Annotated in this window: 43 protein-coding genes (2 of these 43 only partly in view); 24 read left to right on the top strand and 19 right to left on the bottom strand. The window is 62.9% G+C overall.

Features of this window, described 5'->3' with window-relative positions:
* The 3 genes from GEV02_RS19035 to GEV02_RS19025 all read right to left on the bottom strand — a co-directional run.
* Positions 1 to 1,762, bottom strand: the 5' portion of a protein-coding gene (locus GEV02_RS19035; RefSeq protein WP_152839445.1) for an ABC transporter ATP-binding protein. The gene continues 62 nt to the left of window position 1, outside the view; the window shows 1,762 of its 1,824 coding nt (coding positions 1–1,762); it begins with the start codon at positions 1,760 to 1,762; its stop codon lies off the left edge, out of view.
* Complete coding sequence (locus tag GEV02_RS19030; RefSeq protein ID WP_152839444.1) at positions 1,752 to 3,506, bottom strand: ABC transporter transmembrane domain-containing protein; 1,755 nt, start codon at positions 3,504 to 3,506, stop codon at positions 1,752 to 1,754. Before GEV02_RS19030 ends, GEV02_RS19035 begins: the two co-directional genes overlap by 11 nt.
* Before the next feature lie 102 nt (positions 3,507 to 3,608).
* Positions 3,609 to 4,364, bottom strand: coding sequence for a phasin family protein (locus tag GEV02_RS19025; protein ID WP_152839443.1), 756 nt, complete (start codon positions 4,362 to 4,364; stop codon positions 3,609 to 3,611).
* A 259-nt stretch (positions 4,365 to 4,623) separates the two neighbouring features.
* Here GEV02_RS19025 and GEV02_RS19020 point away from each other — a divergent pair, with 259 nt between their 5' ends.
* The 6 genes from GEV02_RS19020 (at position 4,624) to GEV02_RS18995 (ending at position 10,761) form a co-directional block, all read left to right on the top strand.
* On the top strand, positions 4,624 to 4,872 hold the full coding sequence (locus tag GEV02_RS19020; RefSeq protein ID WP_008451660.1) for a DUF2164 domain-containing protein: 249 nt from the start codon (positions 4,624 to 4,626) through the stop codon (positions 4,870 to 4,872).
* A gap of 25 nt (positions 4,873 to 4,897) precedes the next feature.
* Positions 4,898 to 6,172 carry an amidohydrolase family protein gene (locus GEV02_RS19015; protein WP_328595859.1) on the top strand — a complete coding sequence of 425 codons (1,275 nt, stop codon included), beginning with the start codon at positions 4,898 to 4,900 and terminating at the stop codon, positions 6,170 to 6,172.
* An 81-nt stretch (positions 6,173 to 6,253) separates the two neighbouring features.
* Positions 6,254 to 6,775, top strand: coding sequence for a GNAT family N-acetyltransferase (locus GEV02_RS19010; RefSeq protein ID WP_152839441.1), 522 nt, complete (start codon positions 6,254 to 6,256; stop codon positions 6,773 to 6,775).
* Entirely contained in the window at positions 6,772 to 7,287 is a 516-nt protein-coding gene (locus GEV02_RS19005) for a GNAT family N-acetyltransferase (RefSeq protein WP_152839440.1), read from the top strand. The genes GEV02_RS19010 and GEV02_RS19005 overlap by 4 nt, the downstream gene beginning before the upstream one ends.
* A gap of 216 nt (positions 7,288 to 7,503) precedes the next feature.
* Entirely contained in the window at positions 7,504 to 9,141 is a 1,638-nt protein-coding gene (locus tag GEV02_RS19000) for a methyl-accepting chemotaxis protein (protein WP_152839439.1), read from the top strand.
* Between the two features lie 114 nt (positions 9,142 to 9,255).
* Positions 9,256 to 10,761, top strand: coding sequence for a putative bifunctional diguanylate cyclase/phosphodiesterase (locus GEV02_RS18995; protein WP_152839438.1), 1,506 nt, complete (start codon positions 9,256 to 9,258; stop codon positions 10,759 to 10,761).
* Here the strand turns inward: GEV02_RS18995 and GEV02_RS18990 are convergent.
* Entirely contained in the window at positions 10,745 to 14,068 is a 3,324-nt protein-coding gene (locus GEV02_RS18990; RefSeq protein ID WP_152839437.1) for an alpha/beta hydrolase-fold protein, read from the bottom strand. The genes GEV02_RS18995 and GEV02_RS18990 overlap by 17 nt on opposite strands.
* The gene (locus tag GEV02_RS18985) at positions 14,065 to 15,921 is read right to left on the bottom strand and encodes a glycoside hydrolase family 13 protein (protein WP_152839436.1); all 1,857 of its coding nucleotides are present in this window, start codon (positions 15,919 to 15,921) and stop codon (positions 14,065 to 14,067) included. Before GEV02_RS18985 ends, GEV02_RS18990 begins: the two co-directional genes overlap by 4 nt.
* A 619-nt stretch (positions 15,922 to 16,540) precedes the next feature.
* On the opposite strand from GEV02_RS18985, the gene GEV02_RS18980 reads away from it, so the two are divergent.
* Positions 16,541 to 19,327, top strand: coding sequence for a TonB-dependent receptor (locus GEV02_RS18980; protein WP_235922832.1), 2,787 nt, complete (start codon positions 16,541 to 16,543; stop codon positions 19,325 to 19,327).
* 66 nt (positions 19,328 to 19,393) lie between these two features.
* Positions 19,394 to 20,905, top strand: a complete 1,512-nt coding sequence (locus GEV02_RS18975; protein WP_152839434.1) for a tryptophan halogenase family protein — start codon at positions 19,394 to 19,396, stop codon at positions 20,903 to 20,905.
* A 6-nt stretch (positions 20,906 to 20,911) separates the two neighbouring features.
* Here GEV02_RS18975 and GEV02_RS18970 read toward each other — a convergent pair whose 3' ends face one another.
* The 3 genes from GEV02_RS18970 to GEV02_RS18960 form a co-directional block, all read right to left on the bottom strand.
* On the bottom strand, positions 20,912 to 22,423 hold the full coding sequence (locus GEV02_RS18970; RefSeq protein ID WP_152839433.1) for a tryptophan halogenase family protein: 1,512 nt from the start codon (positions 22,421 to 22,423) through the stop codon (positions 20,912 to 20,914).
* Between the two features lie 74 nt (positions 22,424 to 22,497).
* The gene (locus GEV02_RS18965) at positions 22,498 to 24,333 is read right to left on the bottom strand and encodes a M2 family metallopeptidase (protein WP_152839432.1); all 1,836 of its coding nucleotides are present in this window, start codon (positions 24,331 to 24,333) and stop codon (positions 22,498 to 22,500) included.
* Positions 24,334 to 24,396: 63 nt separating this feature from the next.
* Entirely contained in the window at positions 24,397 to 26,844 is a 2,448-nt protein-coding gene (locus GEV02_RS18960) for a TIM-barrel domain-containing protein (protein WP_152839431.1), read from the bottom strand.
* Between the two features lie 175 nt (positions 26,845 to 27,019).
* Between GEV02_RS18960 and GEV02_RS18955 the strand changes: the two genes are divergently transcribed.
* From GEV02_RS18955 to GEV02_RS18945, 3 genes are all read left to right on the top strand, one after another.
* A complete protein-coding gene (locus tag GEV02_RS18955) occupies positions 27,020 to 28,345 on the top strand; it encodes an MFS transporter (protein WP_152839430.1) in 1,326 nt (441 codons plus the stop codon).
* A gap of 101 nt (positions 28,346 to 28,446) precedes the next feature.
* Positions 28,447 to 30,078 carry an alpha-D-glucose phosphate-specific phosphoglucomutase gene (locus GEV02_RS18950; RefSeq protein WP_152839429.1) on the top strand — a complete coding sequence of 544 codons (1,632 nt, stop codon included), beginning with the start codon at positions 28,447 to 28,449 and terminating at the stop codon, positions 30,076 to 30,078.
* Between the two features lie 23 nt (positions 30,079 to 30,101).
* The gene (locus GEV02_RS18945; RefSeq protein ID WP_152839428.1) at positions 30,102 to 31,796 is read left to right on the top strand and encodes an alpha-amylase family glycosyl hydrolase; all 1,695 of its coding nucleotides are present in this window, start codon (positions 30,102 to 30,104) and stop codon (positions 31,794 to 31,796) included.
* On the opposite strand, the gene GEV02_RS18940 is transcribed toward GEV02_RS18945, so the two are convergent.
* Both GEV02_RS18940 and GEV02_RS18935 read right to left on the bottom strand, forming a co-directional pair.
* Entirely contained in the window at positions 31,750 to 33,558 is a 1,809-nt protein-coding gene (locus GEV02_RS18940) for a sensor domain-containing phosphodiesterase (protein ID WP_152839427.1), read from the bottom strand. The genes GEV02_RS18945 and GEV02_RS18940 overlap by 47 nt on opposite strands.
* Before the next feature lie 175 nt (positions 33,559 to 33,733).
* The gene (locus tag GEV02_RS18935; RefSeq protein WP_152839426.1) at positions 33,734 to 36,022 is read right to left on the bottom strand and encodes a GH92 family glycosyl hydrolase; all 2,289 of its coding nucleotides are present in this window, start codon (positions 36,020 to 36,022) and stop codon (positions 33,734 to 33,736) included.
* Positions 36,023 to 36,217: 195 nt separating this feature from the next.
* Between GEV02_RS18935 and GEV02_RS18930 the strand changes: the two genes are divergently transcribed.
* The gene (locus GEV02_RS18930; protein ID WP_152839425.1) at positions 36,218 to 36,637 is read left to right on the top strand and encodes a hypothetical protein; all 420 of its coding nucleotides are present in this window, start codon (positions 36,218 to 36,220) and stop codon (positions 36,635 to 36,637) included.
* Positions 36,634 to 36,822, top strand: coding sequence for a helix-turn-helix transcriptional regulator (locus GEV02_RS18925; RefSeq protein ID WP_070269199.1), 189 nt, complete (start codon positions 36,634 to 36,636; stop codon positions 36,820 to 36,822). Before GEV02_RS18930 ends, GEV02_RS18925 begins: the two co-directional genes overlap by 4 nt.
* 14 nt (positions 36,823 to 36,836) lie before the next feature.
* Here the strand turns inward: GEV02_RS18925 and GEV02_RS18920 are convergent, their stop codons facing one another.
* From GEV02_RS18920 to GEV02_RS18905, 4 genes are all read right to left on the bottom strand, one after another.
* Entirely contained in the window at positions 36,837 to 37,199 is a 363-nt protein-coding gene (locus GEV02_RS18920) for a PKD domain-containing protein (protein ID WP_152839424.1), read from the bottom strand.
* Positions 37,200 to 37,244: 45 nt separating this feature from the next.
* Positions 37,245 to 40,016: an alpha-1,6-glucosidase domain-containing protein gene (locus GEV02_RS18915; protein ID WP_152839423.1), complete on the bottom strand. Its 2,772-nt coding sequence runs from the start codon at positions 40,014 to 40,016 to the stop codon at positions 37,245 to 37,247.
* A 123-nt stretch (positions 40,017 to 40,139) separates the two neighbouring features.
* The gene (locus tag GEV02_RS18910) at positions 40,140 to 40,715 is read right to left on the bottom strand and encodes an ORF6N domain-containing protein (protein ID WP_152839422.1); all 576 of its coding nucleotides are present in this window, start codon (positions 40,713 to 40,715) and stop codon (positions 40,140 to 40,142) included.
* Between the two features lie 92 nt (positions 40,716 to 40,807).
* Positions 40,808 to 42,397 (bottom strand): POT-type proton-dependent oligopeptide transporter, encoded by a 1,590-nt coding sequence (locus GEV02_RS18905; RefSeq protein WP_152839490.1) that lies wholly within the window; start codon positions 42,395 to 42,397, stop codon positions 40,808 to 40,810.
* 226 nt (positions 42,398 to 42,623) lie between these two features.
* Here GEV02_RS18905 and GEV02_RS18900 point away from each other — a divergent pair, with 226 nt between their 5' ends.
* Complete coding sequence (locus GEV02_RS18900) at positions 42,624 to 44,261, top strand: alpha-amylase family glycosyl hydrolase (RefSeq protein ID WP_152839421.1); 1,638 nt, start codon at positions 42,624 to 42,626, stop codon at positions 44,259 to 44,261.
* A 102-nt stretch (positions 44,262 to 44,363) separates the two neighbouring features.
* The gene (locus GEV02_RS18895) at positions 44,364 to 46,235 is read left to right on the top strand and encodes a glucokinase (protein ID WP_043481341.1); all 1,872 of its coding nucleotides are present in this window, start codon (positions 44,364 to 44,366) and stop codon (positions 46,233 to 46,235) included.
* Between the two features lie 79 nt (positions 46,236 to 46,314).
* Here GEV02_RS18895 and GEV02_RS18890 read toward each other — a convergent pair whose 3' ends face one another.
* On the bottom strand, positions 46,315 to 47,058 hold the full coding sequence (locus GEV02_RS18890; protein WP_152839420.1) for a MerR family transcriptional regulator: 744 nt from the start codon (positions 47,056 to 47,058) through the stop codon (positions 46,315 to 46,317).
* A gap of 140 nt (positions 47,059 to 47,198) precedes the next feature.
* Between GEV02_RS18890 and GEV02_RS18885 the strand changes: the two genes are divergently transcribed.
* Both GEV02_RS18885 and GEV02_RS18880 read left to right on the top strand, forming a co-directional pair.
* Entirely contained in the window at positions 47,199 to 47,732 is a 534-nt protein-coding gene (locus GEV02_RS18885; RefSeq protein WP_008451621.1) for a PadR family transcriptional regulator, read from the top strand.
* A gap of 130 nt (positions 47,733 to 47,862) precedes the next feature.
* Positions 47,863 to 49,119 (top strand): MFS transporter, encoded by a 1,257-nt coding sequence (locus tag GEV02_RS18880; protein WP_152839419.1) that lies wholly within the window; start codon positions 47,863 to 47,865, stop codon positions 49,117 to 49,119.
* Here the strand turns inward: GEV02_RS18880 and GEV02_RS33345 are convergent.
* Positions 49,116 to 49,691 carry a hypothetical protein gene (locus tag GEV02_RS33345; RefSeq protein ID WP_235922831.1) on the bottom strand — a complete coding sequence of 192 codons (576 nt, stop codon included), beginning with the start codon at positions 49,689 to 49,691 and terminating at the stop codon, positions 49,116 to 49,118. The genes GEV02_RS18880 and GEV02_RS33345 overlap by 4 nt on opposite strands.
* A gap of 183 nt (positions 49,692 to 49,874) precedes the next feature.
* On the opposite strand from GEV02_RS33345, the gene GEV02_RS18870 reads away from it, so the two are divergent.
* From GEV02_RS18870 to GEV02_RS18845, 6 genes are all read left to right on the top strand, one after another.
* Complete coding sequence (locus GEV02_RS18870; protein ID WP_328595855.1) at positions 49,875 to 50,783, top strand: 2-dehydro-3-deoxygalactonokinase; 909 nt, start codon at positions 49,875 to 49,877, stop codon at positions 50,781 to 50,783.
* Between the two features lie 2 nt (positions 50,784 to 50,785).
* Positions 50,786 to 51,406 (top strand): 2-dehydro-3-deoxy-6-phosphogalactonate aldolase, encoded by a 621-nt coding sequence (locus tag GEV02_RS18865; protein ID WP_152839417.1) that lies wholly within the window; start codon positions 50,786 to 50,788, stop codon positions 51,404 to 51,406.
* Between the two features lie 29 nt (positions 51,407 to 51,435).
* A complete protein-coding gene (locus GEV02_RS18860; protein ID WP_152839416.1) occupies positions 51,436 to 52,317 on the top strand; it encodes an SMP-30/gluconolactonase/LRE family protein in 882 nt (293 codons plus the stop codon).
* Between the two features lie 49 nt (positions 52,318 to 52,366).
* Positions 52,367 to 52,792, top strand: coding sequence for a DUF7684 family protein (locus GEV02_RS18855; RefSeq protein ID WP_152839415.1), 426 nt, complete (start codon positions 52,367 to 52,369; stop codon positions 52,790 to 52,792).
* Between the two features lie 100 nt (positions 52,793 to 52,892).
* On the top strand, positions 52,893 to 53,378 hold the full coding sequence (locus GEV02_RS18850) for a hypothetical protein (RefSeq protein ID WP_152839414.1): 486 nt from the start codon (positions 52,893 to 52,895) through the stop codon (positions 53,376 to 53,378).
* A 13-nt stretch (positions 53,379 to 53,391) separates the two neighbouring features.
* Entirely contained in the window at positions 53,392 to 53,754 is a 363-nt protein-coding gene (locus tag GEV02_RS18845; protein WP_152806261.1) for a hypothetical protein, read from the top strand.
* Between the two features lie 26 nt (positions 53,755 to 53,780).
* On the opposite strand, the gene GEV02_RS18840 is transcribed toward GEV02_RS18845, so the two are convergent.
* Together GEV02_RS18840 and GEV02_RS18835 are read right to left on the bottom strand one after the other, a co-directional pair.
* Positions 53,781 to 54,779, bottom strand: coding sequence for an acetoacetate decarboxylase (ADC) (locus GEV02_RS18840; protein WP_152839413.1), 999 nt, complete (start codon positions 54,777 to 54,779; stop codon positions 53,781 to 53,783).
* A gap of 43 nt (positions 54,780 to 54,822) precedes the next feature.
* Positions 54,823 to 56,058, bottom strand: a complete 1,236-nt coding sequence (locus GEV02_RS18835) for an NADH:flavin oxidoreductase/NADH oxidase family protein (protein WP_152839412.1) — start codon at positions 56,056 to 56,058, stop codon at positions 54,823 to 54,825.
* A 193-nt stretch (positions 56,059 to 56,251) separates the two neighbouring features.
* Between GEV02_RS18835 and GEV02_RS18830 the strand changes: the two genes are divergently transcribed.
* Positions 56,252 to 56,665, top strand: coding sequence for a MerR family transcriptional regulator (locus GEV02_RS18830; protein WP_152806255.1), 414 nt, complete (start codon positions 56,252 to 56,254; stop codon positions 56,663 to 56,665).
* 27 nt (positions 56,666 to 56,692) lie between these two features.
* On the opposite strand, the gene GEV02_RS18825 is transcribed toward GEV02_RS18830, so the two are convergent.
* A protein-coding gene (locus GEV02_RS18825) for an OmpA family protein (RefSeq protein ID WP_152839411.1) crosses the window boundary here: on the bottom strand, positions 56,693 to 57,671 show its 3' portion. Its footprint extends 17 nt past the window's final position; only the last 979 of its 996 coding nucleotides appear in the window; its start codon lies beyond the right edge, outside the window — the gene reads right to left on this strand; its stop codon occupies positions 56,693 to 56,695.

Raw genomic sequence — 57,671 nt, 5'->3', positions numbered from 1 at the left:
GCTGCTCGTGCGCGCCGGTTTCGGCGATGCGGCCGTGATTGAGCACGATGATGCGGTCGGCGTCGCGGATGGTCGACAGGCGGTGGGCGATGGCGATCACCGTCACCTTGCCGCGCAGTTCGTCGAGCGCGGTCTGCACGATCTGCTCGGTCTGCGAATCGATGTGCGAGGTGGCTTCGTCCAGCAGCAGGATGCGCGGCGTGCCGGCCAGCGCGCGGGCGATGGCGACCAGCTGTTTCTGGCCCACCGACAGGCGCGAGCCGCCTTCGCCCAGCGCGGTGTCGTAGCCCTGGTCCAGCGCGGCGATGAAGTCGTGCGCGTGGGCGGCGCGCGCCGCCGCTTCGATCTGCGCCTGGCTCAGGCCGCGGCCCATGTCGATGTTTTCGCGGGCGGAGGCGGCCAGCAGGAAGGGGTCTTGCGGCACCAGGCCTACTTCGGCGCGGAAGCGGTCGTTGGGGATGGCGTCCAGCGGCACGCCGTGGATGGCGATGCTGCCGTGGCGCGCCGGGTAGAAGCGCAGCAGCAGCGACAGCAAGGTGGACTTGCCGCTGCCGGTGTGGCCGACGATGCCGATGAAGGCGCCTTGCGGGATCTCCAGCGACAGGTCGTGCAGCACCGGCTGGCCTTCGTTGTAGGCGAAGTTGAGGTGGCGGATGGCGACCGCCGCGGCATTGCCCTCGTCATTGCCGTTGCTGCCGTCGTTGGCGGCGGCGCGCTCGGCGGCCAGGCCGGCGGCGTGTTCCGGCGCGGCGTGCTCGGTGGCGGTGGCCTCGTCCAGCAGCGTGGCCACGCGCGCGGTGGCCACCACCGATTGCTGCAACTGGCTGAACTGCATGGTGATCTGGATCAGCGGCTCGATCACGCGCGCCAGGTAGCTGATGAAGGCGTACAGCACGCCCACTTCGGCGGCCGTCATCTCGCGCTGGCCGAACAGGTAGATCACGGCCGCCAGCAGGATGATGTTGAACATGTCCAGCGCCGGCCGCAGCAGCCAGGCGTTGGCGCGCAGCTCGGACAGGCGGGCCGTGTAGTGGCCCTGGTTGGTGGCGGCGAAGCGCTTGCCGAAGCGGGCCTCGGCGTTGTTCGCCTGCAGCACGCTCATGCCGCCTATCGATTCGGCCATCTGGCCGTTGATGTCGCTGCGCAGCGCGCGGGCGCGGGTCACGGCCGGCGCGCTCCAGCGCTGGTACAGCCAGACGATCAGCAGCACCGCCGGCAGCAGCGCCAGCACGATCAGCATCAGATGCCAGTCCAGCCAGGCCATGGCCGCCACGGTGCCGATCAGGACGATGGTGGAGTCGAGCATCACGAACAGCACCTGGATGTACAGGGTCTTGACGGCCTCGGTGTCGTTGGTCACGCGCGAGACCAGCTGGCCGGTGATGGCGCGGTCGAAGAAGGCCATCGGCAGCAGCAGCACGTGGGTGTAGACCATCTCGCGCAGCCGCATCACCGAGCGCATCGCCAGGCCGGACAGGCGCACCAGTTGCAGGTAGCGCAGGCCGCTGGCGATCCAGCCGGTCAGCACCACGCCGGCCAGCAGGCCGGCCATGCGCGGCCAGTCGAGGTGGTGCGGCAGCAGGTGTTCGTCGATCAGCGCCTTGCCCATGATGGGGCCCATCACTTCCAGCAGCGCGGCCAGCACCAGCCACATGACGGCCCAGCCCAGGTGGTGCTGGTCGGGCAGGGCGGCGCGGCGCAGCAGGGAGAACGCCTGCCAGGTCTGGCGGCGCGCGGAAATCTGTTCAGGCTTAGTCGGCATCGAGACTGGCTTCCAATTGTTGATAGCGCCACTGGCTGGCGTACCAGCCGTCCTGCTCCAGCAGTTGTTCGTGGCTGCCGGTTTCGCTGATGCGGCCGTCGCGCAGGACCACGATCAGGTCGGCGTCGACCACGGCGCTCAGGCGGTGGCTGGCGATGACGGCGCTGCGGCCGTGGCGCGCCTGGCGCAGTTCTTCCAGGTGCTGGAGGATGCGCGTTTCGGTGCCGGTGTCGACGGCGGACAGGGCGTCGTCCAGCAGCAGCAAGTCGTTATCGGCCAGCAGCGCGCGGGCGATGGCCACGCGCTGGCGCTGGCCGCCGGACAGCGTGATGCCCTTCTCGCCGACCTCGGTCTCGTAGCCCTGCTGGAATTGCAGGATGTCGTCGTGGATGGCGGCCAGCGTGGCTGCGTGTTCGATCTGGGCGCGGGTGGCGTCGGGACGGGCCAGCGCGATGTTGTCGGCGATCGAGGCGGAGAACAGGAACGATTCCTGCGGCACCCAGCTGATGGCGGCGCGCAGCGCCTGCAAGCGGTAGTCGGCCAGCGCGTGGCCGCTCCAGCGCACGCTGCCCGATTGCGGCGTCAGCTGGCGCAGCAGCACGCGCAGCAGCGTCGACTTGCCGCAGCCGGTGGGGCCGACCAGGCCGAGGGTCTGGCCCGGCTTGAGTTCCAGCGTGATGCCGCTGAGCGCGGGCGCGCTCTGGCCGGAGTAGGCGTAGCTGACGTTGTGCAGCGTCAGCGCGCCCGGCGCGATGGTGTCCAGCCTGCCGTGGTCGTCGATCGCCAGCGGGGCGTCCAGCATCGGTTGCAGGCGCTGCCAGGCGGCCTTGCCGCGCTCGATCAGCGACAGCACCCAGCCGGCCGCGAACATCGGCCAGATCAGCTGGCCGAGATACATGGTGAAGCTGGTCAGCGCGCCGATGGTCAGCTGCTGCTGCCAGACCAGATAGCCGCCCAGGCCCAGCGTCAGGCCGCCGGCGGCGGTCAGCGTCAGGCCGACGGCCGGTTCGTAGGCCGCTTCCCACACCTGGGCGCGCAGGCTGGCGTTGGACGCTTGCTGCGCCAGCTCGCCGAATTGCGCGGCGCTGCGCTGTTCCAAGCCCAGCGCGCGCAGCGTGCGTACGCCGGACAGGGTTTCCTGCACATGGTCGTTGAGGGCGCTGAAGCGCTTGAGCGAATCGGTGGAGGCGGTGTGGATATGGCCGGAGATGTACCAGAACGCCCACGCCATCAGCGGGAACGGCAGCAGCGCGATGCAGGCCAGGCGCCAGTCGACGCCGAGCAGCATCACGCCCAGCACCATCACCAGCGTCAGCGCGCCGTCGAAGCCGGCCAGCATGGCTTCGCCGGCAGCCATTTCGATGGCGTCGATATCGTTGGTGGCCAGCGCCATCAGGTCGCCGGTGCGCTGGCGCTGGTAGAACGCTGGGCCTTGCAGGGTGAGGCGGGTGTACAGGCGGGTGCGCAGCGAGACGCCGAGCCGGTAGGCGGCGCCGTACAGGATCTGGCGCCAGGCGACGCGCAGGAAATAGATGCCGGCGCCGATCAACAGCAGTGCGCCGATTTCTTTCAGCAGGGCGTCGTCGCCCAGGGTGTGGCCGGCCAGGCCGTCGATCATGGCGCCGACTTTGCGCGGCACCCAGATGGAGAGGATGGCCACGCCGGCCAGCATGGCGCCGGACACGGCGTAGGCACGGCTGTGCTGGCGCACGAAGCCGCCGATCAATCCGGAAAGTTTAGACATGTTGCCTCGGAATAGCGCTTAGCCCGCTAGGATACAACATGCCGAGGAAGTCCGTCGTCCGTGGCCCTTCCAATTCCTACATGAAAATAAAACTCAGGCGTCTTACTTCTTGGCTTTGTTGCTGCTCAGCATGTCGAGCTGCTTGCCGGTGGGCTTGGCCTTGGCCGACGGTACGGATTTCAGTTCGGGCTTGCTTTCGGCGACGGCGGCTACCGGCTTCGGTGGCGGCGCCGGGAACGCAGGCTTGGCGGCCGGGGCTTTGGCTTCGACCGGGGCCGGCGCTTCGTCCACAGGCGCGGCTTTTGGCTTGGCGACGACCTTGGCGGCCTTGGCTTCCTCGGCGACCGCTTCGTTGGCAGGTGCTTGTGCTGCGGTAACCACGACTGGCGGCTCAACCACCACCGGCGCGGCCGGTGCAACAGCGACCGGGGGGGCGGCAACTGGAGGCTTGGCGACCGGCGCTGCTGGCGGCAAGGCCTTGACGGCATTTTTCACCGCCGTCACCGGCGCGGCGGCCAGGTCGGACACTTGCTTGATGGTGTGCTGGGCGGACTGAATCAGCTCGCTCTGAACATCGGAAGCGATGCTGTACAGCTGGCGGCCATAGGACAGCAGGTTGTCGAAGCTGGCCGGTTCGGCGGTGCTCAGGCTGAAGAATTCACGCGGGTCTTTCGCTTCGAGCAGCTTTTTCGCGGCGGCCGACGATTTTTCCACCGAAGCCTTGGTGGTGCTGATGTTCAGCGCGATGACCTTTTCCGCGCTATCGACGGCGGTGCTGGCAAACGTGTTGAAGATCTTGAATTGGGCTTCCAACTGGGACTTCGTAGCTGCGGAAAACTGTTCGGTGATCGAAGACATGGTTTCTCCTGGGACGATTAGAATGTCGGCAAAGCTGTGCACGCTGCGCGCAATATGATGCATTGCAATAAGCCCATTCTAGCGGTGAAAGTTGGGCTTGGAAAGTTATTTTTTCTGCCATGTCGCAAAGCTCGCAACAAGGAAAAATGCTGCGTGGACATTATCTGCATCGTTCTTGATGCAACGCAATACGCGGCGGTGGAAAAGTCTGAATTAGTGCGCCGCAACAAGATGCGCAATCAATTGAAAAAGGGAATACATGGCCATCAAACTGAACAAGGAAGTCGAACAACGCCTGCTGGGATCGATCCAGCGCTACTGCGCCGCCAACATGGACGAGGAGGTCGGCGAACTCAAGGCGAAGCTGCTGCTCGATTTTTGTTTGCGCGAAATCGGCCCGTCTGTCTACAATCAGGCCATCCTCGACGCCCAGGCGGCGATGCAGGACAAGATCGCGGAGATCGAAACGGTCTGCTACGAGTCGGAGTTTTCATACTGGAAGAAATAAGCCGGGAGCGCGGATGGATGCGGTGATCGAGACGGTAATACGGAACGCCAACCTGGCCGACGGACAACGGGGCGTCGATGTCGCCATCGATAAAGGCCGCATCACCGCCATCGGCGCCGCGCTGCCGCTGCGGGGCGCGCAGGAAATCGACGCCGGCGGCGACTTACTGAGCGCGCCGTTTGTCGACGCCCATTTCCACATGGACGCCACGCTGAGCTACGGCCTGCCGCGCGTCAACGCCTCCGGCACGCTGCTCGAAGGCATCGCGCTGTGGGGCGAGCTGAAGCCCCACCTGACCCAGCAGGCGCTGGTCGAGCGCGCCATGCAGTACTGCGACTGGGCCGCCGCGCGCGGCTTGCAGGCGATCCGTTCCCACGTCGATATCTGCGACGACCGTCTGCTGGCGGTCGAGGCGCTGCTGGAAGTCAAGCGCCTGGCCGCGCCTTACCTGGATCTGCAACTGGTGGCGTTCCCGCAGGACGGCCTGCTGCGCAGCCCTACCGCGCTGGCCAACCTCAAGCGAGCGATTGCCATGGGCGTGGACGTGGTCGGCGGCATCCCGCACTTCGAACGCACCATGGCCGACGGCGCCGAATCGGTACGCATCCTGTGCGAGTTCGCCGCCGAACGCGGCCTGATGGTGGACATGCATTGCGACGAGTCGGACGATCCGCTGTCGCGCCATATCGAAACGCTGGCCTGCCACAGCCACCGCCTCGGCCTGCACGGCCGCGTGGCCGGTTCGCACCTGACCTCCATGCATTCGATGGACAACTACTACGTCAGCAAGCTGCTGCCGCTGATACGCGAGGCCGGCGTGGCGGCGATCGCCAATCCGCTCATCAACATCACCCTGCAGGGCCGCCACGACAGCTATCCCAAGCGGCGCGGCATGACGCGGGTGCCGGAGCTGATGGCGGCCGGCGTCGAAGTCGCCTTCGGCCACGACTGCGTGATGGACCCGTGGTACAGCCTGGGCTCGGGCGACATGCTGGAGGTGGCGCACATGGGCCTGCACGTGGCGCAGATGACCGGCCAGGATGCGATGCGCGCCTGCTACCAGGCGGTGACGGCGGCGCCGGCCCGCATCCTCGGCCTGCGCGACTACGGCGTGGCGGCCGGCTGCCATGCCGACCTGGTGCTGCTGGACGCGGCCGATCCGGTGGAGGCGATCCGCCTGCGCGCGGCGCGGCGCATGGTGATGCGGCGCGGCACGGTGATCGCCGAGTCGCCGCGCGCGCAAGCACGGCTGAGTTTGCCGGGCAGGCCGCAGCAGGTGGATTTCCGGCTGGGCCGATGAGCCCGGCGGCGCCAGCGCAAGCTGGACTTGCCATCGGAAATCCATGACAATTGAACATTGTTTAATCCGCCTGGAGCTGCCTTGAAAGAAATCGCCATCCGCCCCGCCACGGAAGCCGACTTCGGCGCCATGTGGGAAATCTTCCAGCAATTGATCGCCAGCGGCGACACCTATTATTTCGCCGCCAACACCAGCCGCGAAGATTGCCATGCCTATTGGTTCGGCCCCGGCGTGCAATCGTACGTGGCCATCCTCAACAGCGAGCGGCTGGTCGGCATGTACCGGCTGATCGCCAACCAGCGCGACCGCGGCGCCCACGTGGCCAACGCTTCCTTCATGGTCAGCCCAGCCGCGCAGGGCATAGGCGTGGGCAAGCTGCTGGGCGGCGACTGCCTGGACCGCGCCCGTTCGCAAGGCTATCTGGCGATGCAGTTCAACTACGTGGTCAGCTCCAACGTGCCGGCCGTGCTGCTGTGGAAGAAGCTCGGCTTCTCCATCGTCGGCACGCTGCCGCGCGCCTACTATCATGCCCACCTCGGCTACGTCGACGTCTACGTCATGTACCAGTTGCTGGACGATCCTTCGCATTGGCCCGACGCATGAAAATACTGGACACCGAACGCCTGACGCTGCGCACCATCACCCCTGACGATGCCGGCTTTTATTACGACCTGGTCAATGACCCCACCTGGCTGGAGTTCATTGGCGACAAAGGCATCCGCAGCATCGAGGGCGCGCGCGACGCCATCATCGAAGGGCCCTGCGCGATGCAGGAGCGGCTCGGACATTCGCTGTACGTGATGGAGCGCAAGAGTGACGGCGTGGCGCTGGGTTTGTGCGGCCTCATCAAGCGGGACGAACTGGACCACGTCGACATCGGCTACGCGATCCGCCCTGCCTGGTTCGGCATGGGCTACACCTACGAGGCGGCCGTCGCGGTGGTGGCCTATGCGCGCGATACGCTGCGCATGCGCTGCCTGCTGGGGCTGACGGACCCGGGCAACATCAACTCGATCCGCCTGCTGGCAAAACTCGGCCTGGCGTTTGTCGAACTGCGCACGCTGCCGCCGCGTGACCGTCCTAGCAATATTTACCGCATCGATTTCCCGAACTAATGCTGTCGACCTGTTGCAATGGTGGGAATTCGATAGAATTTTACCGGCCCGCGCTTGGATTTTTTTGTGCCTGAGCGCATGATGGACCCAAAGAATTAAAAGTTGCTTGTTCCCTAGAAAACGGAACCAATTCAAAAATATAAGCCACGTGATGGCGGTGGGAGACACCGCTACGACCATCTTGTACGTATTGAATTTTTACCGAAAGGGAAACTTATGAAACTCGCCAATCTCAAGATAGGCGTGCGGTTGGGCATGCTGGGCGCCTTCTTCTTTGTGGCATTGGCCATCGTCGCCACCGGCGGCTGGCGCGCCCTGGACGGCAGCAATGTACGCAGCGCCGACGCCATGCAGCGCATGCAGGCCATGACCGAAGCCGTCGACGTGGCGCGCGGCGCCCAGGTCGAATTCAAGATCCAGGTGCAGGAGTGGAAGAACACTCTGCTGCGCGGCAACGACCCCGCCAATTTCGACAAATACAGCAAGGCCTTCGTCAAGGGCGGCGAGACCACGCGCGCCGAGCTGCAAAAGCTGAAGGCGCTGCTGGCCAAGCTGGACCTCAAGACGCCGCTGGTCGACGAAGCCGTCGCCACCCAGAGCGAGCTGGTGACGCGCTACATGGCGGCGCTGCAAAAATACGATAGCGCCAACCAGGACAGCGCCCATGTGGTCGATGCGCTGGTCAAGGGCATGGACCGCGAACCCACCAAGAAAATCGACGAGATCGTCACCTTCATCGGCAAGGAATCGCATCGGCTGATGGTCGAGATGGAAGAAGAGAACAAGGTGGCGCACGGACGGGCGATGATGGCCATGGGCATCACGCTGCTGGTGACGCTGGTGGTCGGCGTCGCCACCGTAATGTGGCTGATCAAGAGCATCACCGTGCCGCTGAACGAGGCGGTCGAGATGGCGGAGACCGTGGCCGCAGGCGACCTGAGCAGCGAAGTGCGGATCAGCAGCACCGACGAGATCGGCGCGCTGCTGGCGGCGCTCAAGCGCATGCAGGGCAATCTGAGCAATATCGTTGGCAAGGTTCGTATCGGCACCGACGCCATCCACGGCGCGTCCAAGGATATCGCCGCCGGCAATCTCGACCTGTCCAGCCGCACCGAGGAACAGGCCAGCTCGCTGGAGGAAACCGCCGCCGCGATGGTCGAGCTGACCACCACCGTGCAGCAGAATAACGCCAACGCGGCCGAGGCCTGCAAGCTGGCCGACACCGCCTCCGCCGTGGCTGCCAAGGGCGGCGACGCGGTCGAACAGATGGTGCGTACGATGGGCTCGATCAATGAATCGTCGCGCAAGATTGTCGACATCATCGGCGTGATCGACGGCATCGCCTTCCAGACCAACATCCTGGCGCTGAACGCGGCGGTGGAAGCGGCGCGGGCAGGCGAGCAGGGACGTGGCTTCGCGGTGGTGGCGTCGGAAGTGCGCAACCTGGCGCAGCGCTCGGCTGCGGCGGCCAAGGAGATCAAGGAGCTGATCGGCGATTCGGTCGGCCGCGTGGAGGCCGGCAGCAAGCTGGTCGGCCAGGCCGGCGAGACCATGGGGGAGGTGGTGGCCAGCGTGCAGCGCGTGACCGCCATCATCGGCGAAATCTCGATCGCCAGCGTCGAACAGCGCGACGGCATCGAACAGATCAGCATCGCCATCAACCAGATGGACAGCGTGACCCAGCAGAATGCCGCGCTGGTCGAAGAAGCCGCCGCTGCGGCCGACGCGATGGAGCAGCAGGCCGCCAGTCTGGCGGAAGCGGTCAGCGTGTTCAAATTGCAGGAGCAGCGCCAGCCGGCCCATGTGGCGGCGCCGGTGCAGCGGCGCCTGTTGCAGATGGCGGGACAGGCCTGAAGGAACGCCATGCCCGTTTGACGCCGCTCAAGCGCCGGCGCGAACGGGCTTGGATCTGCTGAGTCATCCACTATGATTCCCTCTTCCCCGGTGCACCGGATGGAGAGGGACAGCATGAACAGCCTATTGCCGGTGCTGGCCGGCATCGCACTCAGTCTGCTGGCGCTGTGGTACGGCGAGGTGCGGGTACGCGCCTTGCGTACCCGCTGCGCGCAATTGCAGTCCACACTGGAATCCCATCGTGAAGCGGAAATACGGCTCGACTACATCGCCCATCACGACAGCCTGACCGGCCTGCCCAACCGCCTGCAATGCCAACTACAGCTGGAACACGGCATCGCCTACGCGCGCCGCCACGGCAGCCTGCTGGCCGTGCTGTTCGTCGACATCGACCACTTCAAGGCCATCAACGACAACCTCGGCCATGACGCCGGCGACCAGGTGCTGGTGCAGTTCGCGCAGCGTCTGCGGCGCTGCGTGCGCGAGGTCGACACCGTGGCCCGCCAGGGCGGCGACGAGTTCATCGTGCTGCTGACCGAGTTGCGCGCCGCCCAGGATGCGCAGCAGGTGGCCGACAAGATCGTCGCCGCGATCGCCGAGCCTTTCCTGGTCCATGGCGATACGCTGGCGGTGGCCGCCAGCATCGGCATCGCCGTCTATCCCGACGACGATGCCGACACCGAAGCGCTGCTGGAGAAGGCCGACCTGGCGATGTACGCGGCCAAGCAGCGCGGCCGCGGCGCCGGGCTGCGCTTCGCGCCCAGCATGCAGGCCAAGGCGTATTCGCGGGTGGTGCTGGAGACGGCGCTGCGCCACGCGCTGGAACACGACGAGTTCGTGCTGAGCTACCAGCCCAAGCTGAACCTGAACGAACAGAAAATCTCCGGCGTCCGGGCGCTGCTGCGCTGGCACCATCCGGAGCTGGGGTTGGTGATGCCGCCGGACTTCCTGCCGATACTGGAGGAGAGCGCGCTGATCCTGCCGGTGGGCGAGTGGACGATGGCGACCGCCGCCAGGCAGGCGCGGCGCTGGATGGAGCTGGGCCATCCGCTGACGGTGTCGGTGCACCTGTCGCCGCGCCAGTTCTACCAGAAGGATATCGCCCGCACCTTTGCCGCCATCCTGCACGAGGCCGGCCTGCCGGGGCGCTACATCGAGCTGGAAATCAGCGAGGGCATGTTGATCGACAAGAACCAGAACTGCGAGGCCGTGCTGCGCCAGTTCAAGCAGCTGGGCATGCGTATCTCGATCAGCGATTTCGGCACCGGTTATGCGTCGCTGAACTATCTGCGGCGCTTCCCGGTGGATCTGGTGAAGATCAACAAGTCCTTCATCGACGACCTGCGGCGCGCCGCCCAGCAGCCGACCGATCGCCGCGGCGACGGCCGCGCGGCGGACGAGGGGGCGATGGTGCGCGCCATCATCGCCATGGCGCACACGCTGAACATGCGGGTGATCGCCGGCGGCGTCGAGACCGGCGACCAATTGATCCAGCTGGCGGCGATGGGCTGCGACGAAGCGTTCGGTTTTTGCCTGAGCGCGGCCGTCTCGGCGGACGAGCTGGAAGCGCTGCTGCTGGGGCGCTGGCTGCAGCCGGCGCCGGTCAGCGCTGACGGCTAGCCGGGAAGAACCACGCCAGCGGCCGTTCCACCCGCGCCGCCCACGAACGTTCGTTGTGGATGGCGGCGTCGGCCGAATAGAAGTACAGGTCTTCGTTCAAGCGGTAGCCCTGGGCCAGCATGGCGTCGCGCATTTTCAGCGTCTGCTCGATGCCGTCGTCGTCGGTGCCGGCGTCGAGGTAGAACTTGACCGGCTGGCGGGCCGGCACCTTGGCGATGAACTCGCCGCGATTCCACCAGAACGAACTCGACACGCCTGCGGCGCGGGAAAACACGTCCGGACGGTGCTGCGCGATGTAGACCGAGGCGATGCCGCCCAGCGAGGAACCCATGATGGCGGTGTGTTCGCGGTCCGGCAGCGTGCGCAGGTTGGCGTCGGCCCACGGCTTGACGGTGTCGACGATGAAGGCCATGTAGGCATCGAGCTTGCCGCCGCCGTATTGCGGATCGCAGCAGGGCGTGTATTCGGCCATGCGGTCGCCGGTGTTGTCGATGCCGACCACGATGGCTGGCGCGATGGTGTGGTTGGCGATCAGGCGGTCCATGGTGGTGCCGATTTCCCAGGCCGCGCCGTAGGCGGCGGTGCGGGCGTCGAACAGGTTCTGGCCGTCGTGCATGTAGAGCACAGGGTAGCGCTGCTGCGGCTGGGCGTCGTAGCCGGGCGGCAGATAGATGCGCAGGTTGCGGCTGTTGCCCAGCTGCGGCGAAGCGATCTGCTCGACGATGCGTACCGTGCCGGCCGGCGGCAGGGCAGGGATGGCCGCAACGCCGCCGATCGCCGCTGTGTTGCCACTCGTCGTACCGCCACCCGCCACCGAGCCTCGCGGCAACGGCATGATGCGAACGCCGTGCAGATCGAAGCGGTTCGACGGTCCTCTGACGCCGCCCGCATCGCCATAGCTGGCGTTACTTTGCAGGTAGCTCATGTTGTAGAAATCGCTGAGCTCCATGCGGTAGCTGCCCGCCTTGAGTTCCGCCTTCAACGGCGTCGACCACGACGGCCCTGCGCTCGCGGGCGAATGCGGCAACTGCACCACGCCCTGCGCAACGATGCCGTCCTGGCTATTCTTGAGCACCATCCACTTCACGCCACCGCTGATGCCCAGGTTGATCTGGTGCGCGGTGTTGCGGTATTGGAGCTGCAAAGCATAGCTGCCATCGCGCTCGACCTTGATGTCCGGTACCGACAGCGTATCGGCCGGCGCGCCCCAACCTGCGATGCGGCCATCGGCGACGGCAATCTCCACGCCCTTGTCCAGGCATTGCGGCGCGCTGTGATGGCTGCGGTTGCCGGAGCCGGTGTACATCGCCTCGACGGCGTAGCACAGATTGCCGCTCTCGCCCATCGACGGCGCGCGACGATCGGCCCAGGTCTTCGCGGTGACGCGCTGCGCCGCCAGCTTGCCGTTGCGATAGATGTTGTAGACCACGCCCTTGGCAGCGCCGTCGAGATGCAGCGTAGGAAAACCGTAAGTGCCGCGTTCCAGCTTGACGATGCGCGCCTCCTGCGGCGCGTACACCGTCGGATCAACCGCCAACGGCTGCGCGCTGACGCTGTGCTTGACCTGTTGCCCGGCCATCAGCTTGCCGAGGCGGATCTCGATGACATTGTCCTCGGCCAGCGCCGACCAGGCCAGCGTGGCGGCGACGGGCTTGCCGTTCAGCGCCACCGATGCGACTTCGTAGTAGCCATCGCCGGCCGACGCGGGCGGCAGCGACAGCCGCACCTGCAAGCGCTTGCCGCGCAGCCCAAGATTGCTGAGCGTGACCGCATCGCTGCCCGCGAACGCCACGCGCCGCAGCTTGGCCGTCACGAAGGGATGCAGCGCGATGCCGTCATCGGTGGTCTGCACGCCGAACACGCCGCCGACCACCATGCCGAGATACGCGCCGACCGACCACAGCTGTCGCCGCGAATCCATCACCGGCCCGCTCAAATCGCCCTGCGGCTGCTGGTCCTTCAGCATCGGCTGGCCGGACAGCCACTCCAGGTTTTCCATATTGGACAGGTTGAGCGCCGCGCCGCGCATCAGCGACTCGTAGGCCGCATCGGCGACGGCCACATTGCCCGTCATGGCGGCGGCCTTCAAACCGTAGGCCGTCACGAACGGCCACAAGGTGCGATTGTGATAAATCGCCACGCCCGGCTGCTGCGGATAAATCACCGGCGCCCCCATCGGACCATGCGGGTAATGCGCCAGGATGCTCTCGGCCTGCTTGCGGTCGGCGATGCCGGTGACGATCGCCAGCGACTGCCCCAGCCAATCGTACTTGTACATCGCCGCGCCGTCGAAATGCCCGGCCGTCATGCTGCTGTACATGCCCGCGTCGGCCTGCCACAGACGCTGGTTGATGGCGCGCTTCAGGTCCGCCGCCCACGTAGCGTAGCGGTCGGCCAGCGCCGCATTGCCTTGCTCCCGCGCCAGCTGCGCGGCCAGCGTCAGCGCCTTGTAGTGGCCGGCGTTGGTGGACAAGGCCTTCGACGACGCCATGCTGGCCAGATCATCCGATATCCAGCGCGCGTAGCTTTGCTCGCGCCAGTCGAGGAAGGATTGTTCGCCGTTGTACAAGCCGTCGGCCGCATCGTAGGCGGCCAGCCTGTCATTCTCCAGCGTGTTGGACAAGGCCCGCAGCGCGGTCGCCGCGAAGGCCTTGCGCTCGTCAGGCGCCAGCGCCTTCAAGGCTTCGTCCGCGCCGAAGGCCCAGCTCACGCGGTCCGTGCTGACCGGCCAACTGCCGCCGCTGCCGGTGTCCTGGATGATCTGCAAACCGTCGGCGCTGCCGGCGACGTGCGCGCCCGGCCGCACACCGTCGCGATAGCCGGACAGCTTGAACTCCAGCGAATTGCGCACGCGGCGCGGATCCAGCATGCCCAGTCCCAGCGAGGCCGCGTAGGACAGGTCGCGCGTCCACACATAGTTCCACAGCTCGCCCGTCTCGAAGCAGTTGCAGGAAATGGGCTTGCCGCCGTTGTAGCTGCCGTCGCGGATCTCGCCGACCGAGTCCTGTTTCATCTCCAGCCCGGCCAGCGTGAACAGCGCGTCGAAGCCCAGGTTGCCGCTGCGGACACTCGGCTGTCCCGGCGCTTCCGCGTAGCTTATCTCCTGCTTGCCGCCTTCGCGCACGCGCATGGTGGACGATTGCGTGTAGCTGCGCTGCGGCGCGCTGGCGTCCGGCGTGGCGTAGCGTACGGTCTCCTGCTTGCCATCCCAGGTTGGATAGCTGGTGCTGAGCGTAGTGGCTGCCAGCGCGGGCAGTGTGAACAGCGCCAAGGGCAGGGCGCCGAGGCGGCGACGGGGCAATCTCATTGTTCGATCTCCAGTATCAGCGCCGAGCGTGCCGGCAGGGTGACTTCGCCATCGAGCGTCACGCGCTTGCCGCTGACGACATCGACACCTGCGCGCACGCCGGTCAGCATCTCGTGAAAGCGCGCGGTTTTCAGCACGGTGTCGGTGCTGTTCTTGTTGAAGGCCACCATGACCTTGCGCGTGCCATCGTAGCGGAAGTAGACGTAGGTGTTGTGCTCAGGGCCGTAGTGCATCATCTTCCCGTGATGGATCACGGACGCGCCCTTGCGCCAGTTGAGCAGCTTCTTCACATACGCCTGCGCGGCCGCCTGCTGCGCGCTCAGGCCCGCGCCGGTGAAGGCGTTGACGACGTCGCCGCGCCAGCCGCCGGGGAAGTCGTGGCGGTAGGAGGCATCGTCGCGGCCCTTGGTGGTGCTGGTCATCTGCACCTCTGTGCCGGCGTAGAACTGCGGGATGCGCGGCGCCGTCGCCACGAAGGCCATCGCCATGCGGAACAAGCCATCATCTGCATTCAGCTCGCTGTAGAGGCGCGACACATCGTGGTTGCCTTCGAATAGCACCAGGTTGCCGGCGTTCGGATACAGATAATCCTGCGACAGCGTTTCGTACAGATTCGTCAGGCTGTACTCGGCGCCGTCCGGTGCGGCCAGCGCGCGGCGCAAGGTGTAGGTCAGCGGGAAGTCCATCATGCTCGGCATGTGCGAGACGTAGCCGTTGAAGTTCTGCTTGCCCTCCTGCCAGAACGCGACCACGGGGATCAGAGGGCTCCATTCCTCGCCCACCAGGTTCAGCTTGGGGTACTCGGCCATCACACTGCCCGACCAGCGGCTGAGGAAATCGGTATCGGAATAGCCGTAGGTATCGACCCGAAGCCCGGACAAGCCCGCGTACTCGATCCACCAGATATCGTTTTGAATCAGGTAGGTCGCCACGTACGGGTTGGCCTGGTTCAGGTCCGGCATGTCTTCGACAAACCAGCCCTGGGTGAAGTTGCGCTTGTCCTCGCTGGAGGCGTACGGGTCTTGCACCGCCACGCGATGATGCTCGGTCGGCACGAACTTGCCCTGATAGGTCAGCCAGTCCGGCATCGGCATGTCCTGCATCCACCAGTGCTTGCTGCCGATGTGGTTGAGCACCACGTCCTGGATCACGCCCAAACCCTTGGCGCGCGCCTGTGCGACAAAGCTGCGATATTCCTCATTGCTGCCGTAGCGCGGATCGATGCGGTAATGGTCGGTCGTCGCATAGCCGTGATAGGAGTAGGCAGGCGAGTTCGACTCCAGCAACGGCGTCGGCCAGACGGTGGTGAAGCCCATCGCGGCGATGTAGTCCAGATGGTCGGCCATGCCGCGGATGTCGCCGCCGTGGCGGCCCGAGGGGGCGCTGCGGTCGGCGCGTTCGCTCATGTCGGCTGCGTTGTCGTTGGATGGATTGCCGTTGGCAAAACGATCCGGCATCACTTCATAGATGGCGTCGCTGCTGTTGAAGCCGGCGCGCTGGGCCGAACCGGCCGCCCGCGCCAGCAAGGTGTAGTTGTAGCGGAGGGACTGGCTGCCGCGCTTGAACACCAGGTCCATCGCGCCTGGCGCCGCGTCGGGCGCGATCTCCAGGTTGATGAACAGGTAGTTCTGGTTGGCGACCCGCGCCACCGAGGCAATCCGCACGCCGGGGTAGGCCAGCGTCGGCTCCAGGTCGGCGATATGCGGCCCGTGCACCATCAGTTGCAGCGTGCTGTTGCGCATGCCGGTCCACCACAGCGGCGGGTCCATGTGGTCGATGCGGTAGTCCGGGGCGGCGTGCGCCCAAACCGGAAGCAGGCTCGCCAGCAGCGCCGCCAGGATGGTGTTCTTCATGCAATCTCCTTGTGTGGGTAAGTAGTCGTACTACAAACCTTTATTTTTCTGGCTTGCCGGCCATTTCTGTTGATTTTGCTAGAGAATACTCTCAAAGCCCAGCCTTATCAAACCATCATAATTTAGTCGAAATACAGGGATTTTGTAATTTTTCAGCCCATATTGTTTTTTCGGCCAAAAATGTCCCGCCTGACGCCCCGGACGGACCCGATGGCGTGGCGTTTGGTTTCATAAACAAGTGGTTCTATCGTCAAATCTGTAGTTCTACTACAAGCCCGTAGTGCTTGCTCTGTAGCCGAAATACAACGAGAACGGCATGCTCACAGGGGAGAGCAGGCGCAGAGCGCCCTGGAATGCGTAGGCGGGCGGAAGTTTAATTGACATGGAATCTAGTTTTAGTACAAAATTCTTCCTAGAACGTCTTTTAGAACGTCGAATTTCCTTGGAACCCGTGTAGTTTGAGACGCCCCGGCGAATACGGAGCGGCTGATGTTGGCGGGAATTGTGTTTTGTGTCGTGAGTGAGGGGACATTGAATGAACATTTTTGCGAATAAGCGTAGTCATAGCGCTGCGTTTCAACTGAATCCGGTCGCAGCGGGTTGCGCTGTATTCCTGTCGATGATGGCAAGCTCGGCTGTTTATGCGCAAGAAGCCGCGCAAGCAGCCCCGGCTCCAGCCGCCGACGTGACGGCCGCCAAGGCCGATCCGAATGCGCCGGTCGTACCGTCGGTTGTCGTCGCCGGTATCCGCCGCGGTATCGAAGCAGCGATCTCGATCAAAAAGAATTCCACCTCCATCGTCGAAGCGGTGTCGTCGGAAGACATCGGCAAACTGCCTGACTCCAGCGTGGCTGAATCCATCGCCCGCCTGCCAGGCGTGACCGCTCAGCGTTCGCGCGGTTCGGGCAAGGCCGCCGACATCAGCGTCCGTGGTCTGGCGCCTAGCTTCAACGGCACCCTGGTCAACGGCCGCGAACAAGCGTCCACCGGCAATGCCCGCAGCCCTGAATTCGATCTGTTCCCAGCGGAACTGATCGGCAGCGCAATGATCTACAAAACCCCTGACGCCACCGTGATCGGCCAGGGCCTGGCCGCGACCATCGACCTGCGCACCGTGCAGCCGCTGGACTTCGGCAAGCGCGTGCTGGCGGCCGGTGTACGCACCGAGCGCAGCGGCGTGCGCTCCGGCTCGCCAGAAGGCGACGGCAAGCGCTACACCTTCAGCTACGTGGACCAGTTCGCCAACCGCACGATCGGTGTGGCGCTGGGCGTGACCAGCTACAAGGAAACCGGCGGCGGCCAGCAGAAATTTGAAGGCGGCGGCACCGAGATCTACGATCCAAAAACCGCAGCCAACCCGAACGGCCTGAACGTCGTCGTGCCTAGCGGTTTCAAGGCCGACACCGAGACCTCGACCTCCAAGCGTGACGGCGTATCCGCCATGCTGCAATACCGTCCGAACAAAGAATTCAAGACCTCGGTCGACCTGTTCTACTCGGCCGGCACCCAGACCCTGAAGAAAACCGGCCTGGAAGGCTCGATCGGCGGTTCGTGGGGCGGTTACGACCCAGTCGGCGTCCTGAGCAACGCCACCATCCAGAACGGCGTGGCCACTGCCGGCACCTTCAGCAACTTCAAGGGCGACGTCCGCAACCACAAGGAATCGGCGGACGACAAGCTGACCTCGATCGGCTGGAACGCGCAATACAAAACGGCTGACTGGACCCTGACCAGCGATCTGTCGCACTCGAAAGCCACCAAGAACGCCTCGCGCTACGAAACCACCGCCGGTGTAGCGGGCAACACGCCTGCCAACCAGCTGGGCTCGCTGTCGTGGACCGGCTTCGACGGCAAGAACCTGGCCGCCATGCACCTGACGTCGAGCTTCGACTACTCGAACCGCTCGCAAACCTTCCTGACCGACACCGACGGCTGGGGCGGCGGCGTGAACTCGCCACAGGCCGGCTATGTCGCACTGCCTAACGTCGACGACAAAATCGACGCGATCCGCCTGACCGCGCGTCGCGAACTGAACTGGGGTCCGGTTGTGGCCGCCCAGTTCGGCGTGAACTACACCAAGCGCGACAAGAAGCGCTACGGCGAAGAAGGCCGTCTGGTCGTCAAGGGCGGCAACGGCTACGGCACCGCCACCGTGCCAGGCAGCGCCATCGCCACCGCCGGCACCACCGGCATTCCTATCGTGTCGTTCGACCCGGTCGGCACCCTGGGCCCGATCTACGATATGGTCAAGTGGGTGGACGCCAGCGTGCTGGCCAAGGACTGGTCGGTATCGGAAAAAGTCACCACCGCCTACGCCATGGGTGAACTGGACGGCAAACTGGCCGGCTTCGACTACCGCGGCAACTTCGGCGCGCAACTGGTGCACACCAACCAGTCGACCACCGGCAACAAGGTCGATCTGGCCACTTGCACCGGCATCACCGCCGCCACCTGCCCATCGGCCGGCATCGCCGACGGCACCTCGTACAACGACATCCTGCCTAGCGCAAACGTGTCTTTCGACCTGGGCAACGAACAGCAGCTGCGCTTCGGCGCCGCCAAGGTACTGGCTCGCGCCAACCTGGACGACATGCGCGCCAGCTCGGCGTTCGGCGTCAGCAAAGACAACACCGTGCCTATCCTGGTCGGCAGCGGCGGCAACGCCAAGCTGGAGCCGTTCCGCGCCAAGGCGTTGGACGTATCGTACGAGAAGTACTTCGGCAACAAGGGCTACTTCAGCGCAGCGGCGTTCTACAAAAAGCTGGACACCTACATCCTGCGTGCACCTCGCGCGTTCGATTTCAAGGGCCAGGTCACGCCTAACACGCAGCTGCCAACCACCGGCCCATACCAGGGTTCGACGGTCGGCCTGCTGACTACCCCGACCAACGGCGACGGCGGCAACATCCGCGGCTACGAGCTGTCGGTGAACATTCCGTTCTCGCTGGTCACGCCTTACCTGGACGGCTTCGGCGCGTCGGGTAACTTCTCGAACACCGAGAGCGGCATCGAACTGCCAGTCATCGGTTTCGCGACCCAGGGGGTAGCCGGCGTCAAGATCCCGCTGCCAGGCCTGTCCAAACGCGTCACCAACCTGCGCCTGTACTACGAGAAGTATGGCTTCCAGTTCGCCTGGGCTGCCCGCCGCCGTTCCGACTTCCTCGGCGAGATCAGCGACTTCCAGGACAACGCCCAGCTGACCTTCGTCAAGGGCGAGACCATCATCGACCTGCAAGCGTCGTATGAATTCTCGCAGAAGTACCTGAAAGGTCTGTCGATCTACGTGCAGGCCAACAACTGGAACAACACGCCTTACCAAGAGTACAATGGCACCGATTCGACCGCCATTTCGTACAAGACCGTGTTTGGCCGTACCTACCAGTTTGGTCTGAGCTACAAGTTCTAAGCTTTCGTAGTTTCAGCTGATAACAACCCCGCTTCGTCGGGGTTGTTCCGTTTTGGAGCCTGACTTATGCAGCAAGCAGCTATCAAGAACATCGTGATCGTCGGCGGCGGCACCGCCGGCTGGATGACCGCCACCGCCTTGTCCACCATCCTGCGCGGGCAGTACAACATCCGCCTGGTGGAGTCCGACGAAATCGGCATCGTCGGCGTCGGCGAAGCCACCATACCGATGATCCAGCGTTTCAACCAAGTGGCCGGCATCGACGAAGCGGAATTCATGAAGGCCACCCAGGGCAGCTACAAACTGGGCATCGAATTCGTCAACTGGGGCAAGCTGGGCGACCGCTATATCCACGGCTTCGGCGTGCTGGGCCAGGACTTGTGGACGGTGCGCTTCGACCAGTACTGGCAGCGTCTGCGCGGCCTGGGCAAGGCACGCGAACTGGATGAATATTCGATCACCCGCATGGCAGCGCGCCACAACAAGTTCATGCCGCCGCGCCGCGACCTGGCCAATTCTCCGCTGTCCGATATCGCCTACGCCTATCACTTCGACGCCAGCCTGTATGCGCGCTATCTGCGCACTGTGAGCGAGCAGCGCGGCGTGCGCCGCACCGAGGGCAAGATCGCGCAGGTGTCGCAGCGCGCCGATGACGGTTATGTCGATGCGGTGGTGATGGAATCGGGCGAGCGTATCGAGGGTGACCTGTTCATCGACTGCTCCGGCTTCCGCGCGCTGCTGATCGACGGCGCGCTGAAGACCGGCTACGAGGACTGGAACCACTGGCTGCCATGCGACCGCGCACTGGCCGTGCCGTGCGAATCGGTCAGCCCGCTGACACCGTACACGCGGGCCACCGCGCACCGCGCCGGATGGCAGTGGCGCATCCCGCTACAGCACCGCACCGGCAACGGCCACGTGTACAGCAGCGCCTTCATGGAGGACGAGGAAGCGCAGAAGATCCTGCTGGCCAACCTGGATGGCAAACCGCTGGCCGAGCCGCGCATGGTCAAGTTCCGCACCGGCATGCGCAAGCTGGGTTGGAACAAGAACGTGGTGGCGATGGGTTTGGCGAGCGGCTTCCTGGAGCCGCTGGAATCGACCAGCATCCACCTGATCCAGTCGTCGATTGCGCGGCTGGTGCAGTTCTTCCCGGATCGTGGATTCAACCAGCTGGAGGTGGATGAGTACAACCGCCAGAGTCGCTTCGAATATGAGCGCATCCGCGATTTCGTGATCCTGCACTACAAGCTGAATCAGCGCGACGATTCCGATTTCTGGAAGCAGTGCGCGGCGATGCCGGTGCCGGACTCGCTACAGCACAAGCTCGATCTGTTCCGCGCACGCGGCCGCGTGGTGCGCTTCGATAATGAGTTGTTCGCGGAAGCCGGATGGCTGCAGGTGATGCACGGCCAGAACCTCAAACCCGAAGGCTACGATCCGCTGGTGGACCTGCTGCCGGTGGAGGAAGCGGAGAAGTATTTGGAGAGCATACGCGACGTCATCGGCCAGTGCGTCCAGCACATGCCGGACCACGCCGAGTACATCGCGCAGCACTGCGCGGCGACCCGGCGCTGATCGTTTCTACATCTTCGGCGCTGCGCAGCACGAGGCGATGTATTCCTCGTGCGTCGGCATATGTTCGGCGCAGCGCAGCACCACGTCCTTGACGTTGGCCAGGAAGGCGGCGATGTCCGCCTCCGAGCGCTGGTCCACCAGCGGATGGTAGCCCTTGGCGCGCAGGCCCTGGCCGTGCATCACCTGCAGCCAGCTGGTTTCGGTGAACAGCTCATCGCTGGCGCGCACGATGCGGCCGTTGCTGCGGTACAGATCCATGCGCCGCTGCAGCGTCGCCGGAATCTCCATGTTGCGGCAGTAGTCCCAGAACGGCTTGCCCTCGCGCGCATTGAGCTTGTAGTGCAGGATCAGAAAGTCGCGGATGGCGACATACTCGTTGTCGGTGGCCTCGTTGAAGGAATCGATGTCGGCCTGGTCGTAGCCCAGGTGCGGGAACATCATCAGCAAGCGCGTGATCCCGGTCTGCACCAGGTGGATGCTTGTCGATTCGAGCGGCTCCATGAAACCGCCGGCCAGGCCGATGGCGACCACGTTTTTATTCCATGCGCGCTTGCGCTTCCCGGTGGTGAACTTCAGATGGCGCGGCTGCGCCAGCGGCTTGCCGTCCAGGTTATTCATCAGGATGGACTCGGCCTGTTCCGGCTCCATGAATTTGCTGCTGTAGACATGGCCGTTGCCGATCCGGTGCTGCAGCGGGATGCGCCATTGCCAGCCGGCGTCGTGCGCGGTGGCCCGCGTGTAGGGCAGCAGTGGGCTGACCGACTCGCACGGCACGGCGATGGCGCGGTCGCACGGCAGCCAGTGCGACCAGTCCTCGTAGCCGGTCTTCAGCGCGCCTTCGATCAGCAGGCCACGGAAGCCGGAGCAGTCGACAAACAGATCGCCTTCGATGCGTTCGCCGTTCTCCATGACGATGGCTTCGACGAAGCCGTCGTCAGCGCGCAGCACGGTGTCGACGATGCGGCCCTCGGTGCGGCGCACGCCGCGTGCTTCGCTCAGGCCGCGCAGGTATTTGGCGTACAAGCCGGCGTCGAAGTGGAAGGCGTGGGAGATATCGGACAGCGGGGAATCGCCGCTGTCGCTGGCGGCGCGCATGAATTTGTTCATGCTGGCGGCCATGGTGTTGATCGAGTAGTGCTCGACGCCGGGCGCCTTGCCGGCTTGGTAAAGCTTGAGCCAGTACTGGTAGAACTTGGCCAGCAGCTGATCGCGGCCGATCACGCCGAAGCCGTGGATATAGGATTCGCCCTGCTTGCTCCAGTTGACGAATTCGATGCCGAGTTTGAAGGTGCCTTGCGTCTGGCGCAGGAACTCGTTTTCGTCGACGCCGATCAACTGGTTGAAGCCGCGTATGACGGGAATGGTGGCCTCGCCGACGCCGATGGTCGATATCTCGTCGGATTCGACCAGGCGGATCTTGCAGCCGTTGGAAATCAGCGCCGACATCGCGGCGGCGGTCATCCAGCCTGCGGTGCCGCCACCGACGATGACGATGTTTTTAACCAGTCCCAAACTCATATTGTCTCCCTATCGTTATATGTTTTATCGGCGACCCCGAGTCTTGTGCCCGGGGTTCGCCGTCTGCGGAGGCCTTATTTCTTCTCGGCCGCCGCGAATGCTGCATTTTGCGTATCGAGCCAGGTCTTGAGCGGCGCGAAGTAGTCGAGCAGCGCGCCGCCGTCGATCTTGTCCTCGCCCGAAATCGCCTTCAGCTCCTCAGGCCACGGCTTGCTCGTGCCCATCGCCAGCATCTGCTGCAGCTTGGCGCCGGCCTTGGCGTTGTCGTACACCGAGCAGCGGTGCAGCGGACCGGTGTAGCCGGCTTCGCGGCACAGCGCGCGATGGAACTGGAACTGCAGCATATCGGCCAGGAAGTAGCGCGCATACGGCACGTCCGCCGCCACGTGGTACTTGGCGCCGGCGTCGAAGCCTGCGCCACTGGCGTCGGCGGCCACAGGGCGCTTCATGCCCATGTACTGCTCGCGCAGCTGCCACCAGCTCTTGTCGTAGTCGGCCGGCTTGGTCTTGCCGGAGTAGACGTCCCAGCGCCATTTGTCGACCGAGTAGGCAAACGGCAGGATCGCGACCTTGCTCAGCGCGCGCTCCAGCAACTGGCCGATGTCGGCGTTGGCGTCCGGCGCCTGGTCCATCAGGCCGACCTTCTGCAGATAGCTTGGCGTGATCGACAGCGCGATGGTGTCGCCGATGGCTTCGTGGAAGCCGTCGTTGGCGCCGTTGCGGAACAGGTAGGGCTGCTTGGTGTAGCCGAGGAAGTAGTAGATGTGACCCAGTTCGTGGTGGATGGTGGTGAAGTCTTCCGCCGTCGGCGTGATGCACATCTTGATGCGGACATCATCCTTCTCGTTCAGCGGCCAGGCCGAAGCGTGGCACACCACGTCGCGGTCGCGCGGCTTGGTCAGCAGCGAGCGTTCCCAGAACGTCTCCGGCAGCTTCTGCATGCCCAGCGAGGTGTAGAAGCGCTCCGCGTACTGCGTCATCTGCTTGGCGTCGGTCTTGCGCTCTTCCAGCACCTTGCCCAGGTCGAAGCTGCTGGCGCCGGTGGCGGGCTTCAGCAGCGGATACAGGTTGTTCCAGCTCTGGCTCCACATATTCCCGAACAGGTGGGCCGGGATAGGGCCGGTCAGCGGCACCACGTCCGGGCCGTAGGTCTGGCGCAGCTTGTAGCGGGTGTAGGTGTGCAGCGCATCGTACAGCGGTTTGACCTGCTGCCACAGGCGCTCCATCTCGGCGGAGAAGGCTTCCGGCGGCATGTCGTACTGCGCGCGCCACATCGCGCCGGTATCGACAAAGCCCATCTGCTTGGCGCCCTTGTTCGACAGCGCGACGTACTCGGTGTATTTCTGTTTGTAGGCCGGCGATTGCGCGTGCCAGCCGGTCCACATTTCCTTCAGCTTGGCCTCATCGCGGCTGCTGGCCAGGACTTTCTCCATTTCGCCCAGCGGCATGCAGGCGCCGGCCGTGCCATCCGTTTTTTTCGGGCAGTACTTGGCCTTGCCGTAGGCGCCGTTCATCGCCGCCTGCAGCTGCGCGTATTGTTCGCGTTCCTTGGCGTCGGCGAAGACCAGCGTTTGCTGCAACAGCATCATCTTGCGCGCCGATGCTTCCGGCAGCTTCAAGCCGTTGAAGCGGCGGGCCGCGATCGCCGCTTCGCCCGCCGCCGTCAGATAGCGTTCGGCGAAGAAGGAGGCGATGGCTTCCGTGTCGTCGGTGATGAAGTTGGAGCCGACCCAGGCGCCCTTGGCCTGTTCGTTATTCAGCTTGTTGAGGCGTTCCTCGGTGTCGGCCAGAAAGCGCTCGGCTTCGGCGACGGTGGGTTTTTTTGCGGGGGCAGCCAGCACGGTGGTGCTGGCGGCTGTCATGGCGCTGAGCGCGAACAGCGTGCTGATGATTTTTGGTGACACTGGCATCTCCCTGTGTAGTTTTACTTGGCCATCGAACCGGTCGATTCGATGGCCGATAATCATACACGCTTACAAAGTGATGGCGACACTTCGGCCAGGCTGGCTGCTGGCTGGCAGGGTGATGTTCAATACCTTGGCCGCTTCGTCCCAGACGAAGATGACCGGCTTGCCGTCCACGCGTACCAGCGACGGGTGGGCCGTGATGTTATGCACCTGCAGCGCGATGCTGCGTTCCGGGCGCTGGTACTGCGTGCCCACCGCCGATTCCACGCGCAGCGTCAGGCTGCGGCCCTGCAGCTTGCTGGTGAAGTTCAGCAGTTCGTACTTGCCCTGTTCGTAGGCTTGCGCGGTCGTGCCGTCATCGTCATACAGCTTGCCCGCGCCGGCGCTCACCGAGGCGTCGTGGTAGTAGTGCAGGTCGATATGCTTGGTCGAATAATCGCGCGTGGTCTGCACCACCTTCGCCATCGGGATGAAGGCGCCGGCGCGCACATAGACCGGCACATGGTCGGCGCTCAGCTTCACCGATTCGGTGGCGCCGCCGGCGTGCTTCTCGCCGTTGTAGAAATCGAACCACGCGCTGCGGGCAGGGAAGTAGACGTCCGCCGTGGTGGCGCCCTGTTTGAGCACCGGCGTCACCAGGAAGTCCTTGCCCCACAAGTAGGTCGAGGACATGGCGCGCACCTTGGCGTTGCCCGGTTCCTCGTACAGCATGGGGCGCATCAGCGGCAGGCCTTGCTGGTTGTTGTCGAAGCCCAGCGTGTAGTTATACGGCAGCAGGCGATAGCGCAGGCGGATCGCCTCGCGCGCCAAGGCCTTGGTGCGGTCTTCGCGGTAGACCGGCTCCGGTGGCACATCATCCTGCGCGTGCGGGCGGAAGATGGGCTGGAACACGCCGTACTGCAACCAGCGCGTGTAGAGCTCATTGTCCAGCACCGGGTTGGCGAAGCCGCCCAGGTCCGAGTGCATATAGCCCAGGCCCTGCATGCCCATTTGTAGCGAGATCTCAGGCTGCGACTGCAAACCGCCCCAGCCCCGGTCTACATCGCCGGACCACGGGATGATGCCGTAACGCTGCGTGCCCGAGTAACCGGCGCGCATCAGGATGAAGGGACGCTCGGTCGGAAAGTCCTGCTGGTAGCCTTCCGCCACCAGCCGCGCCCATTGGTGGCCGTAGATGTTGTGCACCTGGTCGGCGCTGCCGGTGGCGTGGCGCATGGCGGTCGGATGCACTTCCGGTTCGCCCAGGTCGCCCCATACGCCGGTCACGCCTTGCTGGCGCAGGCCCTTGTAGATATTCCAGAACCACTCCTTGCCCGGCTTGCCGAAGATATCGATCAGGCCCGTGTGGCCGAAGTAGAAGTCGTAGACCAGTGGCTTGCCGTCGGCGCCCGTGCCCAGTACCTTCTTGTCGACCGCCTCCTGCCATTTGCTGGAGGTGTCGAGGACGAAGGGTTCGGTGATGAGCACCGTCTGCACGCCTTTTTTCTGGAAGTCGGCGATCATGCCGGTGGGGTTGGGGTAGCTGTCCTTGTCCCATTCCAGGTTGCCCATCGTGCCCTTGACCTCTTTGCCGAACCAGAACAGATCGAACACGATGGCGTCGAGCGGAATATCCTCGGCGATGAATTTGTTGACGGTGTCGCGCGCGATGGCTTCATTGCGGTAGCCGAAGCGCATCGCGAAATTGCCGAAGGCCCAGCGCGGCGGCAAGGGCTGCTTGCCGGTCAGGCTGGTGTAGTTGCCGATCACGTCTTCCCAACTGTCGCCCGCGATCACCTGGTAGGTCTTGCGGCCGCCGATGGTTTCGTAGGTCAGGCTGCCGTTATGCTTGCTGTCGAAATCGAGGTAGCCGGTTTGCGGATTGTCGAAGTGGATCGCATACATCTTCGACGACAGCGCCACCGGAACCGCATAGCCCATCTGCTCCGACTTGTCGCCGTAGCCGTAGTGCGCCTTGTTATACAGCGTGAAGCGGTGGCCGCGCCGGTTCATGCCGACCGCGCGCTCGCCGGCGCCGTACAGCGCCTCGTCCTGGTCCAGCGCGAACTCGATGCCTTCCAGTTCGCGTGCCTCGCCCTTGTTGATATCCTTGCTGCCGCTGGCCGCATCGTCCCTGACCTTGATGTAGCCGAGTTTTTCGGCGACCAGGCGCTTGCCCCGGTAGGCGTACGAAATCTGGAACGGCGACTTGGTAATGGTGACGACGATGCCGGGTGTGGCATATTCGATGCTGTTGGGTTTAGTCGCCAGCGTGGTTTTGACGGCGGCCGGCGCCAGCACCACCGCGTGCGAGGCCGGGTCCAACTGCTCGCCGTTCGGCACGAAGGTGGTTTCGACGATGCGCGCCGAGTAGGGTTTGATGAGGTAACTGCCGTCGCTGGTGTGGACTTCCAGCAGGCCGTCGCGGCGGGTGGCGCTGTCGAAATGGCGGTTGGCGTTCTGCGCCTGTGCAGCCTGGCTGATGAGTAGCAGCGGCAGCGCGGCCGCGAGTGTGGCGATGGAGTTGCTTTTCATGTAAGTAGTTGGTCTCTGAGGTTGTTTTGATTTTGTTGTTTGGCTACATTTGACTACAAAATCCTGCCCTTGGGATGGCTTGTTTCCTTTATTTTACTGGGAAACTCTTTCAATTGACATGCATTCAGCTGCGTGTTATTTTGCTACAAATTCAAAATAGTCGGGGACCCGCAGCATGCATTCTTCCAGCAACAAGCCCATACTGTCGTTCTGGCAGTTGTGGAATATGAGCTTCGGCTTCTTCGGCATCCAGTTCGGCTTCGCGCTGCAAAATGCCAACGTCAGCCGGATCTTCTCCACGCTGGGCGCCAATCCCGACGACCTTTCGCTGTTCTGGCTCGCGGCGCCGGTCACCGGCCTGCTGGTGCAACCGATTATCGGCTACCTGAGCGACAACACCTGGCATCCGACCTGGGGCCGCCGCCGTCCATTCTTCTTCATCGGCGCCTTGCTGGCGTCGATCGCGCTGTTCCTGATGCCGAATTCCTCCGCGCTGTGGATGGCGGTCGTCGTCCTGTGGCTGCTCGACGGCGCCATCAACGTCTCGATGGAGCCGTTCCGCGCCTTCGTCGGCGACAAGCTGGGTTCCTCGCAGCAGACCGCCGGCTTCGCGATGCAGACCTTCTTCATCGGCTGGGGCGCGGTGATCGCCTCGCTGCTGCCGACCATCTTCACCCATCTGGGCGTGAGCAACCTGCCGGTCGGCGGCGCCGTTCCGGATACTGTACGCTACTCCTTCTACAGCGGCGGCGCGATCTACTTCCTGGCCGTGCTGTGGACCGTCCTCACCGCCAAGGAAACGCCGCCGGAAGACCTGGATGCATTCCGCGCTGACCAGCGCCGGGGCAAGGGCCTGGTCCACGCGCTGAAGGAAATCCTGGGCGGCTTCACCCGCATGCCGAAGACCATGGTGCAGCTGGCGGCCGTGCAGTTCTTCAGCTGGATCGCGCTGTTCGCGATGTGGATCTACACCACCAACGCCATCGGCGAAAACGTGTTCGGCACCACCGACGCGCAATCGGTGGCCTACCAGAACGCGGGTAACCACGTCGGCGTGATGTTCGCCGTGTACAGCGGCGTGTCCGCGCTGGCCGCCTTCGTGCTGCCGATGTTCGCGCGCCGCACCAGCCGCAAGTTCGTGCACATGAGCTGCCTGATCATCGGCGGCGTAAGCCTGTTCAGCATCTACGCCATCCATGACCTGAATATGCTGTTCGTGCCGATGATCGGCGTGGGCATCGCGTGGGCCAGCATCCTGACCATGCCGTACGCGATCCTGGCCGGCGCGCTGCCCGCCAAGCGTATGGGCTACTACATGGGCGTGTTCAACTTCTTCATCACTATCCCGCAGATCGTCAGCGGCGTGCTGCTGGGATTCATCACCAAGCACTGGTTTGCCGGCCACCCGATCAAGACCCTGATGCTGGGCGGCGTATGCATGGCGGTGGCAGGTGTGCTGACGCTGGCCGTGCGCGACCAGACAGACCCGGTGGGCCGCTAAGGTAATATTGTTCGCGTGACTACGTATTCGCGCGCCGCTGTTTTGCCGGAACAGGTAAAACGGAGGCTGTGAATACAGCCCTTTACCTGTGCGGAGCGAACATGAGCATACATACCGTAGTGACCAAACCATTCCCTGGCCAGCGGCCGGGGACTTCCGGCTTGCGAAAAAAAGTCAGCGTCTTCCAGCAGCCTTCCTATCTCGAAAACTTCGTGCAAAGCGTGTTCGACACGCTGGGCGACTGCGCCGGCAAGACGCTGGTGCTGGGCGGCGACGGCCGTTTCCACAACCGCGAGGCGGTGCAGACCATCCTGCGCATGGCGGCGGCGCACGGCTTCGCCAGGGTGCTGGTGGGGCAGGGCGGCATCCTGTCCACGCCCGCCGTCAGCTACGTGATCCGCAAGCATGGCGCCCTGGGCGGCATCGTGCTGTCGGCCAGCCATAATCCCGGCGGCCCGGATGGCGACTTCGGCATCAAGTACAACATCGCCGCCGGCGGCCCCGCGCCGGAAGGCGTGACCGAAGCGATCTTCCACCGCACCGAGGACATCTCGCGCTACCGCATCAGCGACGCCCCGGCCATCGACATCGACCGTCTCGGCCCCGCCACCATCGAGCAGATGGCGGTGGAGGTCATCGACCCCGTGGCCGATTACGCGGAACTGATGCAGCGCCTGTTCGACTTCGACGCCATCCGGGCCTTGTTCGGGCGCGGCTTCCGCATGTGCTTTGACGGCATGCACGCGGTCTCTGGTCCCTACGCCAAGGCCATCCTGGAAGGGATGCTGGGCGCACCGGCCGGCACCGTCATCAACGGCGTGCCGCTGGAGGATTTCGGCGGCCATCACCCGGACCCCAACCCCGTCAACGCCGCGCAGCTGATCGCCATCATGGCGGCGGACGATGCACCGGACTTCGGCGCCGCGTCCGACGGCGACGGCGACCGCAATATGATCGTCGGCCGCAAGTTCGATGTCACGCCGTCCGACAGCCTGGCCGTGCTGGCAGCAAACGCCGCCGTGGCGCCGGGCTACCGCGCCGGCCTGAAAGGCATCGCCCGTTCGATGCCGACCTCGCAGGCGGCCGACCGCGTGGCGCAGGCACTGGGCATCCCGTGCCATGAAACGCCGACCGGCTGGAAGTTCTTCGGCACGCTGCTGGACGCCGGCATGGCCACGCTGTGCGGCGAGGAGAGCTACGGTACCGGCTCCGACCACGTGCGCGAGAAGGACGGCGTATGGGCCGTGCTGTTCTGGCTTAACCTGCTGGCCGTCAGCGGCAAGACGGTGGAGCAGCTGCTCGGCGAGCACTGGGCGCGCTTCGGCCGCAACTACTACTCGCGCCACGACTACGAGGGCGTCGAACCCAAGGCCGCCAATGAACTCATGGCTTCCCTGCGCATCAAGCTGGCCACGCTGGCGGGGCAGGACCTGGGTCACTACGTGGTCGATTTCGCCGACGATTTCCACTACACCGATCCGGTCGACGGCTCGGTGGCGACGCAGCAAGGCATACGCATCGTGATGACCAACGGCTCGCGCATCGTGTTCCGCCTGTCCGGCACCGGCACCGAGGGCGCGACCCTGCGCGTCTACCTGGAGCGCTACGAAGCCGATCCCGTGTACCACCACCTGCCGACGCAGCAGGCCTTATCCGCATTGATACTCATCGCCGAGCAGGTTGGCGGCATCACCGGATGGACAGGGCGCGCGCGTCCGACCGTCACCACATAAAACCACGATAAAAGGACGACAGCATGAAATTGACACCCCTTGCAATGACCCTGGCGCTGGCGCTTGGTGCGGCCGCAAGCTGCACCACAGCCATCGCCGCGCCGGCAGCCGCCAAGCCCGCCGCGCGCAAGCCATTCCTGTGGGAGAACGCCACTGTCTATTTCCTGCTGACCGACCGCTTCAACAACGCCTATGTCGGCAACGACCTGGCCTACGGCCGCAAGGCCGATGCCGCCCCGCTGCGCGGCTACATGGGCGGCGACCTGGCCGGCATCACCAACAAGATCAACGAAGGCTATTTCGACAGCCTGGGTGTGAATGCGATCTGGGTGTCGCCGCCGGTGGAACAGATCCATGAAGGCACCGACGAAGGCACTGGCAAGTCCTACGGCTTCCACGGCTACTGGGCCGCCGACTTCACCGCCGTCGACGCCAACCTGGGCACGGAAAACGACTTCCGCAACTTCGTCGAAGCCGCGCACGCGCGCGGCATCCGCGTGCTGCTGGACGTGGTGATGAACCAGACCGGCCCCGTGACGGAGACCGACTACGTATGGCCGGAAGACTGGGTGCGCACCGGCCCGCAGTGCACCTACAAGGATGCCAAGACCACCATCGAATGCACGCTGGTGAAGAACCTGCCGGACTTCCGCACCGACAGCGATACGCCGGTCGAGCTGCCGGAAAACCTGGCCGCGAAATGGCAGCGCGAAGGACGCTTCGAGCGCGAGGTGAAGGAGCTCAACGAGTTCTTCGCCCGCACCGGCTATCCGCGCGCGCCGCGCTACTACCTGATGAAATGGCATTCGGACTGGGTGCGCAAGTACGGCGTCGACGGCTTCCGTGCCGACACCGTCAAGCACGTCGAGGCCAAGGCGTGGAAGGAACTGGGCATCGTCGCCAGCGCGGCTTACGAGGACTGGAAGCGCGCTAATCCCGACCAGAAGCTCAGCGACGACAAGTTCTACATGACGGCGGAAGTCTTCAACTACAACATCGCACAGGGCCAGGTGTTTGACCTGGGCGGAGGGCAGACCGCCAACTACTACCAGAACGGCTTCAATAGCCTGATCAATTTCGGCCTGGTGTACGACGCGGAGAAGGATTACGAAACGCTGTTCAGCAGCTATTCGAACATCCTGCACGGCGGCGCACTGGAAGGCCGCTCGGTGCTGAACTACCTCGACTCCCACGACTACGACAAGCCCTTCGACGCCGCGCGCAAGAAGCCTTTCGAAAGCGCGAACAAGCTGCTGCTGGCGCCCGGCGCGGCGCAGATCTACTACGGCGACGAAACCGCGCGCAGGCTCGATGTGGCGGAAGCGGTCGGCGACGCCAAACTGCGGTCGTTCATGAACTGGGATGAGCTGGCGCAGAACGCGCAGCGCGACGGCTACAAGATCGCCGACGTGCGCGCCCACTGGGCCAAGGTGGGCCTGTTCCGCCAGGCCCACGTGGCGGTGGGCGCGGGCGTGCACCAGCAGCTGCAGGCCAAGCCCTACGTATTCAAACGCACCTACGACCAGGGCGCGCTGCACGACAAGGTCGTCGTCGCGCTGGACCTGCCGACCGACAAACTCGCCCGCATCGATCTGCACGGCGTGTTTGCCAACGGACAGAAGGTCAAGGACTACTACTCAGGAAAAACCGCCGTGGTCAAAGGCGGCAGCGTCACATTTGGTACGCGTAATGCGGTAGTGCTGATCGGCCAGGAATAGCGGCGGCGGGGACGGGACACCAGTCGGTGAAGACGTCCGCCTCCATCGGCCGCGCGAACAGGAAGCCCTGCGCTTCGTCGCAGCCGGCCAGGCGCAGGAAGATCAGCACTTCCTCGCATTCCACCCCCTCGGCGACCACGCGGTGGCCGAGGTCTTGCGACAGCGTGATCATGGTGGCGACCAGCGCCTGCTTGCGCGTATCGTCTTCCAGGCCGATGACGAAGGTCTGGTCGATCTTCACCACGTCGGCCGGCATGCGCTGCAGGTAGGACAGGCTGCTGTAGCCGGTGCCGAAGTCGTCGATCGCCAGCTTCACTCCGGTGGCGGCGATCTTCTCCAGCATGGCGTGGGCCTTGACCGGCTGCGCCATGATCGCGCTTTCCGTAATCTCCAGTTCCATGCAGTCGGGCGGCAGGCCGCGCTGCCTCAGGCCCGCCAGCAGGGCTTCGGCAAAGTCCGGCTCCAGCAGGTTCGCCGCCGAGACGTTGACCGACATCTGCAGATGCAAGCCCTGGTCGCGCCACTGGCGCTGCTGGCGCATGGCCGTCGCCAGTACCCAGGCGGTGGTGGCGTGTGCCAGTCCGGAACGTTCGATCACCGGGATGAATTCTGAAGGGCCGACGGCGCCCAGCGTCGGATGGTCCCAGCGCAGCAGCGCCTCGGCGCCGATACAGGCGCCGGTGGTGATGTCGATGCGCGGCTGGTACACCAGCCGCAGCTGGTCCTGGCTTTCCAGCGCGGAGCCGAAGTCGTTGAGCAGCGTGAAGCGGCGCTGGTACAGCGCATCCGCGTCCTCGGAATACACCGCGATATGGGCGTGCGCATCGATGGCGTCGTGGGCGGCGCTCTGCGCCTGGCGCAGCACGCTGAGGCAGTCGGCGTTGCCGATTTCAAAAGGCGCCACGCCGACCGTGGGCGTGGCGACGTAGCGCGATTTGGCGAGGCACTGCCCTTCCGCCATCTTCGACTCCAGCAGCGGCAGATAGGCGGCGAGCGTCATGCCGGGCGGCGCGATCAGCGCGAACTGCGTGGTGGTGACATGGTAGACATTGCGGTGGGCGCCGACCTCCGCGCGCAGCCAGCGGGCGGCGTCGATCACCAGTTCGTCCACGTAGGACGGGTTCATCGCGCGCGCGGCGTGGCTGAGCTGTTCGGGCGTGGTCAGGTTAATCAGCACCGCCAGCCGCTGTTCGCCGGCTGGCCGGTCGCGCTGCAGATCCTGGAAATCCTCCATGAACTGGTTGCGGTTCGGCAGGCCGCTGAGCGGGTCAATGCGGCCCATCGCATGCTGCATCTCGATCTGCGCCATGACCATGCTGGCCAGGTCGCACAGGGCGCTCAGTTCCTGGGGCGTGGTCTCGCGAGGTTCCAGGCCCAGTACGCACATCGCGCCGAGGCAGTGTCCCTCGGCGGTGATCAGCGGTGCGCCGGCGTAGTAGCGCACGCCGCTGGCGGCCAATGGGCTGTCGCGGAAATACGCGTCCTCCATCAGGTCCGGAATCACCAGCAGCTCGCTGCTGTCGGCCACATTGCCGCAGGGCGCGCGCATGCGCGGGATGGACGTGTGTTCGACGCCGACGCGAGACTTGAACCACTGGCGGTCGGCGTCGGTCAGCGAGATGGCGGCAATCGGCAGCTGGAAGATGCTCGTGGCCATGCGCGTGATGCGGTCGAATGCTTCGCTGGGTGGCGTATCGAGCAGGTCCAGTTTATGGAGGGCGTCAAGACGCCGGGATTCAGTAAGTTGGCAAGAAATAGTCATGGTCTGGTCTATGCCCGGAAGGCGGTTAACGTCAGCTGCTATTCAATGCGGGACTGGGCACTGGGGAAGGAGGGTGTTGCGGGGGAGCGGGGCGTGGCTCCTTAGTTATAATTAACCAAACGTTAATTGCTAACTGGAAACCATAGCATACCACGGTTTCCAGCCCCGCTGTTTTTCAGTGTTGTGGATCGGTCGACAAAGAATAGGGCGCGTCGGCCGGCGCGGTGGCGCGCCGCGTGTTCGGTTTGTCGGACATGTCGAAGTCCAGCACCGCGCCCTGCATCAGGCCTGCGTGGCTCAGCCAGTTCTTCTCATAGGCTTTGCCGTTGACCTTGAGCGCGTTCACATAGCGCTTGCTGTCGCTGTTGGCCGGCGCGTTGATGACGACCGATTTGCCGTTCTCCAGTTTCAGCGTGATCTTCTTGAACAGCGGCGCACCCACCACGTACTGCGGCACCACCGGCGTGACCGGGTAGAAGCCCAGCGCCGAGAACACATACCATGCCGAAGTCTGGCCGTTGTCCTCGTCGCCGCAGTAGCCGTCAGGCGTGGCCTTGTACAAGCGGTTCATGGTTTCGCGCGCCCAGTACTGGGTCTTCCACGGCGCGCCAGCGTAGCCGTACAGGTAGATCATGTGCTGGATAGGCTGGTTGCCGTGCGCGTACTGGCCCATGTTCGCGATCTGCATTTCGCGGATCTCGTGGATCACTTCACCGTAGTAGCTTTCGTCGAAGGTCGGCGGCAGCGAGAATACCTGATCCAGCTTGGCGACAAACTTCTGGCGTCCGCCCATCAGGTCCACCAAGCCGTTCACGTCCTGGAATACCGACCAGGTGTAATGCCAGCTGTTCCCCTCGGTGAAAGCGTCGCCCCACTTGAAGGGATTGAACGGCGACTGGAAGCTGCCATCCTTGTTCTTGCCGCGCATGAGGCCCGTCTCCGGGTCGAACAGCTTCTTGTAGTTCATCGCCCGCTGCGCGTAGATGCCGATCTCCGACTGCGGCTTGCCGAGCGCCTTGCCCAGCTGGTAGATGGCGAAATCGTCGTAGGCATATTCCAGCGTGCGCGCGGCGTTCTCGTTGATCTTGACGTCGTACGGCACGTAGCCCAACTCGTTGTAGTACTTGACGCCGGCGCGGCCGACGGCGCTCATCGGCCCTTCGTTGTTGGCGCCGTGCTTGAGCGCCTGCCACAGCGTTTCGATGTCGTAGCCGCGCAGGCCTTTGATGTAGGCTTCCGCCACCACCGAGGCCGAGTTATTGCCGATCATGACGTCGGCCAGGCCGGGGCTGGACCATTCCGGCAGCCAGCCGCCTTCCTTGTAGTCGTTCACCAGGCCGGCCTGCATCTCGCGGTTGATCGACGGGTACATCAGGTTCAGGAAGGGATAGAGCGCGCGGAAGGTGTCCCAGAACCCGGTGCCGGCGAACATATAGCCGGGCAGGATCTTGCCGTTGTAAGGGCTCCAGTGGACGATCTGGTTGTTGGCGTCGATCTCGTACAGTTTGTTCGGGAAGAACAGCGTGCGATACAGGCTGGAATAGAAGGTGCGCGTCTGATCGTCGCTGCCGCCTTCCACGCTGATGCGGCTCAGCGTCTTGTTCCACACGTCCTTGCCTTTTTGCGCGGTGGTGTCGAAGCTGTCGTTCGCCAGTTCGCGCTTCAGGTTCAGCTCCGCCTGTTCTTCGCTGATGAAGGAGGAGGCCACGCGCATGCCGACCTTCTCGCCTTTTTCGGTCTTGAAGCCGACCACGGCGCCGCTATGGTCGCTGGTCAGTTCCATCACACCCTCGGCCAGCTTGTTGCCGCTCCAGATGCGGGTGGAGGTGAACGGTTTGTCGAAGTAGATGACAAAGTAGTTCTTGAAGTTCTTCGGCAGCGGGCCGCGCGCGTAGCGCGTGCTGTAGCCGACGATCTTGCGTTCCGAGGGGATCACCTTGATGTAGGAGCCCTTGTCGTAGGCGTCGACCACCACGTAGGCCTCGTCGGTTTTTGGATAGGTGAAGCGGAACTGCGCGGCGCGTTCGGTTGGCGCGATTTCCGTGGTCACGTCGGCATCCGCCAGGTAGACGCTGTAGTAGTAAGGCTTGGCCACTTCGGCCTTGTGCGAGAACCAGCTGGCGCGGTCGTCCTGCGTGAAGCGCAGCTTGCCCGTCACCGGCATGATGGCGAACTGGCCGTAGTCGTTCATCCACGGCGACGGCTGGTGCGTCTGCTTGAAGCCGCGGATCTTGTCGGCTTCGTAGGTGTAGGCCCAGCCGTTGCCCATCTTGCCGGTTTGCGGCGTCCAGAAGTTCATCCCCCACGGCAGCGCGATGGTCGGGTAGGTATTGCCGTTCGAGAGTTCGGGCTTGCTGGCGGTGCCCATCAGGGGATTGATCCATTCGACCGGATCGGTGATGGGCGCTGCGGAGGCGGTCAGCGCAAAGAGGAGGGCGGGCAGTGCGAGCGTGTGCAGTTTCATGTCCTGGGCGGTGGTGGCTGGCGACGAATTAGTGTAGCAGCTATGCCATCGCCGGAAACCCGCAAGCCCCGGCGGCCGCCATGTTTATTGGAGGTGCGCTAAACAAGGAAGCATGGAGAGATGGATGTAAAGTTTGCTTGACATAGAATTTTTACGGCCATACTATGTAAAGCATACTTTACAGGAGACGAACCTATGAAAATTCAACAGGAGCAGAAATATTCCGCGGCGGAGCGTAAGGCTGGCGGAAGGTATATGCGCGAGCTGTTTGGAAGTATCGCGGTCTATATGGTCCTGCTCATGGCTTCCGTGACGTACGGTCCGGCGATGGATTTCGGTTTTTTAAAGACCGCCGTTTTGGCGGCTCCAGTGATCGGATTTTTTCTGATGATATGGGCGGTGGCGCGGCAGGTCGGCCGCATGGACGAGTACCAGCGGATTGTCATGCTTGAGACCTTCACGCTCGCAGCCGCCGTCACGGCTGGCGTCACGTTCACATATGGATTTCTTGAGACCGCAGGTTATCCACGTCTGAGCATGTTCTTTGTCTGGGGCGTGATGGGAGCCTCGTGGCTGGTCATCGGCATGTTTCGCCGCTGGGTCATGGATCGATGAATAACATCATGCGCGAGCTGCGCGCCGAACGAGGATGGAGTCAGGCTCACTTGGCCGAACAACTGGAGGTATCGCGACAGACCGTCAATGCGATAGAGACCGGGCGCTACGATCCCAGCCTGCCGCTGGCCTTTGCGATTGCCCGGCTGTTTGAGACCACGATAGAAGAAATCTTCACGCCCTGAGTCGCGGGAGCCGGCTACTGCGCGGTGATGGTGACGGTGGACGGCGCGCTATCGAGCTTGCCGTCGTTGACGATCAGCGTGGCGGTGTACGCGCCCGGCAGGTCGGCGAAGAAGGTCGGCGCGGCGACGTGGTAGTTGAGCAGGGAGGCCGCGCTGCCGGCCGGCTTGGTCATCGTCCACGAATAGCTTACGATGTCCTGGTCGGCATCGGTGCCGCTGCCGGCCAGCTTGACCGAGCTGCCGACGGCGACGGTTTGCGCCGGCCCGGCGATGGCGACCGGTGGACGGTTCGCCTGTGCGAGGTCACTACCGCCGCCACCGCAGGCGGCCAGCGTGAGCGATAGCAGCAGCGCTGCGGTGTGGTTGCGTCTCATCATGATCTCTTTCCGGATCGATAGGGAGCCGAAAAGATAGCACGCTGTTTACTTCTTTTCTACGAATACGACGGCGCTGCGTGGCGGAATTGCAAACGTTCCCGAGGCGGCGTCGTATCTGGCTTCCAAGGCCACGCGTTTGTCCGCTGAGGCCATGTTCGTGTGAACCGGATGCAGCTGGTAGCGGCGGTTTTTTTCTTCGGCCACGGTGACGCGCTGCGCGATTTTGTCGACGTTAATCAGGTAGGTGATGGACTTGAAGTTGGCGCCGGCGTAGCCCGCGCCGTCGATGTGGGCGACGATCACGGTCGGCACCTGGCCGCTGCCGGTGTTGTAGAAGCGCAGGCGCTGCTTGATGTCGGCGGCGGTGCGCAGGCGGAACAAAGTGCTGCTGGAGCGGATCGCCAGCAGGTCGCGGAAGGCGTCGCGCGCGTAGGCGATGTCCTTGGGCGATGGCTTGATGGCGGCGTCGCGCAGCAGCGGTTTGATGAGGGCATAGTCCTTGCCGTTGTCTTCCTCGCGCGGCACGCCGGTGCCGTAGTAGTTGTCCTGGTAGCTCCAGTCCAGGCGATTGAACCAGTCGCCCGATTCGAAGCTGTTGCGGTCCAGCGATTTGGATCGCAGAATGTCGAAGCCGGCGTGGAAGTAGGCCACGCCCTGGCTGAAGGCGTTGATGGCGGCGCCCAGCATCTGAACCTGTGCGCGTTCGGCGCTGGTGGTGGCGCGTGGCAGCTTGAAGGCGTTGATGTCGTACAGCGTCTGGTTGTCGTGGTTCTCGACGTAGTTGACCACTTCGCCCGGTTCGCTGGCGTAGCCGGCCGGCTGGTTGCCGCCGTAGACGATGTCTTGCAGCTGCTGCGTCTTGCCATCGTGCGTTTGCAGCGGGTAGCTGCGGATCGATCCGGCCAAGCCGACTTTGACCAGGTCCGATGCCTGCAGCAGATCGCCGGCGGGGCGCGCGCCTGCCTGCGCGTTGGCGTCGTACACAAGGCCGTTGATGTAGCCTTGTTGCGTAATCATTTGCAGGCCGCTGTCGCCAGCGCCGCCGCCGCGCACGGCGTCGCGCGCGCGGTCGCTGAAGGTGCCGATGCCGCTGCCGTTCAGCGACAGCTGCGAGGCTTGCACGAAGCGTGCGCCGTCGGCCACTTCGCCGAAGTTCCAGCCTTCGCCGATCAGGTTGATGTGATGGCCGGTGGCGCGGTCGGCGCGCGCTTGCAGCTGCTCCATCGCGGCACGCGGCTGGTGGCCCATCAGGTCGAAGCGGAAGGAGTCGATCTTGTACTGCACCGCCCACTGTTCGACGGAGTCGATCATCAGCTTGGCCATCATCAGGTTTTCGGTGGCGGTGTTGTCGCAGCAGGTGGAGCGTTCGACTGCGCCCTTGGCGTTCAGACGGTGGTAGTAGCCGGGGACTATGCGGTCCAGTACCGACTTCTCGTTCTGGCCGGCGATGAAGGTGTGGTTGTAGACCACGTCCATGCCCACGCGCAGGCCGGTCTTGTGCAGCGCCTGCACCATCTGGCGGAACTCGACGATGCGCTTGGCGCCGTCGGCGGGATCGGTGGCGTAGCTGCCTTCTGGCGCGTTGTAGTGATAGGGATCGTAGCCCCAGTTGTAGCAGTCGGTGGCCTGGGTCTTGGACACCAATGCCTGCTGTCCTTCGCTGTCCGGCGCCAGGGTGGGCGGGATGGCTGGTGTGACGCAGCCTTGTTCCGGCACGCTGCCGATGTCGAACACGGGCAGCAGGTGGATGTCGGTCATTCCGGCTTTGCTCAACGCCGCGAGGTGCTTCATGCCGTTGGAGCCTGCTTCGGTGAAGGCGGTGTACTTGCCGCGGTTGGCGGCGCTGACGGTGTTGTCGTTGATCGAGAAGTCGCGCACGTGCAGTTCGTAGACTGTCATGTCGGATTGGGTGGCGACCTTTTTCGGGGCAGGGGTTTTGTCCCAGCCGGCTGGCTTCAGGCTGGCGGCGTTCAGGTCGGCGATGTAGCTGCGCCTGGAGTCGGTGGTCAGGCTGATCGAGTAGGGATCGGTGACGAGGTTGCGTACCAGGCCAGCCGATGGCGCCACCACGTCCACCAGGTACTGGTAGTACTGGCCGGAGCGGTTGCCGTCGAGGCGGGCGGACCAGATGCCGGTGGCGTCGTCGCGCTGCATGGCGGTGATGGCGGTGGCTTTGCCGGAGCCGTTGGCGTAGGTGCACAGCGCCACGCGCTGCGCGGTCGGCGCCCACAGTTTGAAGCCGGATTGTTTGCCGACACTGACGCCCAGATCATGCGCGTTGGTGGCGCTGGCGTACAAGTCATCGAGCGCGCCGGCGATTTGGAGCGTGGTGGCGTCGCGCACCGTGCCGTCGTCGGCTTCGTGCACCAGCATGATCTGCTGCGTCAGCACGCCGCCGAGGCGGGCCGCATCCGCATCCGCAGACGCCAGTGCCAGCACGGCGCCATTGCCGACGAACTTGAATCGCTGCGCGAGATCCGCAGGCAAGGCGCCGTCAAACCGCGCCAAATCCAGCAAGCCATCCGCGCCGGACACGCGCGCGCCGGGCGCTGCATGCAGCGAGGCGGAAGCTGAGTAGTAGAGTTTGAAAGCGCCACCGGCGGCATCTGTGCCCGGCCATTTGATTAGCTGGCGATTGAGCCAGTAAGCCCGCGCATCGGCGGCGGCATTGGCTTGAAGGACGGTCGCGAACGGACCGTCGCAGGCGGCAAGCGCCGCGTTATCGGCGGCCGAGGCGCCCCCGAAGGCCAGCGCAAGCGCACCACCGACAGAAACTCCAGCCACCCACCGCCACGCCCCAAAATGCTTACCGCCCATAATTGCCGTCTCCAAAACTATAGATTTAGGTAGTGCGGCTACAAAAAACCGGCAAATACCCCTGAATTTTCCGGTTATGGTAATCCAAAATCTGTAGTTTTGATACTTTGTTGGTTGAGGGGCTTATTTCTCGTCGGGAGTAACGAACCCAATTGGACGTTTTGGTTTTTGTGGTGGTGAGGCCCTCAAATCCCGAATGACTTCGAAGATTTGCTTGATATGCAGGTATGTGTCTTGTGTAAGTTCATCATGTTTTGATGAGAGCAGGGCGGTCTTGCTTTCTAAGTCGTTTATGCGAAGTAACACCTCTTTGTTTGTAGTGGCCGTTTCGCGCAAGCGCACGAAAGTTCGCATAATTTCAATATTGACCGCAATTGCTTGAGGGCTGTTCAGCACGGACGAGAGCATCGCTACGCCTTGCTCTGTAAATGCATAGGGCGCATAGCGGCGCCCGCCTCGGGTGGGGTTTGAGATCACAATTTGTGATCTCAAACCCTCCCACTCTGAAGTGTCAAGTTGGAACATGAAGTCCACTGGGAAACGATCCAGATTGCGCTTTACGGATTGCACCAGGCTGCCAGTGGTGACGCCATACATATTTGCCAAGTCAGTATCGAGCATTATCTTTTGTTCTCGAAAGACTCGTATGTGGCTAGCGATATTCGTCGCACAAAAAGGCGTGGTCAGCTTTGCATTCATATCCCCAAAGCTTATGCCGTCGCCCACCTGTCGACGCGACAATTATCAATTGTCGTTGGCGATTCGTCGAAATCGGCGGTTGGTGTGTTGCCCTAAGGCTTGTCCTTCTCCGTCTCCGGATAGCAGAAGCTTGCCGGGCCTTCGTTGCGGTAGTTGTCCACCATCTTGTAGCGGATCGCGTACAGCGCGAAGACGGCGGCGACCAGTAGTGCGAAGGCGGCGAAGAAGAACATCTGGAACGCGATCACGCCCATGCCACTGGTGGCGATGTACGCGCTGACCGCATCGTTCTTCACGCCCGCATTGACGATCAACACCCACAGGTTGCCGACGGTGATGGCCAGATACCAGAAGCTCAGGATGATGCCCTTCATCGGCGCCGGCGCCTGGCTGTAGGCGAATTCCAAACCGGTGGCCGATACCAGCACCTCGCCCAGCGTCAGCAGCGCATACGGCAGCAGCTGCCACAGGATGGACACCTTGTCGCCCGCATCCATCTGCAGCTGGATCATGCCGATCACAATCCAGGAGATGCCGGCCATCGCGATGCCCGTACCCATGCGGCGCAGCGGCGTCGGCGTGATGCCGATGAAGCGCATCAGCGGATACAGCGCGAGGTTATTAAACGGAATCAGCAGCATCACCAGAATCGGATTGACCGCCTGCATCTGCGCCGGCAGCAGCGTGAATTCCCAGCCGAAGATGTTCAGCAGAGGGCTGTTCATTGCATTGGCCTGCACGATCCAGGTCGAAGCCTTCTGGTCGAACAGCGAGTGGAACGGCGTCACCATTGCGAACACGATCAGGATGCGCAGCACCGAGCGCACACCTTCCACCGCCTCTTCGCTATGCAGGCCGCGCGCGCGGTCCAGCTGCATCGACACGCCGATGCCGCCGAACGCCAGCACCAGCACCAGCGCCAGACAGGCGGCGATGACGAAGCCCCATTGCGGCGTCATGCACAGCGACGCCACCGCGCCCAGCGCGCCAACGCCGGCCATCATCAGGCCGGGGCGCGATTGGCCCGGCTGCTTGCTCATCAGCGCGGTGCGGGCCACGCTGCTGAAGGAGTTTGGATTCGGCGCGGCCGGCGGCACGTGGATGTATTTGCGTTTGCCGAGCCAGAACACCAGCGTAGCGACCGCCATCAGGATGCCGGGAATGCCGAAGGCGACGGCCGGGCCGTAATCGCGCAGGAACACCGGCATCAGCAGCGAGGCGAAGAAGGAGCCGAAGTTGATGATCCAGTAGAAGGCGTCGTACACCAGCTTGGCGCGGTTCTTGTTGGTCTGGTCGAACTGGTCGCCGACGAAGGCGGCCACCAGCGGCTTGATGCCGCCCGAGCCGAACGCGATCAGGAACAGGCCGAAGTAAAAGCCCTTGAGGTTGTCCTCGAAGATCGCCAGGCACGCATGCCCGGCCACGTAGATCAGGCTGAACCAGAACACCGTGTTGTACTTGCCGAACCAGCGGTCGGCCAGCCAGCCGCCCAGCAGCGGGAAGAAGTACACGCCGATGACGAAGGTGTGGAATACGTGCTTGGCCTCGCTGGCGCGGTCGGCCATCGGCACGAACAGCAGCAGGGTGCTGAGCAGGAACGGCGTCAGGATGTTGCGCATGCCGTAGAAGCTGAAGCGTTCGCAGCCTTCGTTGGCGATGATGTAGGGGATTTGCCGGGGCATCGGTCCGTTGCCGGTGCTGGTAGTGGTACTGCTCACTGGTCTCTCTCCTGATTGTGTAGTTTGACTACTATTTTTTAGTTATTGTTTTTTGTAAAAACACATAACTAATTGATTTAATTGGATTAATTGTATTAATCTGCTGTGGTTGTCTGGATTGATTGTTCTACTATCGTGATGTATATTGTCTACAAAATTCATCCTTGATCTGCCAACCCAGGATTTTCTTATGACTAAGCAACTTACACAAGTTTCCCCGCACGCCCAAGATTGGTATCGTGAAGCGATTATTTACCAGGTTTATCCGCGCAGCTTCAACGATACCAACGGTGACGGCATAGGAGATATACCTGGTATTACGGCAAAGCTGGACTATATCGCATCGCTGGGCGTGGACATCGTCTGGATTTCGCCTTATTTCAAATCGCCGATGAAGGACTTCGGCTACGACATCGCCGATTACTGCGATGTCGACCCGATGTTCGGCACGCTGGCCGACTTCGACGCCATGGTCGCCCGCGCCCACAGCCTGGGCCTGAAGATCATGATCGACCAGGTGATGGCGCACACGGCCGAGGAGCACGCCTGGTTCAAGGAAAGCCGCGCCAGCCGCGACAACCCGAAAGCCGACTGGTATGTGTGGTCCGACCCCGCACCGGATGGCAATCCGCCGAACAACTGGATGTCGGTATTCGGCGGCTCGTCGTGGCAGTGGGATACGCGCCGTCGTCAATACTATTTACACAATTTCCTGGTCAGCCAGCCGCAGCTCAACTTCCACAACCCGGAAGTGCAGCAGGCGCACCTGGATGCGCTGCGTTTCTGGCTGGAGCGCGGCGTCGACGGCATTCGTCTGGACGCCTGCAACTTCCACTTCCATGACCTGGAACTGCGCAGCAATCCGCCGGCCGTCAACCGCGACACCGCCACCGTTTCCGACGTCAACCCGTATGGCATGCAGGCGCACGTCTACGACAAGAGCCGTCCGGAGAACCTGCCGTTCCTGCAAAAGCTGCGCGTGCTGCTGGATGAGTACAAGGCGGTCGCCATCGGCGAAGTGGGCGCCGACGATTCGCTGGCCGTGATGGCCGAGTACACCGCCGACGGCGACAAGCTGCAGATGGCCTACAGCTTCAATCTGCTGGTGCCGACCTGCTCGTCGCACTACATCCGCAAGCAGGTCGAGAATTTCGAAGCGCGCGTGAAGGGCGGCTGGGCTTCCTGGTCGGTCGGCAACCACGACGTGCAGCGCGTTGCGACCCGCTGGGGCGGCCCGTCCGCGCCGGTGGCTTTCGCCAAGATGATCCTGGCGATGCAGCTGTCGCTGAAAGGCACGCCTTGCCTGTACCAGGGCGACGAGCTGGCCTTCGCCGAAGCGGACGTGCCGTTCGAGCTGCTGCAAGACCCGTACGGCATCACTTTCTGGCCGGAGTTCAAGGGCCGCGACGGCTGCCGCACGCCGATGGCCTGGACCACCGGCGCCAACGGCGGCTTCACCGAAGGCAAGCCATGGCTGCCGGTATCGCCGGACCACTTGGCCAAGGCGGCCTCGGTGCAGGAAGGCGACGAGGGCTCGTCGCTGGAATTCACGCGCAAGTTCATCGCCTGGCGTCGCAAGCTGCCGCAGCTGACGCGCGGCGCCATCCAGTTCTTCGACACGCCGGAACCGGTGCTGGCGCTGCGCCGCGATGCCGAGGGCGAACGCGGCATCATCGCCGTGTTCAACCTGGGCGCGGAGCCGGTCGGCTGCACGCTGCCGCAGGCGGTGGGCGCCGAGCAGATGGAGGGCTACGGCCTGCCGGGCACGGTGGTGGACGGCCAGGTGCAGCTGCCGGCCTTCGGCGCGTGGTTCGGCTACGCCCGCTAAGGGAGGTGTAGTGAGGGGGAAGCGATACCTTTTCGCATCGTTTCCTTCTTAACATCTGGTATTTCGGGTATGCTTCCGCCTACTGTTTTGACTGAATCGATGATGAAACAAGCTGAAGTGGATCAAAAACTGAACCGTACCGCCTTTGCCGACGGCCCGCGCCTGCTGGCAGACATCGGCGCCACCCACGCCCGCTTCGCATTGCAGACCGCCCCCGGCGAGTTCCGCGCAGTGCGCGTGCTCAAGTGCGATGACTACACAGACATCGTCGCGATGTTGCGTTCCTATCTGTCGGACCACTCCGATATCACGCTGAACCACGCCGCGCTGGCGGTGGCCAATCCGGTCAGCGGCGACCATGTGCGCATGACCAATCGCGACTGGGAATTCTCCACCGACGAAGTGCGCCGCGCGCTGGGCCTGCACACGCTGCTGGTGGTGAACGACTTCACCGCGCTGGCGATGTCGCTGCCGGGCCTGAAACCGTCCGACCTGATGCAGGTAGGCGGCGGCAAGCCGGCGTCCAATTCCGTGATCGGCGTGCTGGGGCCTGGTACCGGCCTCGGTGTGTCGGGCGTGATTCCTACCGTCGACGGTTTCGTCACGCTGGGTTCGGAGGGCGGCCACACCAACTTCGCGCCGGCCGACGAGCGCGAATATTCGATTTTGCAGTACGCCTGGCAGACCTGGTCGCACGTGTCGACCGAGCGCCTGATTTCCGGCCCCGGCATGGAGATCATCTACCGCGCCATCGCCAAGCGCAACGGCCGCCAGGTGCGCGACCTGACCTCGCAGGAGATCATGGCCGGCGCGCTGACCGACAAGGATCCGCTGTGCCTGGAAGTGCTGGAATGCTTCTGCGCCATGCTGGGCGGCGCCACCGCCAACCTGGCCGTGACCTTGGGCGCTTTCGGCGGCATGTTCATCGGCGGCGGCATCGTGCCGCGCATGGGCGAGTGGTTCGCCTCGTCGCCGTTCCGCACGCGGTTCGAGGCCAAGGGCCGTTTCACCAGTTATCTGTCGGAGATTCCGACTTATGTGATTACCACGCCGAATCCGGCGTTCTACGGCGTGGCGACGATTTTGTCCGAACACCTGCGCGGACGCAGCGGCGCCAATACGCTGATGGAGCGCGTGCAGCATCTGCAGCACGAGCTGACCCCGGCCGAGCAGCGCGTGGCGCAGCTGGTGCTGGAGCAGCCGCGCCTGGTGTTGAACGAGCCGATCGCCGACATCGCCCGTCTGGCCGAAGTGAGCCAGCCGACCGTGATCCGTTTCTGCCGTTCGCTGGGCTTCCTCGGTCTGGCCGATTTCAAGCTGAAGTTCGCCAGCAGCCTGACCGGTGCGATTCCCGTGCGCCACAGCCAGGTGCGCGTCAGCGACAGCACGCATGATCTGAGCGCCAAGGTAATCGATAATACTGTTTCCGCGATTCTGAAATTCCGCGACCAGCTGGACGTGCGTTCGCTGGACAAGGCGATTGCGCTGGTGGCCAAGGCCAAGCGGGTGGAGTTCTACGCGATGGGTAACTCGCGGGTGGTGGCGCTGGACGGCCAGCACAAGTTCTTCCGCTTCCGCATTCCGACGTCGGCGTATGGCGATTCGCATCTGCTGACGCTGGCGGCCGAGTTGTTGAATCCGGGCGATGTGGTGATTGCCATTTCCAATTCCGGCAAGCTGCCGGATCTGCTGGCGGCCGTGGATGCGGCGCGTGCGGCGGGGGCGGATGTCATCGCCATCACGTCGAGCAATTCGCCGCTGGCCAAGAAGGCCAGCGTGTGCCTGGCGGTGGATCACAGCGAGGACAGCACGACTTTCCTGTCGATGATCTCGCGCATCCTGCAACTGCTGTTGATCGACATCCTGTCGGTCGGCATCTCGCTGGACAGCCAGAACTCGCGCCTGGTCGTCGAACACAAAGCCGCCACCGGCGACGACAACCGCCGCCTGCTGATCTCCCACCTGGACAGCTAAAGCAACTCCGGGGTCAAGTCTGACATTTGGACACGAGCTCTACCGTAGCAGCTGCCACGGTAGAGCTCGTGTCCAAATGTCAGACTTGACCCCGGACGTAGTGCTGCACCGCCTGCAGCATGAACGTCGCCAGCTCGGGGTGGATCTTGTCGAAGTTGGCTTTGAAGCGCGGATCCTCGGAGTAAATGGCGGCCAGGCCGGTCAGTTGCTCCACCTGCGGCACCCAGAAATACTCCATATGATCCCGCCAGCGCTGCACGATGGCCTGCACCGCCGCGCTGTCCGCTCCCTGCGGCATGGCCACCACCATATCGGTATAAACAGTATTCCCTTCCGCCATGATGGCGTCCTGCTTGGCCTTGCTGTACGCGCCCCATTGTTTGTTGGACGCCTTGACGGTGGCGGCGTCGTAACGCTGCTCCGCTTCCTGCGCATATGCCTGCTGCTCCGGCTTGTTCAAGCCCGAGAATAAACTTTCGCTGTTCATGATCTGTTTTCCTTGCAAGTGGAGGATGGTGTTGTCCACAGTCGCAATCAAGCCTTGCAGCCGCTCGCTTTGATTGCGCAACGCTTCCTTGTGACTGAGCAGGGCTGCCATGACATCGAAATCGTCCCGGTCCATCAGCTTGCGTATCTCCGCCAGCGGCACGTCCAGCTCCCGGTAGAACAGGATCTGCTGCAAGCGCAGCTGCGCCGCCTCGCCGTAGTAGCGATAACCGTTGTCGCCGACGCGCGATGGCTTCAGCAAGCCGATCTCGTCGTAGTAGTGCAGGGTCCGGGTGGTGACGCCGGTCAGCTTGGAAAGTTGTTTTACTGTGAGCATGGACGGATGGTGAACTCTGACGTGGCGTGAAGGTCAAGCACAAAAATTATACAAAAAAGTCCTTGAACTCTTCCGTAAACAAGTTAAGATATATCTCAATAAGTTATATCTTAACTTATCATATCGTAAGGAGTTCGAGAATGTTTAGATTTTTACATCATCAACATCGCCATCACGCCATGCATGGCGACCATCACCACCATCGCGGCGGTGGCGGCCGTGGCCGTGGTCCGAAGATGTTCGACGCCGGCGCCATGCGCTACATCGTGCTGCAGCTGATCGCGGAAAAGCCGCGCCACGGCTATGAGATCATCAAGGAGCTGGAGCAGCGTTCCGGCGGCGGCTACACGCCGAGCCCGGGTGCCATCTATCCGCTGCTGTCGATGCTGCTGGACATGGGCCACGTGGTCGCCACCGCAGACGGCAACAAGAAGCTGCACACCATCACGCCCGAAGGCGAAGCCTTCCTGGCCGAGAACCGCCAGTTCGTCGACGCCATCGTGGCCCGCATGAGCGATCCGGCCGAGTCGCGCGACGACCTGCGCACCATCATGCATGAGCTCAAGCATGCCGTCATCGCGCAAGGGCAGGAGAACCATCCCAGCGCCGCCAAGCTGGAGCTGATACGCGCCATCCTGCGCCGCACTACCGCCGAAATCCTGGCGCTGGACTAAGAGGTTGTCTCAAAAAGACCGCAGCTTCGTTGCGGCTCCTCGCCGTGCAGGCGCACTGTCTTCGTCGCCGCGCCTCGCTGCGCTCATTTTGAAACAACCTCTAACCGCCCCAGAAAAGGAGCACAATAATATGCAAGCAAATTCCCCTTTGACGCTGCCGCTGCCGGAAGCCCGCGAGCGCATCGTGCTGTGGCTGCTGGCGCTGACGCAGTTCACCGTCATCATGGACTTCATGGTGATGATGCCGCTGGCGCCGCAGCTGATGCGCGCCTTCTCCATCGAGCCTGCGGCCGTGTCCGGCGCGGTGTCGGCCTACGCATGGTGCGCAGGCCTGTCCGGCCTGCTGGCCTCGATGTATATCGACCGCTTCGACCGCAAGCGCCTGCTGCTGGCGATGTTCGCGCTGTTCACCTTGTCCAACCTGGCTTGCGCGGTGGCGCCCAACTTCCATGTGCTGGTGCTGTCGCGCGCGTTTGCCGGCCTGACCGGCGGCGTGCTGGCCTCCATCATCATGGCCATCATCGGCGACCTGATTCCGGCCCATCGCCGTGGCGCCGCCACCGGCATCGTGATGACCTCGTTCAGCCTGGCCGCCGTGGCCGGCGTGCCGACCGGCGTGATGCTGGCCGCGCACTATGGCTGGGCTTCGCCGTTTTATCTGCTGGTGGTGTTTTCGCTGCTGATCTGGTTCGGCGCCTGGCGCGTGCTGCCATCGCTGAACGGCCATTTGACGCGGCGCGTGCCGCTTTCCGAAGTGCTGCCGAACCTGATTGGTTTGTACCGCGTGCGCGGCCATCTGAAGGCCTTCCTGCTGTCGGGCATTAACATGATGACGGGCATGCTGGTGATTCCCTTCATCTCGCCTGTGCTGGTCAGTAACATCGGCGTGCAGCCGGCCGACATCACCTTTGTCTACCTGGCCGGCGGCGCGGCCACGCTGTTCAGCGCGCGCCTGATCGGCAAATGGTCGGACCGCGTCGGCGCGCACCGCATGTATCGCTATGTCGCGCTGTTCTCCATCCTGCCGATCATGTTCATCACGCATATGCCGGTGATGCCGCTGGTGGCGGTGATCCTGTTCTTCCCGTTCTTTATCACGGCCATCTCGGGCCGCAACATCCCGATGCAGGCCTTGATGACGACGGTGCCGGATCCGGCCAAGCGTGGCGCCTTCCTCAGCTCCAATTCGGCGATCCAGCAAGTGGGGAGTGGTGTCGGTGCGTTGCTGGGCGGCTTGACGCTGCATACCGATGCGGCCGGCCATATCGTCGGCTACGGCCTGAACGGCTGGATCGCAGCCGGGCTGACCTTGTTCTCGGTACTGTGGATAGGGCAGGTGGGCGCAGCCGCGAAGGCCGCGCCGGTGGTGGAGCAGAAAGCCGCTTAACCGTCGATGCCGGTGCGCTTGGCGGGGTGTTTTTCACGGCGCCAGCGCGCCAGGCTGATGACTTCGTCGGTGCTGGCGTCTTCCACCAGGATTTCCTCGTCGCTCGACGAGACCAGGAAGCTTTCCCAGCGCTGCGCCGCATCGCTGCTGTTTTCCACAAAGCTGAACTGCCAGTAGCTCTTGCCGTTCAGTTTGCGCGGGGCCGGGTCGTATTCGATCAGCGCCCCGTGCGATTTTCCGCCCGAGTTTTTCTCCACGATGGCCGACCAGGCTTGCAGTTCCGGCAGCGCCATCAGGGCTGCGGCGGCCTGTTCCTTGGTGCGCAGATGCTGCGCCTCGGCCGAAGCCGGCTGCGCCGCATTGACGGCGGCACGCGGCGCGACCGTCGCCGAAGCGGAGGTCGATGCCGACGCCGATCCGCTGGCGCTGGCCGGCAGCTTGGCCTGGGCCGGCAAGACCTGCGATTCGGCCGGCGTCATGTTGGCGAAATAGACACCCCCGCCCAGCAGCAGCACACCGGCAACGGCGCCTGCAATGAACAGATTTCGGGTGGACGGGGTGCGAGATTCCATAAACGGGGAGGCCTGGGCAATTTTGTTGCGGTCATACTAAACCAAAGGCATCTAAGGGGCAACTTTTACCGGCCTCAGCGGCCTCTGGCTATATCTTTTTGATATTAGTCGGGCGAGATAATTCATTGGAGGCGGGGGCGGCTTTTTCGTACCATGACGGCAGTATCGGTTAAGGACTGCATAGTGGACAAAAATATACTGGGGATAGACTGGGGCACGAGCAACCGTCGCGCGTATCTGATCGATGAACACGGCGCCTGTCTGGCCGAACACGAGGATGGCCAGGGCATGCTGGCGGTTGGCGGCCGCGAGCGCTTCGGCGCTTCGCTGGCCGGATTGCTGGCGACCATGGGGGTAGGCGCGGAGGTGCCGGTCATCATGTCCGGCATGGTCGGCAGCGCTTCGGGCTGGCAGGAAGTTCCCTATCTGGACAGCGCCGTGCCGTTGCAGCGCCTGCCCGCCCACTTGGTGCCGGTGGCTGATGCCGACTGGGCCGGCCGCTGCCGCATCGTCCCCGGTTATTGCTATCGCAGCGGCGCTGCCGTTGATGTCATGCGCGGCGAGGAGACGCAGTTGCTGGGCGCGGTCGCGCTCGGCCATCGCGACGGCTGGCTGGTGCTGCCGGGCACCCACAGCAAATGGGTGCTGCTGCGCGATGGCTTGATCCAGGCTATGTCCACCTACATGACAGGCGAGCTGTTCGCCATGCTGTCGGCCGGTGGCACGCTGTCGTCCATGATGGGCGGCGATGCCTCGGACGCGGAAGGCTATGCCATCGGCCTGAGCCAGGCCGGCCGCAACGAGCCGCTGTCGAACACGCTGTTCCGCGTGCGGGCCGGCGTGGTCTCGCGCAGCGCACCGGCGGCGCAGGCCCCGGCCGTGGTCAGCGGCCTGTTGATCGGCGCCGAATTCTCCGCCGCCGCCCGCGCACTGGAGCAGGCCGGCGGTGCGGCCCGCATCACCGTCATCGGCTCGCCGGCGCTGGCCGCCCGCTATGCGGTGGCCGCCGCACACTTCGGCTTGCAGTGCGAAGTGCTCGATCCGCATCGCGTGTATTGCACCGCGATTTCCCAATTCATCAACCAGGCTTGAACATGACTCCATCCCATCCCACCGTTCCGCTGGTCGCCATTCTGCGCGGCCTGCAACCTGCGGAGGCGGTCGCCGTCGGCAAGGTGCTGCACCAGGCCGGCTTCCGCGCGCTGGAAGTGCCGCTGAACCGTCCCGGCGCGCTCGAATGCATCGCCGCGCTGGTCAAGGAACAATTGCCGGACACGTTGATCGGCGGCGGCACCATGCTCAACGTCGGCCACGTCGAAGCCGTGTATGAAGCGGGCGGCCGCCTGCTGGTTTCGCCGAACTGCAATCCCGCCGCGATCCGCCGCGCTGCCGACCTGGGCATGTACTGCGCGCCCGGCGTCGCCACGCCGACCGAAGCGTTTGCCGCGCTCGACGCCGGCGCCCACGCGCTCAAGCTGTTCCCGGCCGACATGGTCGGCCACAACGGCTTGAAGGCTTTCAATAGCGTGGTGCCCGCCGGTACGCCGATGTGGCCGGTCGGCGGCATCACGCCGGACAATATGGAAGGCTGGGTGCGTGCAGGCGCCACCGGCTTCGGCATCGGCGGCCAGTTGTACACGCCTGGCGTCAGTCTGGACGAACTGGGCCAGCGCGCCGCCGCTTACGTGAGCAAGTGGCGCGCATTGGCCGTATGATGGCGGATTCGACATTCGGAGTTAATTTGATGAGCCAGCATGAAGTGCAATGTATCTGGGAAGTCCGCGCGCAACTGGGCGAAGGCCCGCTGTGGGTGGCGGAACAAAATCGGCTGTACTTTGTCGACCTGAAAAGCCAGAACCTGCATGCGCTGGACGTGGTCAGCGGCCAGCGCCGCAGCTGGGCCATGCCCGACTACATGTGCTGGCTGATCGCGCGCCGCGACGGCGACGGTTTCATGGCCGGCCTGCGCGACGGCATCGCCCGCGTGTGGCTGGAGCCAGAGTTGCGCATCGAATACCTGGCGCGTCCGTTCGCCGTCGGCAGCGGCTTGCGCATGAACGACGCCAAGGTCGATCAGGCCGGCCGCATCTGGGCCGGTTCCATGCACAACACCGATTACGCCCAGGCCATCGGCAAGCTGTTCCGACTGGACCACGATCTGTCGCTGACGGCGGCCGACGAGGGCTACCACATCTGCAATGGCCCGGCCTTCAGCGTTGATGGCGCCACCATGTACCACACCGACAGCTACGAAGGCCGCATCTACGCCTATTCTTTGGCGGCAGATGGCACGCTGGGTACGCCGCAACTGTGGCGCCAGTTCGGCGACGGTGAAGGTTCGCCGGATGGCATGACGGTCGATAGCGAAGGCTGCGTCTGGATCGCGCAGTGGGGCGGTGGCCGCGTCTGCCGCTACTCGGCCGACGGCGAGCTGCTGGAGACGATACGCGTGCCGGTGCGTAATCCCGCCTCGTGCACCTTCGGCGGCGATGATCTGAAGACCTTGTACATCACCACCGCGCGCGAGGACAATACGCCGGAGCAGTTGCAGGAGTTTCCGCTGACCGGCGCGCTGTTCGCCGTGCGGGTGGACGTGGCGGGCGTACCCGCCGCGCGCTTCGGCTAGCAGCGTCCCTGCCTGTTAAAATTCGGGACTCGATATCAATGGTCCCATCATGCAGAAACCAGTCATCCGCTATTTACACCTCACTCCCGACAGCGACCTTCCCGCGCTGGAAGGCCTGTCGCAATTCAAAGCCGTGCTGGTGGTCGAGGCCGACGTAGCGGAGATGACGATGTGGGAAACCAGCCGCGCGCTGGTCGCCGCTGGCTGCGCGTATGCGCTGGCGTGGGGCAAGGAGTGCGAGCAATGGCATGACGCTATTGACGATGCTTATCTCGAAGCTACTAATTACGAAGACGTTCCCGAAGAACAGCACGTCGTGACGACCTGGCACGAGGATGAAGAACTGAGCGAAGTATTCTGGTTCGCCCAGCACCGCGCCGTGCACCCCGCGCACGAATTGCGCGAAACACTGATCCTGCATATCGCCGACACCCCGCGCCGCGAGGAGCTGGAAGCCGAGTACCGCGACGCCTGATCAGGCGAGCGCACCTTTGAGTGCGCTCAGACCGTATCCCTCCGCCCCATGCTACATCTGCCATCCAGGGATTGCGGAGCTCGATGGCGGAGGCGGCGAAATGAACAACAAGGACATTTATTATTCATGCGTGACATTGATCGCCTATGAGATCAGCCAGTGGCTTTATAACGAGATCCACTATGTCTGGTGTACGCATTACTTCGACCCGCCGTCGAGATTAAATCCCTACAACTCGGTACCGCCAAGCTCAAATCCGCGTGCGCTTTATTGGAGCCTCATGAAAGATGTGGAGGCATTGGACTTGCATTCGTCCAGAATAAATACAGTCCGTGCTGGCATTCAGCGCGGCGCAGCCAGCCGGCTACATCAAGGTATGATTGGAGCTTCTCAGTACAGGGAAATATTAAAGTTGATACGGTTGGCTCAACCTGCCAATTTTAAGCCCCTCATGCTGGTGATTCCAGGGGCGCCAGTCACCGCCATGTTAAATGCTGTGACGGTGGCACAGCGAGCCAGTCTTTTCTCTGAAGAGTACATCATCGAGAGTTTGCCAAGAAATCTCTTTGATGCGATTGAACTATGAATCGGAGTCAGTCATGGACATTCTTACTTATGTCGAGACAGCACCTGAGGATACGGCGTTCGCTGTAATTTATTATTGCATGCGAGCTTTGGACCAGGCCGGCTTACCCGAAGAGCAGCAGCGCGATATTTTCTTTGATGGACCGTCCAACCCACCCACAACGGAAAGCATCAATCTAACCCGGGCGATTCTGGCCGCCATCGAAGAAGCAGAGCATATGCCCATTGACGATCTGGACCGGAAGACTGCCGAAGCCTATATCCGCAACGCCGGGGCGGCAATGGATACAATGATCACGCGCATGGAAGGATACGACGAGGCCAGAGGCAAGGAACTATTGCGAAGAATGGAAGCCGCATCGCTGATCGCGTTGTAGCTTCCACCGCTGGCTCACAACGACAGTCACATGTCCGCAGGAAGATCTTTCAATGCCTTGGGGGCATAGAGCGCACTCTGGAATTCTGGGACATATTCGTACTTCATCATCTTCCCCAGTTTGAGCGACTTGAGGTATGTCGAGAAGCTGCCGTCACTGAGTTTCAAATTCACCGCGTCGGAACTCGTACTGGAAGCATGCGTAAGCTGTTTCGAAATCGCATAGCCAAATGTCAGTTGCCCATCCTGGTCGATGTTGGTGAAGCTACTCTTCACCAGTTCAGCTTCATGCGACACGTCGCTTAACTTCTTGCCTTCAAAAACGAAATCTATTTCGCCCGAGTCGCTGTCCGTTACAGTGAAAGAAAATGACTTGTCCGTTTCCTTGAGTTCAATGCCCGTCCGCCATTTCGGCAGGTTGTAGCCGACGACCCCTCTCACCCTGGCGAGTTCGGTATTCACCGGGAGCTTCAGTACATAGCCCCAGAAATCGCCAGAGGATGCTTGGTTCATTAGCGTAAGCGGGCCAAAGCTCGATTTGCCGGGCTTGTTCGTAACGATGGAGAGCGAAATCTCGCTATAGCTGTCGTTGTCGCAGTAATCGTAGGTGTAAGCGGTCAACGCGACCACGCCACGCCCCGGCCAGATCTGCAGCGGTTGAACTTCCTGCAGGATCTTCTCCGGCATCAGCTCGCGCAAGCGGTCGAGATTTGCCGTGAACACAGCGGTAATCTTGCGGTTCTTGTAGTAGAAGTTTGGTGAATACGATTCGAAACCGATGTCGACCTTTTCCTTCTTGATACCCTTGAACCAGCTGAGGTCGACGTCCGGAGCTTCCGAGGCGATCACGGACAACGGAGGGTTGGAGCGAAAGCGGTCATACAGACCGCCCGCAACCACGGGCACATCATGACCGCCAATGTGAATGAGAACCTGCTTGGGTTCAGTTAAATTCTGAGCCCATGAAGGAGCTCCAACGGAACTCAAGATCAATCCCGAGACTGCCGCGGTTTTTTGGATATTCATGCTCTACACCTTAAAAGTGGAAAAAATTATTCGACGCGCCCGTTCACAGCACCGGAGAGCTGTTCATCCGGCGGCGATATTTTTTGTTTTGAATTCTGGTTTGCAGTCGCTGTTCGAGCAGCGCCAAAACAGGCGGGATATTGGGGTTGGAAGATTTCCCTCTGCTGAGGCGGCGCAGCTGGTGCTTCACCATCGCCATGTGGGCCGCGGAAGCCATGACCTTGTTTTTCCATGTGACGGCGCGCAGCATCGTGGTCGCCGTCCGGTCCGAGCGCCAGGCTTCAGGCAATTGCGGATTGAGCGCGAGGGCGGTTCCCATGCCTACCATATCGATGCCGCTGTTCAGGACTTCTTCCGCGATCGGGTAGCGGCGTATGCCACCAGTGACCATGATCGGCATTTCCGCCACGGTGGCTATGTCCTTGGCAAACTCCAGGAAGTACGCCTCACGGGCTAGCGTCTTTCCATCGCGAGCCAGTCCATTCATCGCCGGGGCCTCGTAGCTGCCACCGGAAAGTTCAATCAGATCCACCGCCAATGGGTTGAGCATGGCAACGACTTCTTTTGCGTCGTCGGTACTGAAGCCACCCCGCTGAAAGTCCGCCGAGTTGATTTTGATGGCGACGGCGAATTCCTTGCCCACGGCTTGCCGAATTTCTTTGACAATATCGATCAGCAGCCTGGCTCGGTTTTCAAGGGAGCCACCCCAGTGGTCAGTGCGTTTATTGGTGATCGGAGACAGGAACTGGCTGATCAGATAGCCATGCGCGGCATGAACTTCCACGCCGTTGAAACCAAATTCCTTTGCCAATTGCGCAGTCCTGACGAATCTGCGCTTCACATCGGCAATGTCGTTTTCGCTCATCTCTCGCGGTGTGGAAAACTGACTGGACAGATTGCCAAGGTCCATTGCGATGGCCGATGGCGCTATCGTTTCTTGTCCAAGCGCGGCGGGCATCTGGCGCCCCGGGTGGTTAATCTGCATCCAGACTTGAGCGCCATGAGAACGCGCCGTGCTGGCCCATTCCTTGAAGCGGGGAGCAAATTTTTCCGACTCAAGAACCACGCCACCGGGCCCCGTCATTGCCCGGCGGTCTATCATCACATTGCCGGTAATGATCAAGCCGACGCCACCTTCCGCCCACGATTGATACAGCCGAATCAGGCCATCCGAGGGGGCCTGGTTTGCGTCGGCCATGTTTTCCTCCATCGCCGCTTTGGCCAAGCGATTCTGAATGATGGTGCCGTTAGGTAAAGCAAGCTCACTAAAGGGATTCATTGCGACCTCCTGAATGACAATGACTCGACAATAAGCTTTAAGCTAACTTCAAGGTCAAGCCCCAATCCAAACAATTTTGGAATCCGGGCTCGGTATCATGAATTGCTTGACCTTCAACTGGGCTTTAACCTTATAGTAGGCTGCGCCAGGAGCGCAAATCCCAGACACGGCAGCCCATATGAGGTAGGTAGCAATGAAAATCGGTGAACTAGCCAAACGCAGCGGAATAGCGGCATCAACCATTCGGTTCTATGAATCGAAAGGGCTGTTGAAGGCGGTCAACCGCCAGTCCAACGGTTATCGGGACTATCCACTGGAGGCTGTAGCTCTGCTTGCCATCATCAATGACGCGCAAAAGGCAGGTTTCTCGCTTGAAGAGATCAAGCAAGTTCTGCCAGAAGACATTTCTTCGTGGAGGCATGATGAGCTGATGGCGGCGCTCAAAAAGAAGATTGCCGACATCGAGTCATTGGAAGTGCGGCTGGCTCAAAACAAAGCCCATCTCCGCTCGCTGATTCAGCTGATCGATTCCAGGCCTGCCGACATTGATTGCAAGGACAATGCGGCAAGAGTCATGGCCAGCATGGGAATCACGAGCAGCGACTAGGCCAGGCCCAGCTTGGCCGGGATCGCTTTACTGTTTCACCAGTTCGACCCGGCGGTTCTTTTCACGTCCGGCTTCCGCATCGTTCGACGCCGCCGGCGAGTACGACGCCACGCCCTTGGCGCTCAGCCGCTTGGCATCGACCTTGTACTCCGCCGCCAGCACCTTGATGACCGACTCGGCCCGTTTCTGCGACAGCTCCAGGTTGTGCGCCAGCGCGCCCTGGCTGTCGGTATGGCCGACCACGTACAGCTTCAGCTTGGCATCCTGCTGCAACAGCTTGGCCATCTCGGCCAGCGCGTCTTTCGATTCCGGCTTGACGTCGGTCTTGTCGGTGTCGAAGAACACGCCGTACACGGCCACCTTGCCATCGGCCGCGATGCCCTTGGCCATATCCGCCGCGTTCAGGTTGGCGGACACCTTGCCGCCTTCCATCGCCTTGGCTTCAACGATTTCGACATAGATGCCGCCGAGCTTGTCCTGCACCGGCGCCACCGAGTACACGCCGACGTGGACCAGCGAACCGTCCGGCCGCGTGCCTTTGGCCAGCAGGTAGCGCTCGTCGTTGCGGCCATAGTTGAATGGATCCCAGCTGGCTTCGGCACCCTGGATGAAATGATCGCCGACGCGCTTCTCAAGGAAGAAGTCGCCGAAGCCTCTGCCGCAGGTTTCCTTGGCGCAGGCGAACACGGTTTTCAGTCCGGCCTTTTCCAGCGCCGCCTGGTAGTTGCGCATCACTTCCAGCGCCGAACGTTCGCGCGGGAAGTTGTAGGCCATGCGGGTGTACTTGCCTTCCAACAGCAGCTTGCTGTCGAACGCCATCTGGCCATCCTTGCTCTCGACGCGTTTGCCGGCGGGCAGCATCACTTCGTCGAATTCCTTGAGGCCGTAGCCCACCATCTTCGACCCTTCAAATCGCGACAGCAGCGGGTGATCCTTGCCGTTCTTGACGGTGTCCTTGACCGGCATCTGGGCGTGAACGACGCCGGCGCACAGCAGCAATGGAAGA

This window comes from Rugamonas aquatica (genome assembly GCF_009380215.1).
GTDB classification, from domain to species: domain Bacteria; phylum Pseudomonadota; class Gammaproteobacteria; order Burkholderiales; family Burkholderiaceae_D; genus Rugamonas; species Rugamonas aquatica_B.
The sequence above is the reverse complement of the archived record's forward strand: the minus strand, read 5'-3'. Positions and strand labels throughout refer to the sequence as shown.

What these genes read in the sequence shown, in the direction of transcription:
- GEV02_RS18950 (WP_152839429.1), top strand. Translation starts at nt 28,447, where the DNA reads ATGAGCATACATACCGTAGTGACCAAACCATTCCCTGGCCAGCGGCCG.
- GEV02_RS19005 (WP_152839440.1), top strand. Translation starts at nt 6,772, where the DNA reads ATGAAAATACTGGACACCGAACGCCTGACGCTGCGCACCATCACCCCT.
- GEV02_RS18850 (WP_152839414.1), top strand. Translation starts at nt 52,893, where the DNA reads ATGAACAACAAGGACATTTATTATTCATGCGTGACATTGATCGCCTAT.
- GEV02_RS19030 (WP_152839444.1), bottom strand. Translation starts at nt 3,506, where the DNA reads ATGTCTAAACTTTCCGGATTGATCGGCGGCTTCGTGCGCCAGCACAGC.
- GEV02_RS18960 (WP_152839431.1), bottom strand. Translation starts at nt 26,844, where the DNA reads ATGAAAAGCAACTCCATCGCCACACTCGCGGCCGCGCTGCCGCTGCTA.
- GEV02_RS18990 (WP_152839437.1), bottom strand. Translation starts at nt 14,068, where the DNA reads ATGAGATTGCCCCGTCGCCGCCTCGGCGCCCTGCCCTTGGCGCTGTTC.
- GEV02_RS18995 (WP_152839438.1), top strand. Translation starts at nt 9,256, where the DNA reads ATGAACAGCCTATTGCCGGTGCTGGCCGGCATCGCACTCAGTCTGCTG.
- GEV02_RS18980 (WP_235922832.1), top strand. Translation starts at nt 16,541, where the DNA reads ATGATGGCAAGCTCGGCTGTTTATGCGCAAGAAGCCGCGCAAGCAGCC.
- GEV02_RS18955 (WP_152839430.1), top strand. Translation starts at nt 27,020, where the DNA reads ATGCATTCTTCCAGCAACAAGCCCATACTGTCGTTCTGGCAGTTGTGG.
- GEV02_RS18845 (WP_152806261.1), top strand. Translation starts at nt 53,392, where the DNA reads ATGGACATTCTTACTTATGTCGAGACAGCACCTGAGGATACGGCGTTC.
- GEV02_RS18930 (WP_152839425.1), top strand. Translation starts at nt 36,218, where the DNA reads ATGAAAATTCAACAGGAGCAGAAATATTCCGCGGCGGAGCGTAAGGCT.
- GEV02_RS33345 (WP_235922831.1), bottom strand. Translation starts at nt 49,691, where the DNA reads ATGGAATCTCGCACCCCGTCCACCCGAAATCTGTTCATTGCAGGCGCC.
- GEV02_RS18865 (WP_152839417.1), top strand. Translation starts at nt 50,786, where the DNA reads ATGACTCCATCCCATCCCACCGTTCCGCTGGTCGCCATTCTGCGCGGC.
- GEV02_RS18835 (WP_152839412.1), bottom strand. Translation starts at nt 56,058, where the DNA reads ATGAATCCCTTTAGTGAGCTTGCTTTACCTAACGGCACCATCATTCAG.
- GEV02_RS18900 (WP_152839421.1), top strand. Translation starts at nt 42,624, where the DNA reads ATGACTAAGCAACTTACACAAGTTTCCCCGCACGCCCAAGATTGGTAT.
- GEV02_RS18915 (WP_152839423.1), bottom strand. Translation starts at nt 40,016, where the DNA reads ATGGGCGGTAAGCATTTTGGGGCGTGGCGGTGGGTGGCTGGAGTTTCT.
- GEV02_RS18895 (WP_043481341.1), top strand. Translation starts at nt 44,364, where the DNA reads ATGAAACAAGCTGAAGTGGATCAAAAACTGAACCGTACCGCCTTTGCC.
- GEV02_RS18890 (WP_152839420.1), bottom strand. Translation starts at nt 47,058, where the DNA reads ATGCTCACAGTAAAACAACTTTCCAAGCTGACCGGCGTCACCACCCGG.
- GEV02_RS18860 (WP_152839416.1), top strand. Translation starts at nt 51,436, where the DNA reads ATGAGCCAGCATGAAGTGCAATGTATCTGGGAAGTCCGCGCGCAACTG.
- GEV02_RS18945 (WP_152839428.1), top strand. Translation starts at nt 30,102, where the DNA reads ATGAAATTGACACCCCTTGCAATGACCCTGGCGCTGGCGCTTGGTGCG.
- GEV02_RS19000 (WP_152839439.1), top strand. Translation starts at nt 7,504, where the DNA reads ATGAAACTCGCCAATCTCAAGATAGGCGTGCGGTTGGGCATGCTGGGC.
- GEV02_RS18925 (WP_070269199.1), top strand. Translation starts at nt 36,634, where the DNA reads ATGAATAACATCATGCGCGAGCTGCGCGCCGAACGAGGATGGAGTCAG.
- GEV02_RS18970 (WP_152839433.1), bottom strand. Translation starts at nt 22,423, where the DNA reads ATGAGTTTGGGACTGGTTAAAAACATCGTCATCGTCGGTGGCGGCACC.
- GEV02_RS18985 (WP_152839436.1), bottom strand. Translation starts at nt 15,921, where the DNA reads ATGAAGAACACCATCCTGGCGGCGCTGCTGGCGAGCCTGCTTCCGGTT.
- GEV02_RS18885 (WP_008451621.1), top strand. Translation starts at nt 47,199, where the DNA reads ATGTTTAGATTTTTACATCATCAACATCGCCATCACGCCATGCATGGC.
- GEV02_RS18855 (WP_152839415.1), top strand. Translation starts at nt 52,367, where the DNA reads ATGCAGAAACCAGTCATCCGCTATTTACACCTCACTCCCGACAGCGAC.
- GEV02_RS18840 (WP_152839413.1), bottom strand. Translation starts at nt 54,779, where the DNA reads ATGAATATCCAAAAAACCGCGGCAGTCTCGGGATTGATCTTGAGTTCC.
- GEV02_RS18830 (WP_152806255.1), top strand. Translation starts at nt 56,252, where the DNA reads ATGAAAATCGGTGAACTAGCCAAACGCAGCGGAATAGCGGCATCAACC.
- GEV02_RS18920 (WP_152839424.1), bottom strand. Translation starts at nt 37,199, where the DNA reads ATGATGAGACGCAACCACACCGCAGCGCTGCTGCTATCGCTCACGCTG.
- GEV02_RS19020 (WP_008451660.1), top strand. Translation starts at nt 4,624, where the DNA reads ATGGCCATCAAACTGAACAAGGAAGTCGAACAACGCCTGCTGGGATCG.
- GEV02_RS18940 (WP_152839427.1), bottom strand. Translation starts at nt 33,558, where the DNA reads ATGACTATTTCTTGCCAACTTACTGAATCCCGGCGTCTTGACGCCCTC.
- GEV02_RS18880 (WP_152839419.1), top strand. Translation starts at nt 47,863, where the DNA reads ATGCAAGCAAATTCCCCTTTGACGCTGCCGCTGCCGGAAGCCCGCGAG.
- GEV02_RS18975 (WP_152839434.1), top strand. Translation starts at nt 19,394, where the DNA reads ATGCAGCAAGCAGCTATCAAGAACATCGTGATCGTCGGCGGCGGCACC.
- GEV02_RS18910 (WP_152839422.1), bottom strand. Translation starts at nt 40,715, where the DNA reads ATGAATGCAAAGCTGACCACGCCTTTTTGTGCGACGAATATCGCTAGC.
- GEV02_RS18905 (WP_152839490.1), bottom strand. Translation starts at nt 42,397, where the DNA reads ATGCCCCGGCAAATCCCCTACATCATCGCCAACGAAGGCTGCGAACGC.
- GEV02_RS18965 (WP_152839432.1), bottom strand. Translation starts at nt 24,333, where the DNA reads ATGCCAGTGTCACCAAAAATCATCAGCACGCTGTTCGCGCTCAGCGCC.
- GEV02_RS18935 (WP_152839426.1), bottom strand. Translation starts at nt 36,022, where the DNA reads ATGAAACTGCACACGCTCGCACTGCCCGCCCTCCTCTTTGCGCTGACC.
- GEV02_RS19025 (WP_152839443.1), bottom strand. Translation starts at nt 4,364, where the DNA reads ATGTCTTCGATCACCGAACAGTTTTCCGCAGCTACGAAGTCCCAGTTG.